General features: G+C 58.7%; 45 protein-coding genes and 2 pseudogenes. 25 read left to right on the forward strand and 22 right to left on the reverse strand.

Annotated elements, in window-relative coordinates; all coding sequences use genetic code 11:
• The first annotated feature begins 538 nt into the window (after window positions 1-538).
• Together HU811_RS06015 and HU811_RS06020 are read left to right on the forward strand one after the other, a co-directional pair.
• The gene (locus HU811_RS06015; protein ID WP_186654646.1) at window positions 539-1621 is read left to right on the forward strand and encodes a hypothetical protein; all 1083 of its coding nucleotides are present in this window, start codon (window positions 539-541) and stop codon (window positions 1619-1621) included.
• Between the two features lie 345 nt (window positions 1622-1966).
• Window positions 1967-2183, forward strand: a pseudogene (locus HU811_RS06020) (hypothetical protein).
• A gap of 401 nt (window positions 2184-2584) precedes the next feature.
• Here HU811_RS06020 and HU811_RS06025 read toward each other — a convergent pair.
• Window positions 2585-3547, reverse strand: coding sequence for a hypothetical protein (locus tag HU811_RS06025; RefSeq protein WP_186654648.1), 963 nt, complete (start codon window positions 3545-3547; stop codon window positions 2585-2587).
• A gap of 1597 nt (window positions 3548-5144) precedes the next feature.
• Here HU811_RS06025 and HU811_RS06030 point away from each other — a divergent pair.
• Entirely contained in the window at window positions 5145-5594 is a 450-nt protein-coding gene (locus HU811_RS06030) for a hypothetical protein (RefSeq protein ID WP_186654650.1), read from the forward strand.
• Between the two features lie 241 nt (window positions 5595-5835).
• Here the strand turns inward: HU811_RS06030 and HU811_RS06035 are convergent, their stop codons facing one another.
• Window positions 5836-6459 (reverse strand): hypothetical protein, encoded by a 624-nt coding sequence (locus HU811_RS06035; RefSeq protein ID WP_186654651.1) that lies wholly within the window; start codon window positions 6457-6459, stop codon window positions 5836-5838.
• 152 nt (window positions 6460-6611) lie between these two features.
• On the opposite strand from HU811_RS06035, the gene HU811_RS06040 reads away from it, so the two are divergent.
• Complete coding sequence (locus HU811_RS06040) at window positions 6612-7334, forward strand: phytanoyl-CoA dioxygenase family protein (RefSeq protein ID WP_186654652.1); 723 nt, start codon at window positions 6612-6614, stop codon at window positions 7332-7334.
• Here the strand turns inward: HU811_RS06040 and HU811_RS06045 are convergent.
• Entirely contained in the window at window positions 7321-7896 is a 576-nt protein-coding gene (locus tag HU811_RS06045; protein ID WP_186654653.1) for a TetR/AcrR family transcriptional regulator, read from the reverse strand. The genes HU811_RS06040 and HU811_RS06045 overlap by 14 nt on opposite strands.
• Before the next feature lie 148 nt (window positions 7897-8044).
• On the opposite strand from HU811_RS06045, the gene HU811_RS06050 reads away from it, so the two are divergent.
• From HU811_RS06050 to HU811_RS06065, 4 genes are read left to right on the forward strand one after another with little or no spacing between them, the layout of a single operon-like run.
• Window positions 8045-9166 carry an alkene reductase gene (locus HU811_RS06050; RefSeq protein WP_186654655.1) on the forward strand — a complete coding sequence of 374 codons (1122 nt, stop codon included), beginning with the start codon at window positions 8045-8047 and terminating at the stop codon, window positions 9164-9166.
• 51 nt (window positions 9167-9217) lie between these two features.
• Window positions 9218-10006, forward strand: a complete 789-nt coding sequence (locus HU811_RS06055; protein WP_186654656.1) for an SDR family NAD(P)-dependent oxidoreductase — start codon at window positions 9218-9220, stop codon at window positions 10004-10006.
• Window positions 10007-10065: 59 nt separating this feature from the next.
• Window positions 10066-11064 carry an NADP-dependent oxidoreductase gene (locus HU811_RS06060; RefSeq protein WP_186654657.1) on the forward strand — a complete coding sequence of 333 codons (999 nt, stop codon included), beginning with the start codon at window positions 10066-10068 and terminating at the stop codon, window positions 11062-11064.
• A 14-nt stretch (window positions 11065-11078) separates the two neighbouring features.
• Window positions 11079-11240, forward strand: coding sequence for a hypothetical protein (locus HU811_RS06065; protein WP_186654659.1), 162 nt, complete (start codon window positions 11079-11081; stop codon window positions 11238-11240).
• Window positions 11241-11341: 101 nt separating this feature from the next.
• On the opposite strand, the gene HU811_RS06070 is transcribed toward HU811_RS06065, so the two are convergent.
• Window positions 11342-13195 carry an ABC transporter ATP-binding protein gene (locus HU811_RS06070; protein WP_186654660.1) on the reverse strand — a complete coding sequence of 618 codons (1854 nt, stop codon included), beginning with the start codon at window positions 13193-13195 and terminating at the stop codon, window positions 11342-11344.
• Between the two features lie 78 nt (window positions 13196-13273).
• On the opposite strand from HU811_RS06070, the gene HU811_RS06075 reads away from it, so the two are divergent.
• Window positions 13274-13789 carry a phytanoyl-CoA dioxygenase family protein gene (locus HU811_RS06075; RefSeq protein WP_186654662.1) on the forward strand — a complete coding sequence of 172 codons (516 nt, stop codon included), beginning with the start codon at window positions 13274-13276 and terminating at the stop codon, window positions 13787-13789.
• A 21-nt stretch (window positions 13790-13810) separates the two neighbouring features.
• On the opposite strand, the gene argC is transcribed toward HU811_RS06075, so the two are convergent.
• Window positions 13811-14734, reverse strand: a complete 924-nt coding sequence (gene argC, locus HU811_RS06080; protein ID WP_186654663.1) for an N-acetyl-gamma-glutamyl-phosphate reductase — start codon at window positions 14732-14734, stop codon at window positions 13811-13813.
• Between the two features lie 114 nt (window positions 14735-14848).
• Between argC and HU811_RS06085 the strand changes: the two genes are divergently transcribed.
• Entirely contained in the window at window positions 14849-15733 is an 885-nt protein-coding gene (locus HU811_RS06085; protein ID WP_186654664.1) for a LysR family transcriptional regulator, read from the forward strand.
• A 55-nt stretch (window positions 15734-15788) separates the two neighbouring features.
• Here HU811_RS06085 and HU811_RS06090 read toward each other — a convergent pair whose 3' ends face one another.
• Window positions 15789-16535, reverse strand: coding sequence for a substrate-binding periplasmic protein (locus HU811_RS06090; protein WP_186654666.1), 747 nt, complete (start codon window positions 16533-16535; stop codon window positions 15789-15791).
• 343 nt (window positions 16536-16878) lie between these two features.
• Between HU811_RS06090 and HU811_RS06095 the strand changes: the two genes are divergently transcribed.
• Window positions 16879-17832: an alpha/beta fold hydrolase gene (locus HU811_RS06095; RefSeq protein ID WP_186654667.1), complete on the forward strand. Its 954-nt coding sequence runs from the start codon at window positions 16879-16881 to the stop codon at window positions 17830-17832.
• 188 nt (window positions 17833-18020) lie between these two features.
• The gene (locus HU811_RS06100; RefSeq protein WP_186654668.1) at window positions 18021-20198 is read left to right on the forward strand and encodes an ATP-binding protein; all 2178 of its coding nucleotides are present in this window, start codon (window positions 18021-18023) and stop codon (window positions 20196-20198) included.
• A gap of 14 nt (window positions 20199-20212) precedes the next feature.
• Here the strand turns inward: HU811_RS06100 and HU811_RS06105 are convergent, their stop codons facing one another.
• From HU811_RS06105 to gabT, 3 genes are all read right to left on the reverse strand, one after another.
• The gene (locus HU811_RS06105; RefSeq protein WP_076385388.1) at window positions 20213-20701 is read right to left on the reverse strand and encodes an Lrp/AsnC family transcriptional regulator; all 489 of its coding nucleotides are present in this window, start codon (window positions 20699-20701) and stop codon (window positions 20213-20215) included.
• 44 nt (window positions 20702-20745) lie between these two features.
• A complete protein-coding gene (locus HU811_RS06110) occupies window positions 20746-21402 on the reverse strand; it encodes an HAD family hydrolase (RefSeq protein WP_092399065.1) in 657 nt (218 codons plus the stop codon).
• An 89-nt stretch (window positions 21403-21491) separates the two neighbouring features.
• On the reverse strand, window positions 21492-22784 hold the full coding sequence (gene gabT, locus HU811_RS06115) for a 4-aminobutyrate--2-oxoglutarate transaminase (protein WP_186654671.1): 1293 nt from the start codon (window positions 22782-22784) through the stop codon (window positions 21492-21494).
• Between the two features lie 287 nt (window positions 22785-23071).
• On the opposite strand from gabT, the gene HU811_RS06120 reads away from it, so the two are divergent.
• The 3 genes from HU811_RS06120 (at window position 23072) to HU811_RS06130 (ending at window position 25813) form a co-directional block, all read left to right on the forward strand.
• Window positions 23072-23998: a 2-hydroxyacid dehydrogenase gene (locus tag HU811_RS06120; protein WP_186654673.1), complete on the forward strand. Its 927-nt coding sequence runs from the start codon at window positions 23072-23074 to the stop codon at window positions 23996-23998.
• 215 nt (window positions 23999-24213) lie between these two features.
• The gene (locus HU811_RS06125) at window positions 24214-25071 is read left to right on the forward strand and encodes a GNAT family N-acetyltransferase (RefSeq protein ID WP_186654675.1); all 858 of its coding nucleotides are present in this window, start codon (window positions 24214-24216) and stop codon (window positions 25069-25071) included.
• A gap of 34 nt (window positions 25072-25105) precedes the next feature.
• Window positions 25106-25813, forward strand: a complete 708-nt coding sequence (locus tag HU811_RS06130; protein ID WP_186654677.1) for a cupin domain-containing protein — start codon at window positions 25106-25108, stop codon at window positions 25811-25813.
• 49 nt (window positions 25814-25862) lie between these two features.
• On the opposite strand, the gene HU811_RS06135 is transcribed toward HU811_RS06130, so the two are convergent.
• From HU811_RS06135 to dadA, 6 genes are all read right to left on the reverse strand, one after another.
• Window positions 25863-27788: an acetyl-CoA hydrolase/transferase C-terminal domain-containing protein gene (locus tag HU811_RS06135; protein ID WP_186654679.1), complete on the reverse strand. Its 1926-nt coding sequence runs from the start codon at window positions 27786-27788 to the stop codon at window positions 25863-25865.
• A 135-nt stretch (window positions 27789-27923) separates the two neighbouring features.
• Window positions 27924-28334 (reverse strand): c-type cytochrome, encoded by a 411-nt coding sequence (locus HU811_RS06140; protein WP_343469071.1) that lies wholly within the window; start codon window positions 28332-28334, stop codon window positions 27924-27926.
• A gap of 183 nt (window positions 28335-28517) precedes the next feature.
• Complete coding sequence (locus HU811_RS06145; RefSeq protein ID WP_047226150.1) at window positions 28518-29066, reverse strand: cupin domain-containing protein; 549 nt, start codon at window positions 29064-29066, stop codon at window positions 28518-28520.
• 128 nt (window positions 29067-29194) lie between these two features.
• Complete coding sequence (alr, locus tag HU811_RS06150) at window positions 29195-30268, reverse strand: alanine racemase (protein WP_186654681.1); 1074 nt, start codon at window positions 30266-30268, stop codon at window positions 29195-29197.
• 94 nt (window positions 30269-30362) lie between these two features.
• Window positions 30363-30716, reverse strand: coding sequence for a RidA family protein (locus tag HU811_RS06155; RefSeq protein ID WP_092395033.1), 354 nt, complete (start codon window positions 30714-30716; stop codon window positions 30363-30365).
• A complete protein-coding gene (gene dadA / locus HU811_RS06160) occupies window positions 30688-31992 on the reverse strand; it encodes a D-amino acid dehydrogenase (RefSeq protein ID WP_092452915.1) in 1305 nt (434 codons plus the stop codon). The genes HU811_RS06155 and dadA overlap by 29 nt, the downstream gene beginning before the upstream one ends.
• 155 nt (window positions 31993-32147) lie before the next feature.
• Here dadA and HU811_RS06165 point away from each other — a divergent pair, with 155 nt between their 5' ends.
• Window positions 32148-32636: an Lrp/AsnC ligand binding domain-containing protein gene (locus HU811_RS06165; protein WP_003206849.1), complete on the forward strand. Its 489-nt coding sequence runs from the start codon at window positions 32148-32150 to the stop codon at window positions 32634-32636.
• Window positions 32637-32649: 13 nt separating this feature from the next.
• On the opposite strand, the gene HU811_RS06170 is transcribed toward HU811_RS06165, so the two are convergent.
• Window positions 32650-33003, reverse strand: coding sequence for a YkgJ family cysteine cluster protein (locus HU811_RS06170; RefSeq protein WP_186654684.1), 354 nt, complete (start codon window positions 33001-33003; stop codon window positions 32650-32652).
• Between the two features lie 146 nt (window positions 33004-33149).
• Between HU811_RS06170 and HU811_RS06175 the strand changes: the two genes are divergently transcribed.
• Window positions 33150-34463, forward strand: a complete 1314-nt coding sequence (locus tag HU811_RS06175) for an NAD(P)/FAD-dependent oxidoreductase (RefSeq protein ID WP_186654686.1) — start codon at window positions 33150-33152, stop codon at window positions 34461-34463.
• Window positions 34464-34579: 116 nt separating this feature from the next.
• Here the strand turns inward: HU811_RS06175 and HU811_RS06180 are convergent, their stop codons facing one another.
• Window positions 34580-34825, reverse strand: a complete 246-nt coding sequence (locus HU811_RS06180) for a DUF1127 domain-containing protein (protein WP_092395024.1) — start codon at window positions 34823-34825, stop codon at window positions 34580-34582.
• A gap of 179 nt (window positions 34826-35004) precedes the next feature.
• Between HU811_RS06180 and HU811_RS06185 the strand changes: the two genes are divergently transcribed.
• Window positions 35005-36438 carry an aminotransferase-like domain-containing protein gene (locus tag HU811_RS06185; protein ID WP_186654688.1) on the forward strand — a complete coding sequence of 478 codons (1434 nt, stop codon included), beginning with the start codon at window positions 35005-35007 and terminating at the stop codon, window positions 36436-36438.
• 61 nt (window positions 36439-36499) lie between these two features.
• Window positions 36500-38068 (forward strand): phospholipase D family protein, encoded by a 1569-nt coding sequence (locus HU811_RS06190; RefSeq protein ID WP_092395018.1) that lies wholly within the window; start codon window positions 36500-36502, stop codon window positions 38066-38068.
• Between the two features lie 30 nt (window positions 38069-38098).
• On the opposite strand, the gene HU811_RS06195 is transcribed toward HU811_RS06190, so the two are convergent.
• Complete coding sequence (locus HU811_RS06195; RefSeq protein WP_186654690.1) at window positions 38099-39241, reverse strand: MFS transporter; 1143 nt, start codon at window positions 39239-39241, stop codon at window positions 38099-38101.
• Window positions 39242-39391: 150 nt separating this feature from the next.
• On the reverse strand, window positions 39392-40885 hold the full coding sequence (locus tag HU811_RS06200; protein WP_186654691.1) for an aldehyde dehydrogenase: 1494 nt from the start codon (window positions 40883-40885) through the stop codon (window positions 39392-39394).
• Window positions 40886-41128: 243 nt separating this feature from the next.
• Between HU811_RS06200 and HU811_RS06205 the strand changes: the two genes are divergently transcribed.
• Complete coding sequence (locus HU811_RS06205; RefSeq protein ID WP_186654693.1) at window positions 41129-41491, forward strand: cupin domain-containing protein; 363 nt, start codon at window positions 41129-41131, stop codon at window positions 41489-41491.
• A gap of 204 nt (window positions 41492-41695) precedes the next feature.
• Here the strand turns inward: HU811_RS06205 and rpmG are convergent, their stop codons facing one another.
• Together rpmG and rpmB are read right to left on the reverse strand one after the other, a co-directional pair.
• Entirely contained in the window at window positions 41696-41851 is a 156-nt protein-coding gene (rpmG, locus tag HU811_RS06210) for a 50S ribosomal protein L33 (protein WP_003177274.1), read from the reverse strand.
• 11 nt (window positions 41852-41862) lie between these two features.
• On the reverse strand, window positions 41863-42096 hold the full coding sequence (rpmB, locus tag HU811_RS06215) for a 50S ribosomal protein L28 (RefSeq protein ID WP_003177273.1): 234 nt from the start codon (window positions 42094-42096) through the stop codon (window positions 41863-41865).
• Between the two features lie 436 nt (window positions 42097-42532).
• Between rpmB and HU811_RS06220 the strand changes: the two genes are divergently transcribed.
• Window positions 42533-44119, forward strand: a complete 1587-nt coding sequence (locus HU811_RS06220) for an ABC transporter substrate-binding protein (protein ID WP_186654694.1) — start codon at window positions 42533-42535, stop codon at window positions 44117-44119.
• 139 nt (window positions 44120-44258) lie between these two features.
• On the opposite strand, the gene radC is transcribed toward HU811_RS06220, so the two are convergent.
• A complete protein-coding gene (gene radC, locus HU811_RS06225) occupies window positions 44259-44933 on the reverse strand; it encodes a RadC family protein (protein ID WP_092395002.1) in 675 nt (224 codons plus the stop codon).
• A 145-nt stretch (window positions 44934-45078) separates the two neighbouring features.
• Between radC and coaBC the strand changes: the two genes are divergently transcribed.
• The 4 genes and pseudogenes from coaBC to argB all read left to right on the forward strand — a co-directional run bounded on the left by coaBC (window position 45079) and on the right by argB (window position 49335).
• A complete protein-coding gene (gene coaBC / locus HU811_RS06230) occupies window positions 45079-46287 on the forward strand; it encodes a bifunctional phosphopantothenoylcysteine decarboxylase/phosphopantothenate--cysteine ligase CoaBC (protein WP_092452936.1) in 1209 nt (402 codons plus the stop codon).
• 5 nt (window positions 46288-46292) lie between these two features.
• Entirely contained in the window at window positions 46293-46748 is a 456-nt protein-coding gene (gene dut, locus HU811_RS06235) for a dUTP diphosphatase (protein WP_092394996.1), read from the forward strand.
• Between the two features lie 251 nt (window positions 46749-46999).
• A pseudogene (locus tag HU811_RS06240) lies at window positions 47000-48403 on the forward strand (phosphomannomutase/phosphoglucomutase); the annotation flags it as partial.
• 26 nt (window positions 48404-48429) lie between these two features.
• Window positions 48430-49335: an acetylglutamate kinase gene (gene argB, locus HU811_RS06245; protein WP_092394989.1), complete on the forward strand. Its 906-nt coding sequence runs from the start codon at window positions 48430-48432 to the stop codon at window positions 49333-49335.
• The last annotated feature ends 98 nt before the right edge of the window (window positions 49336-49433 follow it).

Below are 49433 nucleotides of genomic sequence, written 5' to 3' on the forward strand. Positions count from 1 at the left end.
TTCGGGCGCTTAAAGCGCCCGTTTCTGCTTAGCTGGCCGATGAGTTCTGCACGGACTTCCCCCGCGGCATGCATTCGACCTTACCTGCCATTTACATCGGATTTGACCACCTATGACTGGCAGAGAATGGCTATGTGCAGACGTTGGTCAAGGTCTGCATTCGGTCAGGAACGGACATTCGCAACAGGTCCACATCCGACTAAGAGCAGGCAGTTAGAGTAGAAATAATATTCTGTCTACAACTCCATTTCCATGCCCCCCTTCACGCTATAAATAGAACCGCCCATTCCGCATTTCATTCCTTTTTCGAGTCAGAGCTAGAGGCGCAATACCAGCTTGTTATTTAAAATCAGCTGTTTGCATGCCTTTTGATGCGAGCTACTTTTTTAACACGATCATTTGCATTTTGGCAAAGCGCCACTACTCTTTCCTTGCTGGAACGACTGTGCTGCGATCCTTACATCTCAGTACTCGCACAATATCCAGCGTGACGCTGGTTCGTAGAGAATAGCGATAAGCTTAAATACAAGGAGATGAGATGAACAAAATCATTTGCAGTATTATAGTTTGCAGCTCAATTAGCGGCTGCTCAATTAAGTCGGCAGGCCCTTACTCTGAAAGCGGATGGAGTACATTAAGTCCACCACAGGCGGACGCTCTAGGTGCATCCATATTAGAGTTTAAAGGAAACAACCATCTTGGCGACTACGTAAAGCGTGTAAAACCTAACCAAATCGAATATAGGGACTCCTTATCTTCATACAGTCAGACCGACGTAAGTAATTTTAAAGGTGGCTTGGATCTTACGATTAAGGGAATTTCAGCAGACCTAAATTATGAAACAGACGGATCAAGTAGTAAAATCGCTAACAACTTGAAGGTGTCAAAGGTCAAAGAAGCAACAATGGTAAACGAGGAAAATAGATGGTTTGTTTACCAGTGTCTTATTGCCGGTAGCTACGAGTTCTCCGCAAGAAAAAAATCCTCTACCAATATCGGAATAGATGCGGCTCAAAGCGAATGGGCAAAGGCTCTAGGAATGGAGAAGGCATCCATTGGTATCAGTTCAAACCCTACGTCACCGGACGAACTGAAAATAAAAGTTGATAAGCCCAATGTCTGCTTGAGCTATATTGCCGCTAAATTTGAGCCAAACGAACCTTTCTTTTCTTTTATGCGCCCTAAGACGAGTTACATAACTGGAGGACAAGAAACTGAGGAGTACCCTTCTTCATTTACACTCAGGCCAGGGCAAGAAAGTCGCGAACGCACCGCCGATATAAAAAATCGCAAAAGCTCTTCAAAGACACTTTATAGACTTAAAGTAACCAAGTCTGAAAGCGACACCCTTCAATTACGAGTTTGTAAAACGCCCCGGGGTCTTTCCTCTATTGTTGAGGAGGAACAAAATTCATCAGTGTCAGATCCTTGCTCCCAGATTCTCCTTGAGGCTGGCACAGGCTCCTGGCGTGGCCCTTACATATTAGGACTTGAGAAGCCAACCGAAGATGACCTCGTGCTCATCACCTTAAATCTAGATGCGCGCACAGTAACGAGCGATTCTATCAGCATTAAAGAGCCACGAATCAATGTTTCTCAGTTCAAAATCAAGTACAAATAAATATTTATCACAGATTTGGCTTTTACTTAACATAAAACTTAACAACCTAAATAAATCTGCCCTTTTGGATTTTTGGAAATAGGGCAGATTTATTTGCCCTGCTCTAAACGTTGGCCTTTGGCCAAATACGGTCGCTCGGATTTCCGGTAATAACGGAGGTATGGATAGGGATTCGAACCCCTCCTTGCGTCTCTGCATACCGCTTTAGGCCAGAAAATACGGTACTTACGACCTTTGTTTATGGCGCCTTGCGGTCTGGCGGCCCTGAATCTGCCCTAATTTTGCCCTAAACCTCTCCGCCACTGCCGCTGCTATGCTTGGGTTTTCTCGAAAGGAGTCGACCACATGTCAGGTGATTACTCACTACCCGATGTACTGGAAAGGATCTACGACAATCAGCTCGCCTTGGAGGCAGCGGTAATGGAGCTGACGTTGTGGGTGGAGCAGCGTGCTTCGCCAGAGGTAGGCGACAATATTCGTGGAGCACTGGAGTGCTATTGGGGAAAACGCTGGCCACATCAAACAGGGCTTGGCCAAGCCCAGGGGCACGAATATCGGCTAGGCATCAGCTTCAAGAGACGACTTCAGAATCGTCCCAGGTAACCCTAATGATGGGCAATCTAATACCGCTGATAGACTGCAATCGGCCAAAAACCGATGCTCGAAGATGTCAACGAATCCAGGCCGGTTCACCTGTTGATTGTCATCAAGCCATAGATCTGTCGATGCAGCCGCCGCGGCAGTGAAGCAGGGCACATCGGGTGCTTCGTACAGAATACGTAGATTACTTAACGCGAAGCCCATGCCAGCAGCCGGACCATGGTCGCGAAGAAAAGCAAGAAGCATGGTTCAGAAAGCTGGGTCTTTTTCTGGAGTTATGCTTGTCAACTAAAAAGCTTCCTATGCAGGAAGACATACATGAAAACCCCGCACTAGACGGGCTTCATTTGGAAAGAGCTTTATTTATGCTTCATCATCTTCGTACAAGAGACCTAAAGTTGGCGAGCCTACAACGGCAGCGGAAATCAGCTTTTTACCTTTAAAGGCGCCGAGCATATAAAGATGCACGGCCGTCTCTGAGCGAAACGCATGTTGAATTTCATCTAACACCCGTTCGGCCTCTTGACTCTTATAAAGAACAACATTTATTAGGCCGTAATTAGGATGCTGAAAAACCAACTTCCACCGATTAGCCGCAGTCTCTAGCTTTTTCACTAGAAAGAGGTCGTCGATTCTAATTTTCTCAGTGGAAGATCTGGTTCGCTGCGTTATGCTTCTGATTTCTTCTTCATCCAAATCTATGCTTCCCAAACTCAAATGGTCTGCATCGTAAGCGCCCTTGACTACCGTAACCAAGGCTTTGCTGAGATCTGAGTTCACCTTGCTGAGAGTTACATTTTTTTCTACAATGTTTTCGGCGTAATCGAGCCGCTGCTTTTCAGCCTTGAGCTCACCATTAATTTTAAATTTTGCCAAAGCCACTTTCGATAAACCGAAAATCAATCCCAGCCCAAGAATTGTTATGACAAGTTCATCGCCTGACATGGTTAGCATTGCTTGCTCCGCTAATGTACCGAATTGCTCGGCGATAGCACCTACAATTTCTGAACTTCCTTGAGATACCTGAAATACCACTTCGAGGTCTTTCCTCTTGGAGTCAGAAATCGACTTTGCAGATTCATTTTCAGATACGAGTGCGTATGCTCGATTGAGCACTCCTTGATATTCAACCAGTCCTTTCATCACGCCAACAGGCAAAGTGCTGTGGTATCGCTCGCCTTTGATATTAATATCCAGGCTCGGCCAACCCTGAAAATCAAAAGAAACATCCTTATCTTTAAATTCGCCATTGAGAGCAAGTTCAATCAGATTTATCGCATCTTGCTCTGACTCAATCACCAACTGGATCGATTCTTTTTCTTCCATGGGGCCTTCATTGCTTGGCTAAAAGCTGACGGGTTTTCAGGCGCTCGCCATTGACAAAAGCCCGGTAAGCGCCGGGCATTTTCTGTGGTGTCGCGCTGAAAAAGCTTAACACCGTACCATGAAAACAGAGCTATCCCATATGGACAACTCCTTTTTACGCAGCCTCTCTCATCAACTCTAGAACACAATCGATCCAGGGAGCCCCTGTCTTGATTAGCTCGCTTACCTTTCCTTCGCTAACACTCCGCTACTTTCCAATGCGAACCGCTGGATGCTTGGCTCCGTAATAGAGCCAGATCCTGTCGCACATATGCTGTCTCGTCTGCATAGCCGTGCGACAGCTCCGTCTACCAAGCATGCGAGTTCGTCAGTGATCACGTAGGACGTTGCTGCACTTGGGCATCGAATCGCGTATGAGCGCCTACATCGTAGATGCGAAACCCGAAATACTTGAATCATCCAATGTAAGACAGGCTGAATGACCACTCTTGGCCGTTTTCTGCCCTTGGCGACAGGCAGAAATCGGCCAAAAGTGGACGTTTTTGGACTACCTCCGCTCCGGTAGAGACACTCTGCTTATGCAGATGGTGCCTAGTGCTGGGTAATGGTAAATACGCAGCCATACACTGCGAAATCTGCATGAGATGCTTCGACCTCAGCAGACCTATTCCTGCCGTGCGGCGTAACCCACTTGCAATAGACACGCTCCTTACGGATCGAGTAGTGTCGCGAGAGAATTTGCCCCCGCACCTGGTCGAGCAAACGAGGCTGTCCATCCATGGTGTATAACTTCCTTCTACGGTCATCGGAACGCTGGAAGCCTCAGCATAAACACGGATAGCGAGAGGAACAAGGAATGTTATACACCACACCCGTCCGGGGAGTTATGCACCAGTTGGTGTCTATTTATAGTTAGGCTTGGCGAATGATAAGGAATGAAATGAAAATACCCTCAACACGAAACCCGGCTTCGCGATCCCATATCAATCCGAACATGAGATCCCACATTGACCCTAGGAGGCGCTCTCATATTGACCCCAATAGGAGAAGTCATATCGACCCTCATCGGCGATCTCATATAAATCCCAATCAAAGATCCCATATTGATCCTCGTAGGAGATCACACATTGATCCATTCCAAAGATCACATATCAACCCAAAACTGAGGTCGGCTATAGACCCCAAAAGGACGTCAAGCATAGACCCGAATAGAGCCTCAAATATTACAGGGCTATATATTTTCTCAGAAAGTTGCCAGCCCATAGGCTTCACCGTAAAGGCAGACGAAGAAGTAATTCTGATCTTTGACACTGCATCAGAATGGGTTGGTTTTCTGGTTGCAACCGGGGACGGAGCATTTAATCAGTTTGATCTATCTAAAAATTGGATTGGATTCTGGTGTGATACAGGAGAAGAAAGTTTCAATATATTCAATATGAATCGGGAATGGATTGGATTCACCACTTAAGGCTTATAAAAAATAAAATACATCCGACGCAAAAAGCAGCCCTACCAGTCGCTGCTGTCGGACAATTTCTCCACCGCTTCGCGGCTACAAAATTGCTGTAAAGCTCTACGTTAGGTAAAGGAGGGTCTTGTGCAAGAAGAAATCATTGAGCTATATCGTCAGCTTCGAACTTCCCAAGATAAATATGCTTATTTTTTGCTGGCTGCGGTAGGTGCATCTATTGCTTTTGCCCTAAACCAGACTCAGGGGCTTTCTTTGAAGTCATCTCAAATACCTTTAGCCATTAGTATATTGCTCTGGGGCTTCAGCTTCTTTTTCGGTTGTCGGCACTTGCAATATGTAAGTTCTACTCTTTATACCAATATAGAAATGTTAAAAATCGAAAGCGGCAGACACCCACAAGTTGGAAATCATCCGCAGGCTCTGGCTGCGGCTAGCGAAGGTGTTCGATCAGCAATTGAAAGCAACAGCGAAACGTCTAATAACCTTGCAAAGTTACAGTTCAGCCTGCTCATTGCCGGAGTAGTATTTTATATTTCTTGGCATACGCTGGAAATGTGGCTGAGATCCAATGCCTAACTAGTGCTTCAAATCGCTCGCTCCGCTCACTGGGACGGGCTAAAGCCCGCCCTTTAACCTAACGTTAGGGATCAAACCGTGCACTCTTGTCTATCGGCCTCACTGCTGGCGCTAAGCAAACTGATCTCAACTACTTTCTGCCAGATCCAATCGATGAGCAAAGTACCAGAGCACGGAGCACGAGCCACCTTCACCGAGAGGCCGCTTTTGGCCGAAAACAGACGAAGGCCCACCCACCGATCTACTCCACAACCCCATTAAAAACAACAGTCCCACCCCCCTCCTTCTGAACCGTCAACCTATTCCCCTCCACCACAACCTCAACCAACTCAGAACACCCATCAACCTCCCGTTTCCCATCAACACGCTCGGCCTTGGCATCAAAACTAAAAACATAAGTAGACGCCGGGCAAGCATTCCCACCCTCCCCCGTGGAAACCACCACCACATACCGGCTCGGCCCAAACGTATAAGCCTTTTCAATCGCCACATACCCGGTGTACTCAGCCTCCTCGACAATTGCCTCCATGACATTCACCACCCCAGCGCGCGTTTGATAATTCAGCGCGGTCCCCGTCCCCAGGGTCTGGGTTGTAAACGGCCCCGCACGCTCGGCGGTGACGGGCAAGGTTTCATAGGCAACGCCGGGGGGCGCTGGGGGGGCGATTTGAGTCGTGACGGTGGGTTTTGCAACGAGGCTTTGTTGGGGTTCAGGAAGATCGCATAGGCCGTTCTTGCAGATGAAATCCCCTTGGCAGTCGATATCTTCCGAGCACTGGTTGGTTTCTTCGAAGGTGCTCTGGTTGGCTTTGGCGTAGCCGACGACGGCCAGTGCAAGGAGGGTGCAGGCGAACAGACGCTTCATCGGTGAAGTCCTTTTCTTGGATGGTGGCCGGATGATAACTGCAAACCTTCCGGGCTTGTCTCTGGTCGCTTTCGACTTTGCAGTGTCGGGTGGTCCAACTTTGCTTTGAATACTAGCCTTGCAAACGTGCGCACAAGGAAGTCGAGAAAACCATGACTGACCGCGATCAACTCCATCGAAATGGTTACGCCCTGCTCCGTCAAGCGATCCCAACCGAATGGCTGGAAGACCTGCGTGCGGTGTTCGATGCAGGTGTGAGGCCGTCGGACCAGTGGCCGGTGCCGCGAGGCATGGACTGGCGTCATTCGATGTTGGACGACGATGCGAAGGTTCAGGCTGTGTGTCGTCTGCCCCGGGTGCTGGCGGTCGCGGGGGAGTTGATCGGGGAGCGGTTCTTTCTGGCGCAGGTGGAGGGGCGCGAACCTCTTGTCGGTGGCGGCCATCAACCGCTGCACCGCGACTTGTCGGCCCAACGGCCAGGCGACATCGCCATGGCCCTGGCTTTTTTCGACAATTATGGCGCCGAGAACGGCGCGACGCGTATCGTGCCTGGCAGCCATCGACCCGCGCTGGGGGAACCGCCATTCGACTTCAACGATGAATCACGCTCCGTACAGCTTTCAGGTTGCGCCGGTGACATCCTGGTGTTCGATGTGGACTTGGTGCATGCGGGCAGTCTGAACTCGGTGGGCTCGCACCGTCGTTCGATTTTGATCAGTTATTTTTCGGAGCCGTTGTACGCTTCACACCTGGAAACCGTGGGCCTGCGTAATATTCGTATGGACACGAGTGAACGGTTCGAGCCTTTGGATTTTGACTTCGGGAAAGCGGGCATTCGCGCCTGTCGTCCAACGACAAAATCTACGATCGAATAGATAAAGATGCAGTCATTTGCGCGTGGCACACCGCCAGAATTTCATCGGCCAGTGTCGAGTCGTCAGGACAGGCACGCGATAGCATGATCGCGCCGACAGCGCGCGCCAGCAGGTCGATCATTTTAACCCTCGCCTCACCCGGCGCCGCATCCGGCCCGGTCGGGTATTTTTCGCCGAGTGTTTGCAACATGCGCTCGATGCCTTCAGCGAATGCCGCCTTCAAATCGTCCGACTGACGTGCCGCGTCCCCGCACAACGCTGCCATGGTGCAACCCGTGGCGCGTCCGTCGCGATGGTCCCGTGACACATACACATCAATGAAGTCCTTCACGCTCAATGCTTCGGCGCCGATCAGTGACTGCTCAAGACTTTTCGCCGAGGCTTCGGCCATCAGGTCAGCCTTCGAACCGAAATGTTTGTAGAAACCGCCATGGGTGAAACCGGCGGCGGCCATCAGGTCGGCCACGCCGACCCCGTCAAAACCGCGCTCGCGAAATACAACCGAGGCTGTTTCGACGATGTGTTCCCGATTTGCCTGGGCCTGGGCCTTGGTCACTCGCATGTTTCGATACCTCGTTACCGCTGGAAATTCATCGACTGATCATACATTGATGTTGATCATAATCAAAACCGTTGACACTTTAGATTTCGATCATCATCATAATCTCCAGCGACCTGACCAGTTACCAACGGACACGGAACAACCTCCCATGAGCGACCTGAATCTGTTTACCGCCTATACCCTTGGCCCACTGTCCCTTGCCAACCGTATCGTGCTGGCGCCACTGACGCGTAACCGCGCAGGCACTGGACTGGTGCCCAGCGAGTTCGCCGCCACTTACTACAGCCAGCGCGCTTCGGCCGGACTGTTGATCACCGAGGCCACCCAGATCTCGGCGCAGGCTCAGGGTTACCAAGACACCCCCGGTATTTACACTCAGGCGCAGATCAACGGTTGGCGCCTGGTGACCGACGCCGTGCATGCCAAGGGCGGCAAGATTTTTGTGCAGCTGTGGCACGTTGGCCGGGTCTCCCATGTGGACCTGCAACCGGGCGGTGCCGCGCCAGTAGCGCCATCGGCCATCCGTGCCCAGACCAAGACCTTCGTCAATAACGGTTTTGCCGACGTGTCCGAGCCACGCGCGCTCGAACTCGACGAACTGCCAGGCATCGTCAACGATTTCCGCCAGGCGGCGGCAAACGCCATTGCGGCCGGCTTCGACGGTGTGGAAATCCACAGTGCAAACGGCTATTTGCTGGATCAATTCATCAAGGACAGCGCCAACCTGCGTACCGATGCCTACGGCGGCTCGATCGCAAACCGTGCGCGCCTGCTGCTGGAAGTGACGGCTGCGGTGGCCGCCGAAATTGGTGCTGATCGCACGGGCATTCGCCTTTCACCGGTCTCGCCGGCCAATGGTGTATCGAGCAGTGAGCCGCAGGCGCAGTTCGATTACATCGTCGACCAACTCAATGCTCTGGACATCGTTTATCTGCACGTCGTCGAAGGTGCAACCGGTGGGCCACGCGACGTGGCGCCCTTTGATTTCGATGCCTTGCGCCAACGCTTCAAGAACACTTACATCGCCAACAACGGCTATGACCTGGACCTGGCCACGGCACGCCTTGACCATGACAAGGCCGACCTGATCGCCTTTGGCCGCCCTTTTATCGGCAACCCTGATCTGGTGGAGCGGCTCAAGAGCGGTGCGCCCCTGTCCGCCTTCGATCCTTCCACGCTCTACGGCGGCGGTGCAGCGGGATACATCGACTACCCGACGCTTGCCGAATCAAGCGCTAGCGCGAACCAGGCACTGGCTGATCGAGCCTGATTTTTCTCGTGCATCAATCCCAATCCATGTTTTTGATAAAGAGCTGACATCATGACTACTCGCCCTACCGTTCTCATCACTGGCGCCTCCACCGGCATTGGCGCGGTTTACGCCAAGCGTTTCGCCCAACGCGGACACGATCTGGTGTTGGTCGCCCGCGATCACTCGCGCTTGGCAACGCTCGCCGCGAAGTTGCGTGGCGAGCACAACGTCGCCGTTGAAGTGCTTCAGGCCGACCTGACTCAACTCAGTGACCTGCACACCGTCGAAGCCCGCCTGCGGGATGATGCGCGCATCGGCATCCTCGTCAACAATGCCGGCGCGGCACAGTCCGGCGCCTTCATCGAGCAAAGCACCGACAGCGTTGCACAACTGGTGGCCCTCAACACCACCGCGCTGGTGCGGCTCGCCAGCGCCATCGCGCCACGCCTGGTCAAGGCAGGTGAAGGCGCGATCATCAACATCGGTTCGGTGGTGGGTCTGGCGCCTGAGTTCGGCATGACGGTCTACGGTGCGACCAAGGCGTTCGTGCTGTTTCTGTCCCAAGGCCTGAGCCTGGAACTGTCGCCTCAGGGTGTCTATGTACAAGCCGTACTGCCCGCGGCCACCCGCACGGAGATTTGGGATCGCGCCGGCGTCGACATCAACACCTTGAGCGAAATCATGGAAGTGGATGATCTGGTCGATGCCGCCCTGGTGGGCTTCGACCGTCGCGAACCGGTGACCATTCCACCGCTGCATGAAGGCGAGCGCTGGGATGCCCTGCAAACCGCGCGTCAGGGTCTTTTGTCGCAGATCAGGCAGTCCGCCGTGGCGCAGCGCTATCTGACTCAAGGCTGATCCCTGTCGACAGCTCGGCCTCGCCCCTCTCTCATTCCTCCGACAAGAGCAGCTGCAACATGAAGGCATTTTTTATCGACCGCTACGGCAAGCAGAACGGAATGATTGGCGAAGTGCCCGACCCTGCAGTCGGTGTGCATGACGTTCTGGTCCAGGTGCATGCAACGAGCGTGAACCCGCTGGACTCGAAGATCAGAACGGGGGAATTCAAACTGATCCTGCCCTATACGTTTCCATTGGTGTTGGGCAATGACCTGGCTGGAGTGGTCGTGCGCACGGGGTCGGCGGTGAAGCGGTTCCAGCCAGGAGACGAAGTCTATGCACGTCCTCCAGAAGCACGGATCGGGACGTTTGCCGAACTGATCGCCGTGAACGAAAACGCGCTCGCGCTCAAACCCTCGAATCTCGACATGGCCGAAGCGGCCGCCATCCCCTTGGCGGGTTTGACGGCCTGGCAGGCGCTGGTTGAGACCGCCCAGCTGAAAAAAGGCCAGAAGGTGTTGATTCATGCCGGATCCGGTGGCGTCGGTACGCTTGCTATCCAACTCGCCAAACACCTCGGCGCCTTCGTTGCGACCACCACCAGCACGGCGAATGTCGAGTGGGTGAAAGCACTCGGGGCGGATGTGGTCATCGATTACAAACAGCAGGATTTTGCAAAGGAGTTGCGCGATTTTGACGTGGTGTTGAACAGCCTCGGCGCCGATGTACTGGAGAAATCGATCAAGGTGCTCAAGCCTGGCGGACAGCTCATTTCCCTTTCAGGGCCGCCGACCGCGCAATTTGCCCAAGAGCAAGGCCTGTCCTGGGTGCTGCGGCAAATCATGCGTCTGCTGAGCAGCGGTATTCGCAGAAAAGCCCGCAAACATGGGGTGAGTTATGCATTTTTGTTCATGCGTGCCAACGGGATACAACTGCAGAAGATCACCTCGCTTATCGAGGCCGGCATCATCAAACCGGTCATCGATCGCTCCTTCCCTTTTGCATCAACCGCAGAGGCGTTGCGGTACGTCGAGCAGGGCAGATCAAAAGGCAAAGTCACCATAACAATCCAATAGGCGCACGACAAAAGATGTCAGTAGATGATGTGCATGCCGCCAAGCACCCGATTGCGGCGCCTGAACCAGAGGAGCCGCCACCGCACGACAAGCCCCCACAGGAGCAGTTGCAACCGGAAGCCGCACGGGTAGAAAAGCCGATCATCATTTGGCGTGGTTTGATGCTTGAGCAGTAACGGGGAAACGGCTCAAGCCACGCTTCAATTGAAAGCAGGTGTTCGGCCTGGTTGGCAGTTGCACTGGGGCACCAGACCTGGCTGCATTTACACCTTCATGCCTACTCCACCGCCTCAGCCACGCCCTGATCCTCCCCCAGAAATCCGCCACTCTGGTGATGCCATAGCCGCGCATAGGTCCCGTTTTTCCCGAGCAGTTCGGCGTGGGTGCCTTGTTCGATAATGCGTCCATCATCCATGACGATGAGCCTGTCCATCGCGGCAATCGTAGACAGCCGATGGGCAATGGCGATCACGGTCTTGCCCTTCATCATTTTATCGAGGCTTTCCTGGATGGCGACTTCGACCTCTGAATCCAGCGCGCTGGTGGCTTCGTCCAGTAGCAGGATCGGGGCATTTTTGAGCATCACTCGGGCAATGGCGATGCGTTGACGCTGGCCGCCCGAAAGCTTGATACCCCGCTCGCCCACCAGGGTGTCGTAGCCGCTATGGCCTTGCTTGTCGCTCAGTTGACTGATGAACCCATCGGCTTGGGCACTGGCCGCCGCGCTGCGGATTTGCGCGTCGGTGGCATCGGGGCGTCCGTAGGCGATGTTGTCGCGAATGGAGCGGTGCAGCAGCGAAGTGTCCTGAGTGACCATGCCGATGGCGCTGCGCAGACTGTCCTGGGTGACGTGCGCGATGTTCTGCCCGTCGATGCGAATCTCACCCTCGTCCACGTCGTAAAAACGCAGCAGCAGGTTGATCAGCGTGGATTTCCCGGCGCCGGAGCGGCCCACCAGCCCGATCTTTTCGCCCGGGCGAATGCTCAGGCTCAGGCCATCGAGCACCTGGCGTTCGCCGTTGTAGTTGAAACTCACCTTGTCGAAGGTCACCGCACCGCCGGTGGTAACCAGCGCGCCGGCATGCGGCGCATCCTGCACTTTGGGGCCACGGGTCAAGGTCGCCATGCCATCCTGTACGGTGCCGATGCTCTCGAACAGCGAGGTCATTTGCCACATGATCCAGTGCGACATGCCATTGATGCGCAACGCCATGGCGATAATCGCCGCCACCGCACCTGGGCCGACTTCGCCTTGGTGCCATAGCCAAAGGGCATAACCGCCTGCCCCCATGATCAACCCGACCACCAATGCCTGATTGACGATCTCGAACTGGCTGACCAGGCGCATCTGGCGAAAGCCGGTTTGCTTGAAATCCTCCATGGCCGCGCGCGCGAAGTGAGCTTCGCGTTTGGTGTGGGAGAACAGCTTCACCGTGGTGATGTTGGTATAGGCGTCTGAGATGCGCCCGGTCATGGATGAGCGCGCATTGGCCTGTTCCTGCCCGACTTTCTCAAGGCGGGGCACGAAGTAGCGCATGGCAAGCCCGAACAACACTACCCAGGCAACGAAAGGCAGCATCAGCTTGAGGTCAAAGCCGCCGGCCAGTGCGATGATCGCGATGAAGTACACCCCGATTCCGGGAGCAACCTCGATGAGGGTGAATAACACTTCGCGCACGGACAGCGCGGTCTGCATCACCTTGGTGGTGACCCGGCCGGAAAACTCATCGGAGAAGAACGAAAGGCTTTGTCGCAGCATCAGCCGATGAAAATCCCAGCGCAACCGCAACGGCAGGTTGATCGCCAATATTTGGTGCTGCACCATCGTGCGCAACGCTACCAGCCCGATGCTGGTCACCAGCACCACGCCGATGCCCCACAGCACCCGGCTCTCCTCCCTGGCTGCATCGCCGCCGGCCTGCCAAACCGATAGCAAGTCCACGACCTGCCCGAGAAAAGAAAACAGCCAGGCTTCGTAAATCGATACGGCGGCACTGAGCAGCGCGAGGGCGAGGATGTAACCGCGTGCGCCCCGCGTGCAGGCCCACAGAAAACGCGCCAGACCGTCAGGTGGTGGGGGGACCTCGTCGGGCGGAAAAGGGTCGAGCCGTTGTTCAAAAGCGCGAAGCATGGTGACCTCCAAAACGATCCAGTAAAGAGATTCTGGCATTTAAAGGTGGCTTTGAGGGGTTTGGAAGTTGAGCAATCCATGATTGACCGCCAGCAACTCCATCGAGACGGCTATGCCCTGCTCCGCCGCGCGATCCCTGCCGAGTGGCTGGAGGACCTGCGTGCCGTGTTCGTGGAGGGCCGCGAGCCCCTTATCGGCGGCGGCCACCAACCGTTGCACCGCGACTTGTCGGCCCAACGGCCAGGCGACATCGCCATCGCCCTGGCTTTTTTCGACGATTATGGTCCGCAGAACGGCGCAACCCGTATCGTTCCCGGCAGCCATCGTCCCGAGGCGGACGAAGCGCCATTGGATTTCCACCAAGAGTCACGCTCCGTACAGCTGTCCGGCAGTGCTGGTGACATCCTGGTGCTCGATGTCGATTTGCTGCATGCGGGCAGTCTGAACGTGATCGGCGCACGCCGTCGCTCGATTCTGATCAGTTATTTTTCGGAGCCGCTGTACACGTCACACCTGGAAACCATGAAGCTGCGCAATGTTCGGATGGACACGAGCGAGCGGTTCGAGCCTTTGGATTTTGCCTTTGGGGACTAGCCTTTTTTGGTTGACTGAAGTTCACGTCATCAGTAAATCCAGATTCTGCACCGCCGCTCCAGCGGCGCCCTTCCCAAGATTGTCAAATACCGCCGCTAACAAAACCTGTCCCGTCTTGTCATCTTCACACACCACCAATCGCAAATTGTCGGTCCCGTTAAGCGCCTGAGGATCGAGGGACGTCAACTCTTTAGCTTCCTGCATCGACATTACCTGTACATCGGACGCGTCGGCGTAGTGCTGCGTCAGACAGGCATGCAACCTCATCGCATCCACACCCGGCGCCAATAACCGAAGCTGCAAGGGGATGGTCAACACGATCCCCTGCCGAAAAGCGCCATAAGCCGGCACGAACATCGGCGGCTCCATCAAACCGCTGTGCTGCTGGATCTCTGGAATATGTTTGTGTGCCAACCCCAGGCCATAAACCTGGAACGCGGGGGCTTGCGATGCATTCTCGCCCTCATGCTCTTGCACGCCGGCGCGCCCTTTTCCGGAATAGCCCGACACCGCATGGATGTTCGTCGGGTAGTCGGCAGGCAGTAGCCCGGCCTCCAGCAAAGGCCGCAGCAGCCCTATCGCCCCCGTGGGATAGCAACCGGGGTTGCTCACGCGCCGCGCCGTGGCGATTTGTCTGGCCTGCTGCGAGCTCATCTGCGCGAAACCATAGACCCAGTCTGGATGGGTACGGTGCGCGGAACTTGCATCAATCACACGGACAGCGGGGTTTTTGATACTCGCTACGGCCTCGCGTGCAGCTTGGTCGGGCAAGCAGAGAATCGCGATGTCGCAGTCGTTGATGATTTCAGCGCGGCGTTGCGGGTCCTTACGATGTTCGGGGCTGAGTGTGAGGAGTCGAAGATCGGTCCGGTTGCATAGACGCTGATGGATTTGTAACCCGGTGGTGCCTTGGTCGCCGTCGATGAATATCAGAGGAGTTGCCATGGAATGCTCTCGGAAACAGGAAATCAGGAGATTCCATCCTCAGCGAAAGGCTAAGATAGGAAAAGTTGAATTTCCCAATTTTTAAATTCAGATTTACTGAACAAGGAGGGCCGCATGCGCGAAATCAGCCTGGACCGTCTGCGTACGTTGGTGGCCATTGTCGACTTGGGTTCGTTTGCCGAGGCCGCTCGGGCATTGCACCTTGCGCCCCCCACAGTCAGCTTGCATATCGCCGACCTGGAGTCACGGGTTGGCGGCAAGCTGTTGTCACGCACGCGCGGGCGCATTCAGCCTTCGACGATTGGAGAAACACTGGTGGAGCGCGCGCGACGCCTGTTGGCGGACGCGGAGCAGGCGCTTGAAGACGTGGAGCGTCAGGTGCAGGGCTTGGCCGGACGCGTGCGGCTGGGTGCCTCGACAGGGGCCATTGCTCAGTTGCTGCCGCAAGCTTTGGAAACGTTGGGCCAACGCCACCCCGCTATCGATCTGCAGGTGGCTGTGCTCACCTCACAGGAAACGTTGAAGAAGCTTGTCGAGGGTTCGCTCGAGATCGGCCTGGTCGCGCTGCCTCAACCACAGGTGAAGGGGTTGCGGATCGAGCCATGGCGACGGGACCCGGTCATGGCCTTCTTGCCGGCTCGCTGGGAATGCCCGGCTATTGTGACATCCGGCTGGCTGGCCACTCAGCCCTTGATTCTGAATGACAACACCACCCGGCTTTCGCGCTTGACGTCGGAGTGGTTCGCCAGTGACGGACACCAGCCTAGGCCTCGTATTCAACTGAATTACAACGATGCGATCAAAAGCCTGGTGGCTGCCGGTTATGGCGCGACGTTGTTGCCACATGAAGCTTCCACGCCATTACCCGATACCCGGATCGTCATGAGGCCCTTGCAGCCCTTATTGTGGCGTGAACTGGGCGTTGCCCACCGAGCTGGCGAAGTCGAGCGGTCTACGCAACATGTGCTGGATGTGCTGTGGGGGTTGAGTGCGGGGTAGGATGATGGTTTATCGGACGGGCCATGGATGCTATTACCTGACCACCCACCCGCTTTCACTGCCCAACAACCCCCTCATACCGCCGCTGAATCCGTTCCACCTCGCCCGAACGGCGCAACTGCTCCAAAGCCTTGGCCCACGCAGTCACCACCTCGTCCTCAGAATCGAGGCTGAACGCGATGTACAGCGACGAGCGATAGAGCTCGATGGGAATTTTGCGCAGCGTGCCCGGTGCGATGTTCAACTGGCGGCTGTAGTAAGCCACTCCGGCATCGGTGTCGCCGACGATGATGCCGGTGCGCCCGGCGAGCAGCATGCGGTAGAGCAACTTGCTCTCGGTTGCACTTTTGTCCACGTTATTGAAACCCAGCGACTGCAGCATCTGGGGCACCAGGCCGGCATGACGGGTGGTGATCTGCGGGGCGTGCAGCAGTTGTTCCAGGGAGTTCACCGGCGGCGCATTGGCCAGTTGATAGGCGTAAATGGACTCCTCCACGATCGGCCCGACCCACTTGTATAACGGCTCGCGCTCCGCCGTGCGGAACAACGAGAACATGATGGTCTTGCTGCGGGTCCTCAGTACCTGGGTGGCGCGCATGCTGGGCTGCAGATGCACCTCAAAGTCATCCCCGGTCAACGCCATGATGGCCCGCACGATCTCCGTGGTCATACCTGTGAGCTGGTTGTTCTCCTGATAGTTGTACGGGGCCCATTCTTCGGTAACGACCTGGTACTCTCCGGCCTTGACCCCTGTGCCGAGCAATAGACAAAGCAGCGCCGCAGCCGGTGTCGAAATTCTCACGTGTTCTCCTGATAAGCCGTTCGGTGTTCGCGCAAGGCCGAGGTGGAAACTCACAGAACAAGCATAGACGCAAACCCGTGGCTGACGGCTGATGCAATCCACACTCCTGCCTTTGGCAATCTCTTGGTTCCAGAATTTCCGAGACCACCCGCTTCTTCGGCTGATCGCCACAATGATTGAGCTGCACGAGTCAAACTGGCGGGTTTCAGGTATCTGTTATTCCCATAGTTGCTATCGATACCATCGCCGTTCTCGTCATCGGCCTCTCTCTCTAATCTGCCCACCAACGCGATCGATGACGATCGCAGCAGATCACAGTCCGCCCCTTATGGAGAGAGAAACGATGAACACACTCAATCGCACCCTGGCCATCGCGACACTGGCACTGGCTACCCTCAGCGCCGAGGCTGCATCGCCCACCCAGGCCGGCGCTAGCGCGTCCGCCGTCGGCAGCGTGATCCAGTCCGCCAGTTACATCACCACCCGGGACGGCGTGCAGCTGTACTACAAGGACTGGGGCCCCCGCGATGGTCAGGTGGTCACCTTCAGCCACGGCTGGCCGCTGAACGCAGACAGCTGGGAAGCGCAGATGATGTTCCTCGCCGCCAAAGGCTACCGCGTTGTTGCCCACGACCGTCGCGGCCACGGACGCTCCAGCCAGCCATGGGAGGGCAACGACATGGATCACTACGCCGACGATCTGGCGGCGGTGATTGAAGCGCTGGATCTGAAAGAGGTGACTTTGGTGGGGTTCTCCACCGGTGGCGGCGAAGTGGCTCGCTATATCGGTCGCCATGGTACCGGCCGGGTGAAGAAGGCCGTGCTGGTCTCCTCCGTCCCACCGCTGATGCTCAAGACCCCGACCAACCCCGGCGGCCTGCCCATCGAGGTGTTCGACGGGCTGCGCAAGGCATCCCTGGAGAACCGCTCGCAGCTTTACCTGGACATCGCTTCCGGCCCCTTCTTCGGCTTCAACCGCGAGGGTGCCAAGCCGTCCCAAGGGCTGATCCAGTCGTTCTGGGTCCAGGGCATGCAGGCGGGCAGCAAGAACACCTATGAGTCGATCGCGGCCTTCTCGGCGACCGACTTCCGTGGCGACTTGAAGAAGTTCGATGTGCCGACGCTGGTGATCCATGGCGATGACGATCAGATCGTGCCTATCGATGCTTCAGGCAGGGCGTCGGCGGCGCTGATCAAGGGTGCACGCCTGATCGTCTACCCCGGCGCGCCGCATGGCCTGACCGATACGCACAAGGACCGGCTGAACCAGGATCTGCTGACGTTCCTTCAGGAATAGAACCGGAACATGCACTGCCCGCTCCGTTGTTCAGGGAGCCTCACAGATACTGCATCCACCTTGCAAAGCCCTTCTCAGGAAGGGCTTTTGCGTTCGTCAACGCTCTGTGGCGGGCACGCTCATCAATTCATGTGAACCTAGCCGTCCTCCCACCCTCGGATATTCAAGACGTACTCAGGGTGACCCATATGGCAATCGAAGACACTTTATTACGTCAACGCAAGGTACTTGCCGAGTTCGGCGAGCTGGCCCTGGTTTCAGACGACCTGGAGCACATTCTGGATGAGGCGTGTCGCCTGGTGGGTGAGGCGCTGGAAACCCATCTGGCGAAGTTCATGTTGCTGGAAGACGACGGTGTCACTTTCCTCGTGCGTAACGGTGTGGGGTGGGCACCCGGCGTGGTGGGAAAAGTACGGGTGCAGGCCCTGGCAGGAACCCCGGAACGCTATTCCCTGGACACCGGCAACGCCGTCATTTCCACGGATGCCTCAACAGAAACACGCTTTCACTATCACGACTTTCAGAAGCGCAACGGCGTTCAGGCGTTCGTCAATGTACTGGTATACGGAGCCAGCGAAACACGGCCATTCGGCATATTCGAAGTCGACAGTCGCAGCCCCAGGCAGTTTAGCCAGAGCGATATCGATTTTCTGCGCGGTTACAGCAACCTCCTCGGTGCCGCATTGAGGCGCTCGCAAACCATGCAAGCCATGCGCCTGACCGAAGAAAAATTGCGTGAAAGCGAAAGGCACTACCGAATCGCGGCGCAGCTCACTCCGCTCTGGCCCTGGACGGCCGACAGCCATGGCGCGGTGACGTCACTGGATCAACGCTGGTATGAATACACCGCAAGGTCGCCGGCGCAGACATTGGGACGCCAGTGGTTAAACGCAGTGCATCCCGATGACCGGCTATCATTTGCCAAGCTATGGAAACAGTCGCTGGCCAGTTTGCAACCCTTCGACGCGCATATCCAGTTGCGCAAGTCCACGGGAGAATATCGATGGTTCAGAATCCGTGCATTTTGCAGCCTGGACCCTGAAGGCCGTTGCGAACAGTGGTATGGCACCGTCGAAGACATTCACGAGCGGGTGCAACTGGAGGCGGCGCTGAGGGACTGGAACGAGCTGCTCGAAGAACGCATCGCTGTCCGAACAAGGCAGCTTGAAGCCGAACAACAAGAGCGCGCGCTGGCCGAGTCCAAACTACGCCAAAGCCAGAAAATGGAAGCTGTCGGCCAACTGACCGGGGGCATCGCCCACGACTTCAACAACCTTCTGGCCGGCATCACCGGCAGCCTGGAGTTGATGCAACGGCACATCGACAATCAACGTTATGACGAGCTGTCCCGGTACAACTCTGTCGCCCTGACTTCGGCAACCCGTGCAGCCGCCTTGACCCAGCGCCTGCTGGCATTTTCCCGGCAGCAATCGTTGCAACCGGAAGTGCTCGAACCTCGGGAGGTGGTGGCCGGCCTCGAAGAAATCATCCGGCGTTCCGTGGGGCCGAGCATTCATGTCGAATGTTCTTTCAGGGGGCACGACCCGATCAAATGCGACCCGAATGGGCTGGAGAACGCGCTGCTCAACCTGGCGATCAACGCTCGGGATGCGATGCCCGGTGGCGGGACCTTGAAGCTGGACGTACAACGTTGCGCTATCGACGCGCAATCTTGCAGCGAAAAGATGCTGCCCGCCGGCCTGTATGTGGCGATATCGGTCGCGGACTCAGGCACCGGGATCAGCGCCGACATCCTGCCGCGCGTGTTCGATCCGTTTTTCACCACCAAGCGCATTGGCGAAGGTTCCGGTCTGGGCCTGTCGATGATTTACGGGTTTGCCCAGCAATCCGGCGGGCAGGTGAAGATTCAGAGCAGCGTCGGGGTGGGAACGACCGTGACGATGTATTTCCCGGTGGTCAGCCAGTCCCCCGCTCGGCCGGAGGACGCTGAGCCGGAGGCTGCGCGACTGCAACCAGGTGCCAACGAAACGATTCTGCTGGTCGACGACGAAGCGGCTATTCGCCAGATGGTTTCGGAGTTCCTGACCGAAGCCGGCTATCGTGTCATCGAGGCCCTGGACAGTGCCTCTGCCCTGAAACAGGCCGAGAAAACGGCGCATCTCGATCTGCTGCTCACGGACATCGGCCTGCCCGGAACCATGAACGGTGTCGCTCTGGCGGCTGCAATGAAGACCCGATATCCCTCGCTCAAAGTGATGTTCATCACCGGGTTCGCCGAAGGCAAAAGCCTGGTTTCGGTGGATGCAACGACCCGCATCCTGACCAAGCCTTTCAGCTTGACCGACCTGGGGCAGCAGGTGGCTTCGCTGATTCACGCCAGTGATGACGGCGCTGAATCAGCGTAAAACGTTTCAATCAATCAATGCCGCAGCAGCTTGCGCAACGGAATCTCGTCCTTGCGCACGGGCGATTTGATGACGATGTAGCTGAAGTATTTGGAGATGCCGATGTTCTTGTCCAGCAGGCTTTCCATCACATCCTGGTAATCCTGGATGCTGCGGGTCATGAAGCGCACGAGATAGTCGTAGCCGCCGCTGATCAGGTGACATTCGAGCACTTCATCCACCAGGCGGATGTTGGATTCGAATTTGGCGAAGTCCTCGCGCTTATGGTCGCTCAAGGTGATTTCGGTGAAGACCGTCACCGAATCGGTAATCTTGGCCAGGTTCAAGTGGGCCTTGTAGCTGGAGATGTACCCCAACGATTCCAGCCGTTTGACCCGTTGCAGGCATGGGCTGGCGGAAAGCCCCACGGCATCGGCCAGGCTGACGTTGGTCATGCGGCCGTCTTTTTGAAGCTCTACCAGAATGCTGATGTCGATCCGGTCCAGTTTCGCTACACCTTCCATCGCCTACCTCTGCCTGCCATTTGTAAGACAATCTTCTAACAAAATCAGCACCGTAAAGACAGCTGATGCTGAGCCACCAGGTCGGCCATGCTGTTGATGCAATGCTGGCCTGCGCATGGCTTGGGTGGGTTGTCGGGGTTGCGACAAATCAGGCAAACCGCCCCGACCTTGGCTGGGCGGGCGCCCGGACGGGTTACTTGAAGAATAGCCTGCGCATCGAGGTCGTTGGCCTTGAGCCAAGCGGGATCGTGCAAGGGGTCACTGGCCAGTGAAATAAAATCCTCCGGCTCGATGCCCAGGCGCTCGCATAACGCGCCCCGGTCTTCTGCATCGCGGTCGCCCAGCACCAGCAGGCGATAGAACTTGCGTAGATAGAGCATCGCCCCCGGCGCATCCTCGAACAACGTCCAGGCGGCGGCCGAGCGGGCGAAGCTCATGCCCTCCTCCCAACTGACCTTGAGTTTCCAGCGCTCGGCCAACTGACGGTGGGCGAAACACAGCAAACCGCTGAAACCCAACTCGCCGAAGCGCGGATACAGCGCTTGCAGCACCTCGTCGAACTCGGCCAGCACCTGGGTTTTTTCTGGCGACTCACCGTGGTGTTCCAGCAGCGGCTGCAGCGCCGTCCAGATGGCGGAGTCCCGATCCACCAGGACCTCATCGCAGTCGATCAACAATGCCCGATACTCAGTCAACCTCATGGGTAAAGCCTCCGCTGATGTCCCATCGATCCACGCTCCTTTGATTTGCATGGGCGCTTGCCCTGGCAAACGCCATGAACACCAGGCCTTCAGCCCATGACCCGTGCCAGCGCAGCGTCGAGAATCTGCAAGGCTTCATCGACCTGCGCCTCGCTGGTCACCAGCGGGGCAAGGAAGCGCAATACGTTGCGGTACACCCCGCACTTGATAACCAGCAATCCACCGGCCCGGGCTTCGTCGATCAAGCGTTGGTTGAGGTCGGCATCCGGGGAGCGTGCAACGTCATCCTTGATCAGTTCGATCGCCAGCATGAAGCCGCTACCACGCACGTCGCCAATGCGCGGGTAACGGGCTTGGAGGCGCAACAACCCCTGACGCAGCCGCTCGCCCAGGGCTTCGCCACGGGCCAACAGGTGTTCCTGCTCGTAGGCGTCGATCACCGCCAGCGCCGCCGCGCACGACAGCGCGTTACCGCCATAGGTGCCGCCCAGTCCACCAGGCAGTGGCGCATCCATGATTTCGGCCTTGCCGACCACACCCGACAGCGGCAAGCCGCCGGCCAGGCTTTTGGCGACCGTGACCAGGTCTGGCTGGATGCCGGCATGCTGGAAGCCGAACCATTTACCGGTGCGACCAAACCCGGTCTGGATTTCATCGAGAATCAGCACAATGCCATGTTTTTCCGTCAGCGCGCGCAGGCCCTGGAGGAACTCGGCGGGCGCCGAGAGGAAACCGCCGTCGCCTTGCACCGGCTCAAGGATGATCGCTGCGACCCGCTCAGGCGCCACTTGAGTGGCCAACAGTTCGTCCAGCGCCTGGAGCGCCATTTCGCTGGTGACACCCCGGTAGGCATTCGGATAGGGCGTGTGAAACACCTCCGGTGCGAACGGTCCGAAATTCTGTTTATAAGGCTGGCTCATGCCGGTGAGCGTGGTACCCAACAACGTCCGGCCATGGAAGCCGCCGCGAAAGGCGATCACCGCCGAGCGCTGGGTGTAGGCTCGGGCGATCTTCACCGCGTTTTCTACCGCTTCGGCGCCTGAGGTAAAGAACGCCGCCTTATAGGCTTGCTCACCCCCGATCATTTCGCACAGGCGCTTGGCCAGGTCCAGATAAGGTTGGTAGGCCACGACCTGGAAACAGGCATGAGTCACTTTCTGCAGTTGGGCTTGCACCGCCGCGACTACCTTGGGGTGATTGTGGCCGATGTTCAGGACCCCGATGCCGCCGACGAAGTCCAGGTAGCGCTTGCCGTCCACGTCCCACAACTCCGTGCCCTGGGCCCGGTCGATCACCAGCGGATGGGCAGTGACCAGGCCACGTGGCACGAATTGATCACGCTGACGGAGCAGACTTGGGGTTTCTTCGACTTTACTGTTCATGGCATTTCCCATCGTGAGCCTCGCAACCAGGAAGCGGCTGCGGTGTGTTCACAGGTTAAGCGTTCGACACGATTGTCTAAGCCGAACTTGGTCGTTGAGAAATTCGGATCGACTGTTTACACCCCGGCAAACAGCAGAATCCTCCAAGGGCCTCGTACCCCATGGAATCTGCTGACTTGCGCGCCATACAACGCAGCCTGATGTTCCCAGGGGGGGCCTTTCGACAGATCCTGCTTTGCCATTAAGGCATGCTTGTTACTTCCTTATTTCATGCGAGAAATGACCTCATGGCCCTGCTCTACAAAGCCGACCCGGTGCGCGGTGAACAATGGAAGCGCCTGTTCGCCGAACACGCACCGGATATCCAATGGCGTGCCTGGCCGGACATCGGCGATCCGCGGGATATTCGTTACCTGGCAGCCTGGCAGGCACCGGACGATATCGAAACGTTGTTGCCCAACCTGCAAGTGCTGTTCGCCTTGTCGGCAGGGGGCGATCAACTGGATCTGGGCCGCTTGCCGCCAACGCTACCGGTGGTGCGCTTGCTCGACCCGGGTATCAGCCAGGGTATGTGTGAATACGCCAGTTTCGCCGTGCTCAGCTTGCACCGGGACATGTTGCGCTATCGCCAGCAACAGGCCGAGCGGTGCTGGCACGCACACCGGCTGGTGCCCGCGCAGCAGCGCCGGGTCGGGGTCATGGGCCTGGGGTTGCAGGCCCGTCACATACTCAACACCTTGAAGCCCTTTGGTTTCGCCTTATCAGGCTGGGCGCGCAGTGAACATCACATTGATGGAGTACAGTGCTTTGCCGGAACCGGGCAACTGCCGGCCTTCCTCAGCCAATGCGACATTGTGCTGTGTGTCCTGCCACTGACCGAGCAGACCAAGGGAATTCTCAACCGCCAGCTGTTCCAGCATCTGCCCCACGGCGCGGCCCTGGTCAACATGGGTCGGGGTGGGCATCTGGTAGAAGCGCATTTACTTGAAGCCCTTGCCAGCGGCCAGCTGAGCGCGGCGGTGCTCGACGTGCTGGAACAGGAACCGGCCGCGCCGGATCATCCGTTCTGGAACCATCGGCAAATAATGCTGACCCCCCATATCGCAGCGATGACTCAACCCGAGAGTGCGTTCGGCGTGTTGTTGGACAATATTCGCCGGCATCAACGGGGCGAATCGATGCGGGGTCTGGTGGACCGTCAGCGCAGCTACTGACCCGTGCATGACAAGGTGCATCGGGCAAAAAACCATCCGGTATTTACTGCCGGCCCGGCCGCTGATTTGAGCAAGAAATGTGGCCGCAAGCGTCGTTGTAGAAGGAACCTGCCGAATCGTTTTGCGCCCCTTGTCAGGCTTGCTTGCAGGTGAGATACAAACATTATCCGCGGATAAATCCGACTGATTACCCCCTCTCTCAATGGTGATCTGCCATGTCCAATTCGAAACGCCCTGACTACGTCTATCGTGCCATGACCGCTACCGATGTCCCCTCGGCACACGCCTTATCCGTGCAACTGAAATGGCCCCATCGCCTGGAGGACTGGGCGATGCTGCAGCGCGTGGCCCAAGGTTTTGTCGTTGAGGATCAGGGCCGCCTGATCGGCACTGCATTCACCTGTGCCCAGGGACGCTACGCCACCATCGGCCTGGTGATCGTCGATAACGAGTATCAGGGCCAGGGGATCGGTCGCAAACTGATGGAGCTGGCCATCGAAGCGTGCGGCTCGCGTACTGCCATCCTCAATGCGACGCTGGCCGGCGCCCCGCTGTATGCCAGTCAGGGATTCGTGGACTTTGGGCATATCCAGCAACATCAGGGCCTGGCTTTACCGCCTGCACCGCAGACATTGGCCGCCAACGAACGCTGCCGCCCGCTGACCGACGCCGATCACGCCGAAGTGATCACACTGGCCAATGCCGGAAGTGGCCTGGACCGTGGGGTCGTGCTCACCGATCTGTTCGATGTCGTTGAGCATGCAGTGGGTATTGAGCGGGACGGCCAGTTGTGCGCTTTCGCCCTGCTGCGCCCCTTCGGACGTGGCCGTTGCATCGGTCCGGTCATCGCGCAGAACCCTGAACAGGCCCGGCACCTGATCGCTGTGTTGCTGGCACGGGTGCCGGATGCATTCGTTCGGATCGACATTCCCTCCAACACGGGGCTGGGCCCCTGGCTCGAAGACGCGGGCCTCAAGCAAGTCGACACCGTCGCCCAAATGGCTCGCGGCACGCCACCGCAAGCGAGCGGCGCGGTGCGGCAGTTTGTGCTGGTGACCCAGGCCGTTGGCTGACAAATCCCATCGCTTATTTTGGAGAATCCTGTTCATGCTCGAACCCACTGCAGTGCTGTTGGCCCATGCCGACGGCAGCCCCGCCTCAACCTCGTTCACCCCAGGCTCATTGGGGGCCAATGATCCATTCGACAGGCTCATCGCTTATGCCGGGGCGGATGGCATCGCCGCTGGTATCGTCCGGGCCAGCGGTCGGGTCAGCAGCGACCAGTATCCCTTCAGCGAAATGATCGTGGTGCATGCCGGAGGCGTTGAACTGCGCAGCCAGGCACAAACGCTGCGCCTCAGCGCCGGTGAAAGCGCGGTGATCGCCCGTGGTACGGCGCTTGAGATCGACGCGCAAGCTGAGTCTTTATGGACCTTCTGTGCCGATACCCAGCGCGTGAATGCCAGCGAGCCCGGGCTGACAGCACTCCCGGCCCACACGTTGCTCTCGCCTTCGGCGGCTCCCGATGAAGCCATACTGCTCAGCCCGCCACCGCAATGTCGCTCGCACAGTCTGTTTGTCGAAGAAGCCACCAACCTGCGCATCGGCGTTTGGGACTCAACGCCTTACACTCGCCAAGCCAGGCCCCACAAACTGCATGAGTTGATGCACCTGATTGAAGGCAGCGTCACCCTGCAGACAGCCGACGGCACCGACCTGACGGTCAATACCGGCGACACGGTGTTCGTACCGCAGAATGCGCCGTGCGCCTGGACGAGTCACGTCTACGTACGCAAGATCTACGTCGTCAAATAGCACCACCGCTTTCGCGAGCAAGCCCGCTCCCACAAGGGATCTGCGGCGGTCATTGGATAGCGGTGATCTTGAGACCAGCGAGCAACAAACGCTGGCCCAGCTCTTCTTTCAGCCCTTCGGGGCTCGCCAACTGCATCCGCTCCAAATGCTCGGGAAACTCCGACGGCGGCGGCGCGTCCAGCGCGGCCTTGCCCAACTCCAGCATCTCGGTGAGTTTGAACTTGCTCTTGAGCCAGTTCAGCGCACGCAGCAGGTCGCGTTCCACTGCGTCAAAATCGCAACCTAACGGATACTCCGGAAACAAATTCGGATGCCGCGCCTGGATGGCCTGCAAGCGTTCCGAGGTGTTGTCGGTGAACCGCGGATCAAGGCGGAAATCCTTCGGCAACTTACCGGCATTTTGCGCCTGCTCGATCAGCTCCGACTGGAAACGTGAGTCGCTGATGTTCAGCAGCGCCTCGATCACCGCAGCATCAGTCTTGCCCCGCAGGTCAGCGATACCGTATTCAGTCACCACGATGTCTCGCAGGTGCCGGGGAATGGTGCAATGGCCGTATTCCCAGACGATGTTCGAACTGATCTCGCCCCCCGCCTCGCGCCAACTGCGCAGAAGCAGAATGGAACGCCCGCCCTCCAGCGCATGGCCCTGGGCAACGAAGTTGTACTGCCCGCCCACGCCGCTGAGTACCCGACCGTCTTCCAGTTGGTCCGCCACCCCGGCGCCCAGCAAGGTCATGGTGAAAACCGTGTTGATGAAGCGTGCGTCGAGTCGCTGCAGGCGCTTGAGTCGTTCCTGGCCAAACAGCTCGTTGATGTAACTGATGCGGGTCATGTTGAATTCGAGGCGCCGACTCTGGGGCAACTCGCGCAAGCGTTCGTAAAAACTGCGAGGACCGAGGAAGAATCCGCCATGGATGCAAACGCCGTCGGGTTGCGCCGCCTCGTCGAGGGTGCCGGCGTTGGCCCGTTCCTGGGTCGGCTCGTCGGGATAGACCCTGCGCCGGATAATTCCGGCCTCCGCCAGCACCAGCAAGCCGTTGACGAACATTTCGCTGCAACCGTACAACCCTGTGGCAAAGGGTTCGACCCCGCCCTCACGCTCGATCAACTGCGCCCACTGGCTGAGATTCAGTTCCGCCAGCAACGCCTGGTAAGCGGCATTGTCGGCTTGACGCGCCAGCAGCGCCGCCGTCAACGCATCGCCCATGGAGCCGATGCCTATCTGCAACGTACCGCCGTCACGCACCAGGGCACTGGCGTGCAAGCCGATCATATGGTCCTGAAAGCCCACCGGCATGTTCGGCGTGGAAAACAGCGTGTGGCTGTCCTTTTCATCGATCAACAGATCGAACGTGTCGATGCCGACTTCCGCATCACCGGGCATGTAAGGCAGATCACTGTGAACCTGGCCCACCATGAGGATGGTCTCCCCCGCCGCACGCCGCTTGGCGATCATCGGCAACAGGTCGAGGGTAATGTCCGGGTTGCAACTCAGGCTCAGGCGGTCAGGATGCTGCGGATCACTGGCCACCAATTGCGCAACCAGGTTCAAGCCGGCGGCATTGATGTCCCGCGCGGCGTGGCTGTAGTTGCTGCTGACGTAATCCTGCTGGGCCGACGCACTATGCAGCAGGCTGCCCGGTTGCAGGAAGAATTGCTGGACATGGATGTTGGCCGGCAGGCTGTCGCGGTGCAGATCGGCCAGGTAATCCAGTTCCGGATAATCACCAAAAACCCGCTCGATAAAAGGTTCGAGAAAGCGCTTCTGCAACCCATCGCCCAGATTGGGTCGGCCCAGGCTCAGGGCCGTGTAGATGGTCAGTTGGCGCTCTGGCAGTTGCGCGATACGCCGGTACAGCGCATTGGCGAACAGATTGGGTTTGCCCAACCCCAGGGGCATCCCCAGATGAATGTGCGCTGGCAGGCGCGCGAGTACGTCATCCACCGCCTGTTCGATTGAACACAACTGCACCATCCGACCCTCCGGGACATTCCATGAATGTGGGTTGGACCGAGCTTGCCGGGTCTTGGTTGCGATGAACAGCTTTGTAAAACCACCGGGCACAAAAAAACCGCTCGCAAGCGGCTTTTTTGTTGAAGATGCTGGTGTTTACAGACCCGACATCTCTTTGATGGCACCTTTGAGCTCATCATCCGAACAATCGGCGCACGTGCCTTTAGGGGGCATGGCATTGATACCGGAAATCGCTTTGGCGAGCAGCCCATCAAGGCCACCTTCTTTCTTGGCTCGTTCACCCCAAGCTGCCGCGTCGCCGATCTTCGGAGCATTCAGCAGGCCGGTACCGTGGCAAGCATTACAGTGTTTTGCAATAACGTCTTTCGGCGTCTTGGCACCGCCGCCGCCAGCCGAAGCCACGACTTCCATGCCTTTGCATTCCTGCCCCTGAACGCAGACCTGGCCGACCGGTTCCAGGCGCTTGGCGATTTCGTCGTTGGTCGCCGCTTGGGCGCTGACCGCCCATAGGGCCAATACGGTTGCTGGTGCAGCCAGCATTTTCATAATTAGGTTCACGCGTACACCCTCAATGGTGGCTAGTCACGCCTGCGGCCACGGTTTGCAGGCGGGCGCAAGTATAGCGGGAAGGCCGTCACACTGAAACAACCCCAAAGTCGCAAGGGTCTTGTTTGTCATGACAGCTCATCCTTCGGGCGCCTTTGCCGTGCAGGCACGGCGCCTCTTTTCCTAGAAGTTGGCCGGTGTGGCTGCGCTGATCAGTCGCGCCGGCGCATCGAACGGATTACGAAAGCGGTGTGGCTTGGTGCTCTCGAAATAGTAGCTATCGCCCGCTTCGAGTACGAATGTTTCGGCGCCGACTACCAACTCCAGCCGCCCTTCCACCAGAATCCCGGTCTCTTCGCCCTCATGGGTAAGCATCTCGTCACCGGTATCGGCGCCAGGCGGGTAGATCTCGTTCAGAAAGGCAATCGCCCGGCTGGGGTGTGCCCTGCCCACCAGTTTCATGGTGACGGCACCGTCGGAAATGTCGATCAGTTCATTGGCTTTGTAGACGATCTGGGTCGGTTTCTCCTGAAGGATTTCTTCGGAGAAAAACTCGACCATGGACATGGGAATCCCGCCAAGGACCTTACGCAGCGAGCTGATCGAGGGGCTGACGCTGTTTTTCTCGATCATCGAAATAGTGCTGTTGGTGACGCCCGCGCGCTTGGCGAGTTCACGCTGGGAAAGGCCTTTGAGTTTACGAATGGATTGCAGTCGTTCACCGACGTCCAATGCTGGAGCCTCCAGGGAATCAGGTTGTGTGGAAAGTGAGCGTTATCATGGCGACAGCGTTCAGTATTTACAACACTTTGACCTCAATCCCGTGCGGTGAAGCGACTTTCGGTAGGTTGCGCTTTGCGTCAGCCCCCGCAATAGAGCCGTGGCACCCGGCGCAGGTTGCAGAAAATCTGATAAGGAATCGTGCCGGCCGCCTTCGCGACATCGCTGGCCAGGATAGTCTTGCCCCACAGTTCCACGGTCGAACCGAGCCCGGCCTGGGGGATATCAGTCAAATCCACGCACAGCATGTCCATCGACACCCGCCCGACCAATTGGCTTGGCTGTCCATCCACCAGCACCGGCGTACCGTTCGGCGCCTGGCGCGGGTAACCGTCGGCGTACCCCATGGCAACCACGCCGACCCGCGTCGGTTGCGCGGTGACAAAACGGGCGCCATACCCCACCGGCTCACCGGCGGGCAATTCACGCACGCTGATGATCTTGGACTCCAGTGTCATGACTGGCTGCAGCCGCGCGGCAACGGCGTTGGCCTCCTCGAAGGGTGTCGCGCCGTACAGCATGATGCCTGGCCGCACCCAGTCGCTGGGCATTTGCGGCCAGCCCAGCACGGCTGGGGAGTTGCGCAAACTGATCTGCGCCGCCAGCCCCTGGCGGGCTGCCTCAAACACAGCCAGTTGCTCGGTGCTGCTGGGATCGTGCAGCTCATCGGCACGGGCGAAATGGCTCATCAACACAATCTTCGCCACCTTGCCGCTGGCCAGCAGTCGACGATAGGCCGCCTGATAATCCGCCGGATGCAGCCCCACCCGATGCATCCCCGAGTCGAGCTTGAGCCAGACCGTAATCGGCTTGTTCAGGGTCGCGTTTTCAATCGCTTCGAGCTGCCACAACGAATGCACCACACACCAGAAATCGTGTTCGACGATCAGCGACAGTTCATCGGCCTCGAAGAAGCCTTCCAGCAGCAAGACCGGACCACGAATCCCGCCGGCCCGCAGTTCCAACGCTTCTTCGATGCAAGCCACGGCAAACCCATCGGCCGTGTCCTGTAAAGCCTCGGCGCAGCGCACTGCGCCGTGCCCATAGGCATCGGCCTTGATCACCGCAAGGGCTTTGGCTCCCGTCACTTCGCGGGCCAATTGGTAGTTGTGACGTAAGGCTTGAAGATCGATCAGGGCACGGGCAGGACGCATGGCGGCAGGCTTCTAGGCGGACTCGGTAAAAAAAACGGCGCTGGCTGACGGCACGAACCACCAACAGCACCGCAAGAGGGATCGTTTTCCGGGTTTAGGGCAGCGCGGCCACGACGGACAGCTCCACCAGGATTTCCGGTTCGCACAGCTTGGCCTGCACAGTAGCCCGGGCTGGCGCGACGCCGTTGGGCAGCCATTTGTCCCAGATCGCGTTCATGCCTTCGAAATGGGCGTCGATGTCTTTCAAGTAAATCGTCACCGACAGCAGGTGGTTTTTGTCGGTCCCGGCCAGGTCCAGCAAACGTTCGATATTGGCCAGGGTTTCCCGGGTCTGCTGCTCGATACCGGCACTCATGTCGTCGCCAACCTGCCCGGCAAGGTAAACGGTGCCGTTGTGCAGGACGACCTGACTCATGCGGTCATTGGTGAGCTGGCGCTGGATTGACATGTTTTGCAGACTCCTGGTGTTTACTGCCATAACGGGAAATATCGAGGCCTTCGGCGCTGATCTGTGGTTTTTTCTTCGCCATCAGGTCCGCCAGCAAGCGCCCGGAACCACAGGCCATGGTCCAACCAAGGGTGCCGTGGCCGGTGTTCAGGAACAGGTTCTTGAACGGGGTGGCGCCCACGATCGGCGTGCCATCCGGGGTGGTCGGACGCAGGCCGGTCCAGAAACTGGCCTGGGCCAGATCGCCGCCCTGAGGATAAAGGTCGTTGACGATCATCTCCAGGGTTTCACGCCGACGCGGGTTGAGAGACAGGTCAAAACCGGCGATTTCCGCCATGCCGCCCACGCGGATGCGGTTATCGAACCGGGTAATCGCGACCTTGTAGGTTTCGTCGAGAATGGTCGAGGTGGGGGCCATCGCCGGGTTGGTGATCGGCACGGTCAGGGAATAACCCTTGAGCGGATAAACCGGCGCACGAATGCCCAGCGGCTTGAGCAATTGCGGCGAATAACTGCCCAGGGCCAGGACGTAGCGGTCGGCGGTTTCCAGCTTGCCGTCGATCCAGACGCCGTTGATGCGATCACCGGCGTAGTCCAGGCGCTGGATATCCTGGCCAAAGCGGAACTGTACCCCGAGCTTCACGGCCATTTCCGCCAGACGCGTAGTAAACATCTGACAGTCGCCAGTCTGGTCATTGGGCAGACGCAAGGCTCCGGCCAGGATGTCAGTGACATTGGCCAACGCCGGCTCGACGCGGGCAATACCTTCACGGTCCAGCACTTCGAAGGGCACACCGGACTCTTTCAGCACGGCAATGTCTTTGGCCGCACCATCAACCTGAGCCTGGGTACGGAACAATTGAGTGGTCCCCAGACTGCGGCCTTCGTAGGCAATCCCGGTTTCGGCGCGCAGTTCGTCGAGGCAGTCGCGGCTGTACTCGGACAGACGCACCATGCGCTCCTTGTTGACGGCATAACGATTGGCGGTGCAGTTGCGCAGCATCTGCGCCATCCACAAGTACTGGTCGATGTCGGCGGTGGCTTTGATCGCCAGCGGTGCATGGCGCTGCAGGAGCCACTTGATGGCCTTGAGTGGCACACCTGGCGCGGCCCACGGCGAGGCATAACCCGGCGACACCTGGCCGGCATTGGCAAAACTGGTTTCCATGGCTGGCGCCGGCTGACGATCAACCACCACGACTTCAAACCCGGCACGGGCCAGGTAGTAAGCACTGACGGTACCGATGACGCCGCTACCTAAAACCAGAACGCGCATGTTGAAGCCCTCATCGCGGATAACCGCTGACGTTTTGTTGTACAGACCGTAATGTGCGCAGTTTAGAAAAGATCAGCCAGTGCTTTTCACTATATAAATGCCTATATTTGGCGAGAATTCTCGGCAAAAACCCTTTTCATGGAGGAGCATCACCTGTGCGGACCAACACTCAGACCAAACGTGAGCTGGACAAGATCGACCGCAACATCCTGCGCATCCTCCAGGCGGATGGACGGATTTCCTTTACAGAGCTTGGGGAAAAGGTCGGCCTCTCCACCACGCCTTGCACCGAGCGGGTTCGTCGCCTGGAGCGCGAGGGAATCATCATGGGCTACAACGCCCGGCTCAATCCGCAGCATTTGAAGGGAAGTCTGCTGGTATTTGTCGAAATCAGCCTCGACTACAAATCCGGCGACACCTTTGAAGAATTCCGGCGCGCAGTGCTGAAATTGCCTCACGTGCTCGAATGCCATCTGGTGTCAGGCGACTTTGACTATCTGGTGAAGGCGCGGATTTCCGAGATGGCTTCGTACCGCAAGCTGTTGGGCGACATCCTGCTCAAGCTGCCCCACGTGCGCGAATCCAAGAGCTACATCGTGATGGAAGAAGTGAAGGAGAGCTTGAACCTGCCGATTCCGGATTGAAGGGCGTTCTAGGCTACACCAACACCTGCCGGGTGCTGGCGATGTATTCGTGAATCTGCTTCTCGACCCGGGGATGGATCAACTCCACTGGCCGTCGCCCGTTTGGGCACGGCAGGGTGGCGGTGGTGCCGAACAACCGGCAGATCAGCGGCCGCTCGTCATAGACAGTGCAGCCATTGGGTCCCAAGTGCACGCAGTCGAGCGCTTCCATGGCCGCGTCCTGTTCGGCCCGGGTCTTGCGCGGCAAGCGGGCCATTTCCTCCGGCGAGGTGGTCACTGGCCCGCAGCAGTCATGGCAGCCCGGTACGCACTCGAACGAGGGAATCTGTTGGCGCAACGTGCGGATTTTTTGACTGTTGCAGCTCATCGAAGCGGCTACCGAGACGGGACAAGGCAGGATTCTGCACGAAAAGGCTTATCCCAGACAGCGCCAACCGACCGATGTTGCCCATGGACGAATCCCCGGCTTATGCTCCGTAAAATTTCTCAAACACAATAATCAGGATTACGCACATGAACGCCCGTGTTCAGCAACCTGTCCCGAGCCATTCGCACGCCGCCTCTTACTACGCCGCCAGCAGCCTGCCGCAACCGGATCATCCGCTGCTGCAGGGCGAGCTGGTGGCGGATGTCTGCGTGGTCGGCGGCGGGTTCTCGGGATTGAACACAGCGATCGAACTGGCCGAGCGCGGCATGAGCGTAGTGCTGCTGGAAGCGCACAAGATCGGCTGGGGAGCCAGCGGGCGCAACGGCGGCCAACTGATTCGCGGCGTCGGTCACGGCCTTGATCAATTCGCCCCGGTCATCGGTGCCGACGGCGTACGCCAGATGAAGCTGATGGGTCTTGAGGCGGTGGAAATCGTCCGTCAACGGGTCGAGCGCTTTCAGATCCACTGCGACCTCACCTGGGGTTATTGCGACCTCGCCAACAAGCCAGGTGACCTGGAAGGTTTCGCTGAGGACGCCGAAGAGCTGCGCCGCCTGGGATATCGCCATCAGACCCGGCTGCTGCAAGCACACGAAATGCACAGTGTGGTGGGTTCGGATCGCTACGTCGGCGGCCTGATCGACATGGGCTCGGGCCATTTACATCCGCTGAATCTGGCCCTGGGCGAATCCTGCGCCGCGCAGCAATTGGGGGTCAGGCTGTTCGAGCAATCGGCGGTCACGCGCATTGATTACGGCCCGGAAGTGAAGGTGCACACCCAACAGGGCGCGGTCCGGGCCAAGACCCTGGTGCTGGGCTGCAACGCCTACCTCAATGGGCTCAACCCGGAACTCAGCGGCAAAGTGCTGCCCGCCGGCAGCTACATCATCGCCACTGAACCTTTGGGCGAGGCTCAGGCCCAGGCGTTGTTGCCGCAGAACATGGCGGTCTGCGATCAACGGGTGGCGCTGGATTACTACCGGCTTTCCGCGGATCGACGCTTGCTGTTCGGCGGAGCCTGCCACTATTCCGGTCGCGACCCGCAAGACATCGGCGCGTACATGCGTCCAAAAATGCTCAAGGTGTTCCCGCAACTGGCGCAGGTGAAAATCGACTATCAATGGGGCGGGATGATCGGCATCGGCGCCAATCGCTTGCCGCAGATCGGCCGACTCAAGGATCAGCCCAACGTTTACTACGCCCAGGCCTATTCCGGTCATGGGGTGAATGCCACGCACCTGGCCGGCAAGCTGTTGGCCGAAGCCATCAGTGGGCAACAGAGTGGTGGTTTCGATCTGTTCGCCCAGGTGCCGCACATGACCTTCCCGGGCGGGAAGCATCTGCGCTCGCCACTGTTGGCGTTGGGGATGCTGTGGCATCGGTTGAAAGAGTTGGTTTAGTCCCGGATCCGTGGCGAGGGAGCTTGCTCCCGCTCGGTTGCGCAGCAACCGCAAAATCTAGGTCTGCTACGCAGCCCAGCGGGAGCAAGCTCCCTCGCCACCGGGTTCCTATGGCTTCAAAGCCGCCAGAACGGCTTGAGCGCCTCCGCCCGCGCCTGCTCCCGGCTCAGCCCGATATCACGCAACTGTTCGGGTGTAAGCTCCAACAAGGCCTTGCGTGTATGCAGGCGACGCCAGAACAGGGCCCAGCGGCTCAGACCGGACGGAGCACTGGGCAACATCGCATTGCGCAGCTCCTTTTCCTGCCCCGCCGCCAGTTCCTGGCTGTGTAACGTCAGCCGCACATCGCTCAAGCCGTTCATTTTGATCGCTCCTGTTTACTTGGGTAGCCAGAGCTTTCATGATGCGCGGACGGCCTAATTCAATACAGATTCAAACAATGTGTTTTATACGCATACAGATTGCGGCTTTTCGACACTGAATTGTCTTTTTCCGCCGCAACTGTATTGGTTACCGTTGTCCACTTCATCGAGAGCGCGCCATGACCCTTTACGTGAACCTCGCCGAATTGCTCGGCACCCGCATCGAACAGGGCTTCTACCGCCCCGGCGACCGGCTGCCATCTGTTCGCGCCTTGAGCACAGAACACGGGGTCAGCCTCAGTACGGTGCAGCAGGCCTATCGCGTGCTGGAGGACAGCGGGCTGGCGATGCCAAAACCCAAATCCGGCTATTTCGTACCGGCCAGCCGCGAATTGCCGGACCTGCCGGTAGTGGGTCGCCCAGCCCAGCGACCGGTGGATATTTCCCAATGGGACCAGGTGCTGGAACTGATTCGCGCCGTGCCACGGGCGGATGTGGTGCAACTGGGCCGCGGCATGCCGGACATTCATTCGCCGACCATGAAACCGCTGCTGCGCAGCCTGGCGCAGATCAGCCGCCGGCAGGACATGCCGGGTCTGTATTACGACAACATCTACGGCAACCTCGCGTTGCGCGAACAGATCGCTCGCCTGTCGCTGGACTCTGGTTGCAAACTGGGAGCCGGCGACCTGATCGTCACCACCGGCTGTCACGAAGCGCTGTCGGTCAGCATCCGCGCTACCTGTGAACAGGGCGATATCGTCGCGGTGGATTCACCCAGCTTTCACGGCGCCATGCAAACCCTCAAGGGCCTGGGCATGAAGGCCCTGGAAATCCCCACCGACCCGCTCACCGGCATCAGTCTGGAGGCACTGGAGCTGGCGCTGGAACAGTGGCCCATCAAGGCCATACAGTTGACGCCCAGTTGTAACAACCCGTTGGGCTACATCATGCCCGAGGCCAACAAACGCGCGTTGCTGACCTTGGCGCAGCGCTTCGACGTGGCGATTATCGAGGACGATGTGTATGGGGAACTGGCCTACACCTATCCGCGGCCCCGTACGATCAAATCCTTCGACGACGATGGCCGCGTCCTGCTCTGCAGTTCTTTTTCCAAGACACTGGCACCGGGCTTACGGATTGGCTGGGTCGCACCAGGCCGGTATCTGGAACGGGTGCTGCACATGAAATACATCAGCACCGGCTCCACCGCACCGCAACCGCAGATTGCCATTGCGGAGTTCCTCAAAGGCGGACATTTCGAACCGCATTTGCGCCGGATGCGCACCCAATACCAACGCAATCGCGACGTCATGATCGACTGGGTCAGCCGCTATTTTCCAGCGGGTACCCGCGCCAGCCGCCCGCGAGGCAGCTTCATGCTCTGGGTCGAGCTACCCGAAGGCTTCGACACACTCAAGCTCAATCGGGTCCTGCATGATCAAGGCGTGCAGGTCGCGGTCGGCAGCATATTTTCTGCCTCGGGCAAGTACCGCAATTGCCTGCGCATGAACTACGCTGCCAAACCAACGGCACAGATCGAGGACGCCGTACGCAAGGTTGGTGCCGCGGCCATTGCGTTGTTGAACGAAACCCGACTCGACGCCGTCTGAACTTTACTCAGGGAAGCAGCACCCACAAGCCGATCAACGCAAACAAGCGGAACGAGCCTACGTGAGATCCAGACCCATCCTGCCTGCGCTCTTGCTAATCGCCTCGCTGCTGGGCGGCTGCGCCAGTTTTGATATCACCCGCGAGCCCTCCCAGGCGCTCCCGGCAACCGACTCTTCGTTCGGCCGCTCGGTACAGGCCCAGGCAGCTCCCCACGAGGGGCGCTCGGGCTTCCGCCTGCTCTCTGACAGTACCGACGCCTTCTCCGCCCGGGCCGAATTGATCCGCAACGCCCAAAGCAGCCTGGATTTGCAGTACTACATCGTTCACGACGGCATCAGCACGCGCATGCTGGTGGATGAATTGCTCAAGGCCGCCGATCGGGGCGTGCGTGTGCGCATTCTGCTGGATGACACCACCAGCGATGGCCAGGACCAGATCATCGCGACCCTCGCCGCTCATCCGCGGATCCAGATACGCCTGTTCAACCCACTCCATCTGGGGCGGGCCACCGGGGTAACCCGCAGCCTGGGACGACTGCTCAATCTTTCACTGCAACACCGGCGCATGCACAACAAACTCTGGCTGGCGGACAACAGCATGGCCATCGTCGGCGGTCGCAATCTAGGGGATGAATATTTCGACGCCGAACCCAACCTGAACTTCACCGACATCGACCTGCTGGGCGTTGGGCCGGTGGCCGAACAATTGGGGCACAGCTTCGACCAATACTGGAACAGCGCCCTGAGCAAACCCATCGAACAATTCCTGTCCCATCGGCCAACCTCCAAGGATCTGGCCAACAGTCGGCTGCGCCTGCAAGAGTCACTGGAGCAGACGCACAAAGAAAATCACGCGCTTTACCAGCAGTTGACCTCCTACCGGACCCAACCGCGCCTGGACATCTGGCGCAGACAGCTGATCTGGGCATGGAATCAGGCGCTGTGGGATGCACCCAGCAAAGTACTGGCCAAGGATGAGCCTGATCCGCAGTTGCTGCTGACCACGCAATTGGGCCCGGAGCTGACGGGGGTCAGGGAAGAACTGATCATGATTTCGGCCTACTTCGTGCCCGGCCAGCCAGGGCTGGTCTACCTGACCAGCCGGGCCGATGCCGGGGTGGCGGTGAGTCTTTTGACCAACTCCCTGGAAGCCACCGACGTACCGGCGGTGCATGGCGGTTACGCGCCGTATCGCAGGGCTTTGCTGCAACATGGGGTGCGGCTGTACGAATTGCGTCGCCAGCCCGGGGACACGGGTGGCAGCAGCCCCCATTTGTTCTACAGCAAGTCCTACGGCGAATCGGATTCCAGCCTGCATAGCAAAGCAATAATCTTTGACCGACAGAAATCCTTCATCGGCTCGTTCAATTTCGATCCACGTTCAGTGCTGTGGAACACCGAAGTGGGGGTGTTGGTCGACAGCCCCGAACTCGCCGGCCAAGTGCGCGAACTGGCCTTGCAGGGCATGGCGCCGGCCCTGAGTTACCAGGCCCGCCTGAAGGACGGGAAGCTGATATGGACCACCGAAGACAACGGCAAGCTGCACGACCTGGACCGCGAGCCCGGCAGCTGGTGGCGCCGGTTCAACGCCTGGTTCGCCATGACCATTGGCCTGGAACAGATGCTTTAGAGGCAGCCCGTTTTTGTGGTGAGGGTGTGCTCAGGCCGTTTGGGTGGCCCCGAACGCCCCTTGGCGCAATAACAGAATCACCAGCCCGAACGCGCCCGCTGCCATGAACAAGGGCAGTGCATGCCCGCTGATCCATTGACTGCCCGCCCCCGCCGCCAACGGACCGATCAGGCAACCGATCCCCCACAACTGTGCAATATGGGCGTTGGCCCGCACCAATGCATCGTCACGATAACGCTCGCCGATCAGGATCAGTGACAACGTGAACAACCCGCCCGCGCTGGCGCCAAACAGCACCCACAGTGGCCAGATCAACAACGTATCGATCAGCAGTGGAACCGCCAGGCTCGACACCATCAGCGCCACCGCGCACCCCGTGAACAACGACCGGCGTGACAGGCGGTCCGCCAGAGCACCAATCGGTAACTGCAACAAGGCATCACCGACCACCACCGTACTGACCATCGCCAGCGCAATGTCGGCGCTGAAGCCCTGACGCAAACAGTAAACCGGCAGCAAGGTCAGGATCATTGCCTCGAACGCCGCGAACAACGACACCGCCCAGGCGATGGCCGGCAACCCCCGACAAAACGCCCATAGATCCTTGAAAGTGACGCTGCAGGCTTCACTGCTGGGCGCGCCGCTGCGTCCCAGCAACAGCAATGGCGAGACCAGCAACAGACCGACCCCCACCCAGAAGCCGTAATCGTGATCCGTCCCCAGCGCGCCCAGCAGCAACGGGCCAGACAACTGACTCAGGGCGTAGCTGCTGCCGTACAGCGCCACCAACCGTCCGCGCCATTGTTCGATCACCAGTTGGTTGATCCAGCTTTCACCCAGAATGAACACCAGGGTCAGGACGACGCCGATCATCAACCGCAGCAGCAACCAGATCGGATAACTGGGCAACAGCGCCAGCAACCCGATGGACACCGCCCCACCCCACAGGCACAAGCGCATCAACGCCGCCGTGCCGAACCGCGCCGCAAGCCGACTCGACACCTTGGCCCCGACCAGCACCCCAACGGCCGGCATGGCGGCCATCACCCCGATGGCAAACGAACCATAACCCCAGCCTTCCAGACGCAGCGACACCAGCGGCATGCTCACGCCCAGCGCCAAGCCGACACTCAGGACAGATGCCAACACGGCGAAATAGGTCGCCCAACGCATTTCCACACTCCTGTGGATGGTTACATTTCAAGCCCTGCGCAAAGCAAATGTGGGAGCGGGCTTGCTCGCGAAGACGGTTTCGCATTCAACAACTAAGTTGACTGAAACTCCGCTTTCGCGAGCAAGCCCGCTCCCACAGGTTTGACGCGGTTACAGCTTGATCCAGGTCGCCTTCAGCTCGGTGTACTTGTCGAACGCGTGCAGCGACTTGTCGCGGCCGTTACCCGACTGCTTGAAGCCGCCGAACGGTGCGGTCATGTCGCCGCCGTCATACTGGTTGACCCATACGCTGCCAGCACGCAGGGCCTTGGCGGTCAGGTGAGCCTTGGAAATGTCCTTGGTCCATACCGCCGCGGCCAGGCCGTACGGCGTGTCGTTGGCGATCTGGATGGCCTCCTCGGCGGTATCGAAAGCGATGACCGACAGCACCGGACCGAAAATCTCTTCCTGGGCGATTTTCATGGCGTTGCTCACGCCGTCGAAAATCGTCGGTTCGACATAGGTACCGCCGGTTTCTTCGAGGATCCGCCTGCCGCCAGCCACCAGCTTGGCGCCGTCGCTGTGACCGGCCTCGATGTAGGACAGCACGGTGTTCATCTGCTGGGTATCCACCAGGGCCCCGACATTGGTGGCCGGATCCAGGGGGTTGCCAGGTTTCCAGCCCTTGAGGGCTTCAATCACCAACGGCAGGAAGGTGTCCTTGATGGAACGCTCCACCAACAGTCGCGAGCCGGCGGTGCAGACTTCGCCCTGGTTGAAGGCGATGGCGCTGGCGGCGGACTCGGCGGCGGCTTGCAGGTCCGGGGCATCGGCGAACACGATGTTCGGGCTCTTACCGCCGGCTTCCAGCCAGACACGCTTCATGTTGGACTCGCCGGAATAAACCATCAATTGCTTGGCGATTTTGGTAGAACCGGTGAACACCAAGGTATCGACGTCCATGTGCAGAGCCAGGGCCTTGCCGACGGTATGACCGTAGCCAGGCAGCACGTTGAGCACGCCTTTCGGAATGCCAGCTTCAATGGCCAATGCCGCGATACGGATGGCCGTCAGCGGGGATTTTTCCGACGGTTTGAGCACCACCGAGTTACCGGTGGACAGCGCCGGGCCGAGCTTCCAGCAGGCCATCATCAGTGGGAAGTTCCACGGCACGATCGCGCCGACGACGCCCACCGGCTCACGGGTCACCAGGCCCAACTGATCGTGGGGGGTAGCGGCCACTTCATCGTAGATCTTGTCGATGGCTTCACCGCTCCAGCTCAACGCTTGAGCCGCACCGGGAACGTCGATGTTCAGGGAATCGCTGATCGGCTTGCCCATGTCCAGGGTTTCGAGCAGGGCCAGTTCTTCGGCGTTCTGCTTGAGCAGGCCGGCGAAACGGATCATCGTAGCTTTGCGCTTGCTCGGCGCCAGGCGCGACCAGACGCCGGAATTGAAGGTGGCACGGGCGTTTTCGACGGCGCGCTGGGCGTCGGCGACATCGCAACTGGCAATCTTGCCCAGCACACGGCCATCCACCGGGCTGAGGCAATCAAAGGTTTCGCCGGACACCGCTTCGGTGTATTCGCCATTGATGAAGGCACGGCCTTCAATGGTCAAGTCGCGGGCGCGTTGTTCCCAGTCGGCACGAGTCAGGGTGGTCATGCGTGTGTCCTCCTCTTATTGAGTACGAACGCCACGCGATGCGCAGCGCTCCAAGAATTCTGCCCGGCCAACCTGTTCCGGCACTGTTTTTGGCCTAGGGCACCCGCCACCCTAAACCAGCGGCCAGTAATGTTTCAATATATTTGACACAACGCTGGCAAACGGCCTTGCGATGTTCGTTTTAATAAACATAGACTTTGGCTCTTCCAGCCATTCGCGCCGTCATTAACGGGGAACTACCGCATGAGCATCCAGGACATCGTCGATTTCAGTCAGGCCAGTACCGCCGCCGAACGCTATCGCCCGGACGCAGCCAAGGTGCTCAAGGGTGATCCCGAACAAACGGTGTTCAACCACTACAGCAGCCCCTGCGGGCAAATGAACGCGGGCGTATGGGAAGGCGCGGTCGGCCAGTGGACGGTCAACTACACCGAGCATGAATACTGCGAAATCGTCCAGGGTGTTTCCGTGCTGCGGGACAATGATGGCAATGCCAAGACCCTGCGGGCCGGCGACCGCTTCGTGATCCCGGCGGGGTTCAAGGGCACCTGGGAAGTGCTGGAGCCTTGCCGCAAGATTTATGTGGTGTTTGAACAGAAGGCTTGAGGATTTGCATCGTTAGATCTGACCTCATCGCGAGCAGGCTCGCTCCCACAGGGAATTGCGCTTGCCTGAAACTCAGGCATTACACAGCTCCAATGTGGGAGCGAGCCTGCTCGCGATGAGGCCCCGACAGGCAACAAAAACCCGGCAACAAAAAAGGCCCGTATCTCGCGATACAGGCCTTTTTCGTAAGTCGGGAAAAATCAATTACTTGATTTTGCCTTCCTTGTAGATCACGTGCTTGCGAACAACCGGATCATATTTCTTGATCTCGATTTTGTCCGGGGTAGTACGCTTGTTCTTGTCGGTAGTGTAGAAGTGACCAGTACCGGCGCTCGAGATCAAACGAATCAATTCACGCATGATTAGCTCCCTTAAACCTTGCCATCGCGACGAAGTTCGGCCAGCACGACACTGATGCCACGCTTGTCGATGATACGCATGCCCTTGGCAGATACGCGCAGACGCACAAAACGTTTCTCTTCTTCAACCCAGAAGCGGTGATGCTGCAGGTTCGGCAGGAAACGACGACGGGTTTTGTTGTTTGCGTGGGAAATGTTATTCCCAGTCACCGGACCCTTACCGGTAACTTGACAGACTCTCGACATGCCTCAGCCCTCTAAAACCACATGCCCAACCCGGCATGGGTTGGCCGCTTAATCTCTCAGTCATTTGGCGCCAGGCGCCGCGTTTCTTTAAGGGTCTTACCGGCTACACCTACAGTGAAGGAACCGGGCCCCTAGAAAAGAGCGCTGCTTTATACCAGAAAGACCACAGCGCAACAACAGCCGGTGTGATTTGTCTTCGTTGGAAAGCAACGAGCAACACCCCCGAACGGCTTGGGCACAGGCTGGCGCCGCCTTTGACCGCTCGTCGCTGCAGGCCGGTTTTTTTTACCGATGCCGAGCTGGAGCCGTTAATACAGCGCCGCAGGGTGCCGGAAAATGCAAAAAGGGGATAGTCATTTTCCAGCGAGGCCACTAGGGTAGGCCTTTTCCAGACTGCACATGCAGATGGGCCTTCGACTTGCACAGGAAACCGACCATGCGCCTCGCTGCCCTCCCACTGTTGCTCGCCCCTCTGCTGATCAGCCCGCTGGCCCAGGCCGCCGCCCTGAGCGTTTGTACCGAGGCCAGCCCGGAAGGATTCGATGTCGTTCAATACAATTCGCTGACCACCACCAACGCATCCGCCGACGTGCTGATGAACCGCCTGGTGGATTTCGACACCGCCAGCGGCAAGGTCATCCCCAGCCTCGCCGAGAGCTGGGAAGTCTCGTCCGATGGACTGACCTACGTGTTCAAGCTGCGTCCGCAGGTCAAATTCCACCGGACCGAATACTTCACGCCGCGCCGCGATCTGACCGCCGAGGACGTCAAGTTCAGCTTCGAACGCATGCTTGACCCGGCGAACCCCTGGCACAAGATCGCCCAGAGCGGCTACCCCCACGCCCAGTCCATGCAGCTACCGAGCCTGATCAAGAAAATCGACGCGCTGGACCCGCTGACCGTGCGCTTCATCCTCGATCATGCGGATTCGACCTTCCTGGCCACTTTGAGCATGGGCTTTGCCTCCATCTATTCGGCTGAATACGCCGATCAGTTGATGAAAGCCGGCACGCCAGAAGCACTCAACAACCAACCCATCGGCACCGGCCCGTTCATTTTCAACCGGTTCCAGAAAGACGCTTCGATTCGCTACAAGGCCAACCACGACTATTTCGCCGGCAAGCCCCAAGTGGATCCGCTGATCTTCGCCATCACGCCGGACGCGAATGTGCGCCTGCAAAAACTGCGGCGCAACGAATGCCAGATCGCCCTGTCACCCAAGCCGCAGGACGTCCAGGCCGCCAGGCAGGAGCCGACGTTGAAAGTGGCGCAGACCGACGCCTTCATGACCGCGTTCGTGGCGATCAACAGCCAGCACCCACCCTTCGACAAGCCCGAGGTTCGACAAGCCATCAACCTGGCCTTCGACAAGGCCAGCTACCTCAAGGCCGTTTTCGAGGGCACCGCCGAAGCGGCCAAGGGCCCCTACCCACCGAACACCTGGAGCTACGCCAAAAACTTGCCCGGCTACGCCCATGACCCGGCCAAGGCCCGTGACCTTCTGGCCAGGGCCGGTTTGAAGGACGGCTTTCAGACCACCATCTGGACCCGCCCTTCCGGCAGTCTGCTGAACCCCAACCCCAGCCTGGGCGCGCAGCTGCTGCAGGCCGACCTGGCGCAGATCGGCATTCAGGCCGAGATTCGCGTGATCGAATGGGGCGAACTGATCCGTCGCGCCAAGGCCGGGGAACATGACTTGCTGTTCATGGGCTGGGCCGGCGACAACGGCGACCCGGACAACTTCCTCACGCCGCAGTTTTCCTGCGCAGCGCTCAAGTCCGGCACCAACTTCGCCCGCTACTGCAACCCGGACCTGGATAAAGTGATCAGCGCCGGCAAGACCACGAGCGAGCAGGGCGTGCGCACCAAACTCTATGAGCAGGCCCAGGCGCAGATCCAGCAACAGGCCCTGTGGCTGCCCTTGGCGCACCCGACCGCGTTCGCCCTGACCCGCAAGGATGTGCAGGGCTACTCGGTCAGCCCGTTTGGGCGGCAGGATTATTCGAAGGTCAGCCTCAAGTGACCACTGCCCCACAGAGCCCCCCTGTGGGAGCAAAGCTTGCTCGCGATCACGTCGTTACATACAACACTTCTGTTGGCTGTAAAACCGCTATCGCGAGCAAGCTTTGCTCCCACAAGGGATTATTCAAGCCTGACCGCGCCTACATCCACCCATACTCCGCCATCGACAGCGGCTCACCATCGCCAACAATGAAGTGGTCAAGCACCCGCACGTCGATCAGCTCCAGCGCCTCCTGAAGCCGCTCAGTGAGCAACCGGTCGGCCTGGCTGGGCTCGGTGTGCCCGGAGGGGTGGTTGTGGCACAGGATCAACGCTGCGGCGTTATGGGCCAGGGCGCGCTTGACCACCTGCCGCGGATAGACGCTCGCGCTATCGATGGAACCTCGAAACAAGGCCTCGTACGCCAGCACCCGATGCCGGGAATCGAGGAACAGGCAACCAAACACTTCATGAGGCTCGTGACGCAACATCGCCTTGAGGTAGTCCCGCACGGCCAGCGGACTCTCCAGCACCGAATCGCGCCGCAAATTTTCGGCCAGATGCCGACGCCCCATCTCCAGCACGGCCTGCAACTGCGCGAATTTCGCCGGGCCCAGCCCCAGTTGTGCGTTGAAGGTATGCAGATCAGCCTCGAGCAAAACCCGCAGGCCTCCAAATTGATGCAGCAGATGTCGCGCCAGGTCCACCGCGCTTTTACCCGACACACCTGTGCGCAAGAAAATCGCCAAAAGCTCGGCGTCCGAAAGACTCGCCGATCCCAACTCCAGTAACCGCTCCCGTGGCCGCTCGGCCACCGGCCAATCGCGAATACTCATAGCATCTCCCTGATTGTGGGCGCCGCTGTTCCGTAGCGGTCGCTGTGATATCGTAGCCCATCTTTTTTGCAGGCGATTTGCACCCAGGCAGGCTGCTGTCGAGGGGTTCGCCCTGCACTGACCATTGAAATCGAAAGGCAGGCCTATGCAGCGGCTGTATCGGAAACGCATCGTTCTGGGCGTCGGCGGTGGCATTGCCGCCTACAAGAGCGCCGAGCTGGTCCGCAGGCTTATCGACCAGGGCGCGGAAGTACGGGTCGTCATGACCCGCGGCGGCAGTGAATTCATCACTCCGCTGACCATGCAGGCCCTGTCCGGGCACCCGGTTCACCTGGACCTGCTCGACCCGGCGGCCGAAGCCGCCATGGGCCATATCGAACTGGCCAAGTGGGCCGATCTGGTGCTGATCGCCCCGGCCACGGCTGACCTGATCGCCCGCCTGGCCCAAGGTATCGCGGATGATTTGCTGACCACCCTGGTGCTCGCCACCGACGCCGTGGTCGCCGTCGCGCCGGCCATGAACCAGGCCATGTGGCGCGATCCGGCCACCCAGGCCAATCTGCAATTGCTCCAAAGCCGCGATCTGAAAGTCTTTGGCCCGGCTTCCGGCAGCCAGGCCTGCGGCGATGTCGGCATGGGACGCATGCTCGAAGCCAACGATCTGGCCCAGTGCGCCGCCGACTGCTTCCAGCGCCAGGCGCTGACCGGCAAGCATGTGCTGATCACCGCCGGACCGACCCAGGAAAACATCGACCCGGTGCGCTACATCACCAACCACAGCTCCGGGAAAATGGGCTTCGCCCTGGCCGAAGCCGCCGTGGAAGCCGGCGCCCGGGTCACCCTGATCACCGGCCCTGTGCATTTGCCCACCCCTGATCGGGTCACCCGCATCGACGTGGTCAGCGCCCGGGACATGTTGGCGGCCTGCGAAGCGGCCATCCCGTGCGATCTGTTCATCGCCTCGGCGGCGGTGGCGGACTACCGCCCCGAAGTCGTCGCCCCGCAAAAATTGAAGAAAGACCCTACGAGCGGCGACGGCCTGCTACTACAAATGGTGCGCAATCCGGATATCCTCGCGACCATCGCCACCCGCCCGGACCGTCCGTTCAGTGTCGGCTTTGCCGCCGAAACCGAGCACCTGCTCGATTACGCCGCGCGCAAGCTCAAGGACAAGAACCTGGACTTGATCGTCGCCAACGACGTCGCCAACCCGAGCATTGGCTTCAACAGCGAAGAAAACGCCTGCAGCGTGATCGATCGCCAGTTGCACGCCACCCTTTTCGCCCAGACCAGCAAGAGCAAGATTGCCCGCCAGCTGATCACTTTTATCGCCGAACGGCTGAACCAGGTTTAATTGACATGCACGCTCTACAAGCCAAAATCCTCGACCCTCGCATCGGCACCGAATTCCCGCTGCCGCAATACGCCACACCGGGTTCCGCCGGCCTCGACCTGCGGGCCATGCTCAAGCAGGACACCGTCCTGGAGCCAGGCCAGACCCTGCTGATCCCAACCGGCCTGTCGGTGTACATCGGCGACCCGGGCCTGGCTGCGCTGATCCTGCCGCGCTCGGGCCTGGGCCATAAGCATGGCATCGTGCTGGGCAATCTGGTGGGCCTGATCGACTCCGATTACCAGGGCGAACTGATGGTGTCGTGCTGGAACCGTGGTCAAACGGCGTTCAACATCGCCGTGGGCGAGCGCATCGCCCAACTGGTGCTGGTCCCGGTAGTCCAGGCGCACTTCGAACTGGTGGAAGAATTCGACGAGAGCCAGCGTGGCGCTGGCGGCTTCGGGCATTCCGGCAGCCACTGATCCAGCTGTTTCAGGCCGGGCGTCTCGCCCGGCCCATTTATTAAGCTTCTGTTTCAGGACGAAAAATGCGCACAGGCCGGCTGCAAGGTTTCCCATCCGGAATCAATGTATTAGGCGATAGAGGCCAGGTAACGCTGTCTCATGGCACTTTCCCACCGCGAACTCTCTGTCAAAAACGCCGTCATACCCTTCAGTTTGAGCCTGCCGACGCGAACCGCCGGCCTGTCCAGTCATTTTCCTGATAGAGCGCCCCGCCCATGAACACCCCAGCCGCAATCGCCCCGATCTTCCCTGACAGCATTTTCCGCGCCTACGACATCCGTGGCGTGGTGCCGGAGACCCTCACCGCCGAAACCGCCTATTGGATCGGCCGCGCCATCGGCTCCCAGAGCCTGGCGCAGGGTGAACCGAACGTGTGCGTCGGTCGCGATGGTCGCTTGTCCGGCCCCGAGCTGGTTGAACAATTGATCAAAGGGGTTGCCGACAGCGGTTGCCATGTCAGCGACGTGGGCCTGGTGCCGACGCCAGCGCTGTACTACGCCGCCAACGTGCTGGCCGGTAAATCCGGCGTGATGCTCACCGGCAGCCACAACCCGTCGAACTACAACGGCTTCAAGATCGTCATCGCCGGCGACACCCTCGCCAACGAGCAGATCCAGGCGCTGCACACCCGCCTCAAAACCAACGACCTGACCAGCGGCCAAGGCAGTATCACCAAGGTCGATATCCTCGAGCGCTACAACGACGAGATCGTCAAAGACGTCAAACTCGCCCGTCGCCTGAAAGTGGTGGTCGATTGCGGCAACGGCGCGGCCGGCGTGATCGCCCCACAACTGATTGAAGCCCTGAACTGCGAAGTCATTCCGCTGTTCTGCGAAGTGGACGGCAACTTCCCCAACCATCACCCGGACCCGGGCAAGCTGGAAAACCTGCAAGACCTGATCGCCAAGGTCGAGGAAACCAACGCCGACCTGGGCTTGGCCTTCGACGGCGACGGCGACCGCGTGGGCGTGGTCACCAACACTGGCAGCGTCGTGTTCCCGGACCGCTTGCTGATGCTGTTCGCCCGTGACGTGGTGGCGCGCAATCCGAACGCCGAAATCATCTTCGACGTTAAATGCACCCGCCGCCTGGTGCCGCTGATCAAGGAATACGGCGGTCGCCCACTCATGTGGAAAACCGGCCACTCGTTGATCAAGAAGAAAATGAAAGAGAGTGGCGCCCTGCTGGCCGGCGAAATGAGCGGCCACATCTTCTTCAAGGAGCGCTGGTTCGGTTTTGACGACGGCATTTACAGCGCCGCGCGCCTGCTGGAAATACTCAGCAAAGAGAAATCCTCGGCCGAAGAGCTCTTCGCGACCTTCCCGAACGATATTTCTACGCCGGAAATCAATATCCATGTGACCGAAGAGAGCAAATTCAGCATCATTGATGCACTGCACGACGCTCAATGGGGCGAAGGGGCCGAACTGACCACCATCGACGGTGTACGGGTCGACTATCCCCAAGGCTGGGGCCTGGTTCGCGCGTCCAACACCACGCCGGTGCTGGTCCTGCGTTTCGAAGCCGACAACGAAGCCGAACTGCAGCGCATCAAGGATGTGTTCCACACCCAACTCAAACGTGTTGCACCTGATCTTCAACTACCGTTCTGATTTTTGAAGCACCACCGGAGCCCTGAATGACCCTCGAACGCGAAGCCGCCGCCAATACCGCCAAGGTCCTGTCCGAAGCGTTGCCTTATATCCGACGCTATGTCGGCAAGACCCTGGTGATCAAATACGGCGGCAACGCGATGGAAAGCGAGGAGCTGAAAACCGGCTTCGCCCGCGACATCGTGCTGATGAAGGCCGTGGGCATCAACCCGGTGGTGGTGCACGGTGGCGGCCCGCAGATCGGTGACCTGCTCAAGCGCCTGTCGATCGAGAGCCACTTCATCGACGGCATGCGCGTCACCGACTCGCAAACCATGGATGTGGTGGAGATGGTCCTCGGCGGCCAGGTCAACAAAGACATCGTCAACCTGATCAACCGTCATGGCGGCAGCGCCATCGGCCTGACAGGCAAGGATGCCGAGCTGATCCGGGCGAAGAAACTCACCGTCACCCGCCAGACGCCGGAGATGACCCAGCCGGAAATCATCGACATTGGCCATGTGGGCGAAGTCGTCGGCATCAATACCGACTTGCTGAACTTGCTGGTCAAGGGTGACTTCATCCCGGTCATCGCGCCCATCGGCGTCGGCGCCAACGGTGAGTCGTACAACATCAACGCCGACCTGGTGGCGGGTAAGGTTGCCGAAGCACTGAAAGCCGAAAAGCTGATGCTGCTGACCAACATCGCCGGCCTGATGGACAAGACCGGCAAGGTCCTGACCGGCTTGTCGACGCAACAGGTCGATGAACTGATCGCCGACGGCACCATCTACGGCGGCATGCTGCCGAAGATCCGCTGCGCACTGGAAGCGGTACAGGGCGGCGTCGGCAGCTCCTTGATCATCGACGGCCGCGTACCGAATGCAATTTTGCTGGAAATCTTCACCGATACCGGCGTGGGTACGTTGATCAGCAATCGCAAGCGTCCGTAAGCGACACCCATAAAAAAGACCCCGTTCAACCTGGTTGAGCGGGGTCTTTTTTTACACCACTTTTTCAGATGATGCTTTTGTGGCGAGGGAGCTTGCTC

The sequence above is a fragment of the Pseudomonas tehranensis genome (genome assembly GCF_014268615.1).
Classification (GTDB): Bacteria; Pseudomonadota; Gammaproteobacteria; order Pseudomonadales; family Pseudomonadaceae; genus Aquipseudomonas; species Aquipseudomonas tehranensis.

Excerpts from the sequence above, each read along its gene's own strand:
- HU811_RS06075 (WP_186654662.1), top strand. The coding sequence starts at position 13,274 with ATGATTGACCGCCAGCAACTCCATCGAGACGGCTATGCCCTGCTCCGC.
- gabT (WP_186654671.1), bottom strand. The coding sequence starts at position 22,784 with ATGAACAGTAAAGTCGAAGAAACCCCAAGTCTGCTCCGTCAGCGTGAT.
- HU811_RS06140 (WP_343469071.1), bottom strand. The coding sequence starts at position 28,334 with ATGAAAATGCTGGCTGCACCAGCAACCGTATTGGCCCTATGGGCGGTC.
- rpmB (WP_003177273.1), bottom strand. The coding sequence starts at position 42,096 with ATGTCGAGAGTCTGTCAAGTTACCGGTAAGGGTCCGGTGACTGGGAAT.
- HU811_RS06135 (WP_186654679.1), bottom strand. The coding sequence starts at position 27,788 with ATGGTGCAGTTGTGTTCAATCGAACAGGCGGTGGATGACGTACTCGCG.
- HU811_RS06200 (WP_186654691.1), bottom strand. The coding sequence starts at position 40,885 with ATGACCACCCTGACTCGTGCCGACTGGGAACAACGCGCCCGCGACTTG.
- HU811_RS06070 (WP_186654660.1), bottom strand. The coding sequence starts at position 13,195 with ATGCTTCGCGCTTTTGAACAACGGCTCGACCCTTTTCCGCCCGACGAG.
- coaBC (WP_092452936.1), top strand. The coding sequence starts at position 45,079 with ATGCAGCGGCTGTATCGGAAACGCATCGTTCTGGGCGTCGGCGGTGGC.
- radC (WP_092395002.1), bottom strand. The coding sequence starts at position 44,933 with ATGAGTATTCGCGATTGGCCGGTGGCCGAGCGGCCACGGGAGCGGTTA.
- dadA (WP_092452915.1), bottom strand. The coding sequence starts at position 31,992 with ATGCGCGTTCTGGTTTTAGGTAGCGGCGTCATCGGTACCGTCAGTGCT.
- HU811_RS06185 (WP_186654688.1), top strand. The coding sequence starts at position 35,005 with ATGACCCTTTACGTGAACCTCGCCGAATTGCTCGGCACCCGCATCGAA.
- HU811_RS06085 (WP_186654664.1), top strand. The coding sequence starts at position 14,849 with ATGCGCGAAATCAGCCTGGACCGTCTGCGTACGTTGGTGGCCATTGTC.
- HU811_RS06195 (WP_186654690.1), bottom strand. The coding sequence starts at position 39,241 with ATGCGTTGGGCGACCTATTTCGCCGTGTTGGCATCTGTCCTGAGTGTC.
- HU811_RS06100 (WP_186654668.1), top strand. The coding sequence starts at position 18,021 with ATGGCAATCGAAGACACTTTATTACGTCAACGCAAGGTACTTGCCGAG.
- HU811_RS06130 (WP_186654677.1), top strand. The coding sequence starts at position 25,106 with ATGCTCGAACCCACTGCAGTGCTGTTGGCCCATGCCGACGGCAGCCCC.
- HU811_RS06220 (WP_186654694.1), top strand. The coding sequence starts at position 42,533 with ATGCGCCTCGCTGCCCTCCCACTGTTGCTCGCCCCTCTGCTGATCAGC.
- HU811_RS06045 (WP_186654653.1), bottom strand. The coding sequence starts at position 7,896 with ATGCGAGTGACCAAGGCCCAGGCCCAGGCAAATCGGGAACACATCGTC.
- HU811_RS06175 (WP_186654686.1), top strand. The coding sequence starts at position 33,150 with ATGAACGCCCGTGTTCAGCAACCTGTCCCGAGCCATTCGCACGCCGCC.
- argB (WP_092394989.1), top strand. The coding sequence starts at position 48,430 with ATGACCCTCGAACGCGAAGCCGCCGCCAATACCGCCAAGGTCCTGTCC.
- HU811_RS06155 (WP_092395033.1), bottom strand. The coding sequence starts at position 30,716 with ATGTCAATCCAGCGCCAGCTCACCAATGACCGCATGAGTCAGGTCGTC.
- HU811_RS06055 (WP_186654656.1), top strand. The coding sequence starts at position 9,218 with ATGACTACTCGCCCTACCGTTCTCATCACTGGCGCCTCCACCGGCATT.
- HU811_RS06015 (WP_186654646.1), top strand. The coding sequence starts at position 539 with ATGAACAAAATCATTTGCAGTATTATAGTTTGCAGCTCAATTAGCGGC.
- HU811_RS06125 (WP_186654675.1), top strand. The coding sequence starts at position 24,214 with ATGTCCAATTCGAAACGCCCTGACTACGTCTATCGTGCCATGACCGCT.
- HU811_RS06170 (WP_186654684.1), bottom strand. The coding sequence starts at position 33,003 with ATGAGCTGCAACAGTCAAAAAATCCGCACGTTGCGCCAACAGATTCCC.
- HU811_RS06105 (WP_076385388.1), bottom strand. The coding sequence starts at position 20,701 with ATGGAAGGTGTAGCGAAACTGGACCGGATCGACATCAGCATTCTGGTA.
- HU811_RS06095 (WP_186654667.1), top strand. The coding sequence starts at position 16,879 with ATGAACACACTCAATCGCACCCTGGCCATCGCGACACTGGCACTGGCT.
- HU811_RS06025 (WP_186654648.1), bottom strand. The coding sequence starts at position 3,547 with ATGGAAGAAAAAGAATCGATCCAGTTGGTGATTGAGTCAGAGCAAGAT.
- HU811_RS06120 (WP_186654673.1), top strand. The coding sequence starts at position 23,072 with ATGGCCCTGCTCTACAAAGCCGACCCGGTGCGCGGTGAACAATGGAAG.
- dut (WP_092394996.1), top strand. The coding sequence starts at position 46,293 with ATGCACGCTCTACAAGCCAAAATCCTCGACCCTCGCATCGGCACCGAA.
- rpmG (WP_003177274.1), bottom strand. The coding sequence starts at position 41,851 with ATGCGTGAATTGATTCGTTTGATCTCGAGCGCCGGTACTGGTCACTTC.
- HU811_RS06110 (WP_092399065.1), bottom strand. The coding sequence starts at position 21,402 with ATGAGGTTGACTGAGTATCGGGCATTGTTGATCGACTGCGATGAGGTC.
- HU811_RS06050 (WP_186654655.1), top strand. The coding sequence starts at position 8,045 with ATGAGCGACCTGAATCTGTTTACCGCCTATACCCTTGGCCCACTGTCC.
- HU811_RS06060 (WP_186654657.1), top strand. The coding sequence starts at position 10,066 with ATGAAGGCATTTTTTATCGACCGCTACGGCAAGCAGAACGGAATGATT.
- HU811_RS06040 (WP_186654652.1), top strand. The coding sequence starts at position 6,612 with ATGACTGACCGCGATCAACTCCATCGAAATGGTTACGCCCTGCTCCGT.
- HU811_RS06065 (WP_186654659.1), top strand. The coding sequence starts at position 11,079 with ATGTCAGTAGATGATGTGCATGCCGCCAAGCACCCGATTGCGGCGCCT.
- HU811_RS06035 (WP_186654651.1), bottom strand. The coding sequence starts at position 6,459 with ATGAAGCGTCTGTTCGCCTGCACCCTCCTTGCACTGGCCGTCGTCGGC.
- argC (WP_186654663.1), bottom strand. The coding sequence starts at position 14,734 with ATGGCAACTCCTCTGATATTCATCGACGGCGACCAAGGCACCACCGGG.
- HU811_RS06180 (WP_092395024.1), bottom strand. The coding sequence starts at position 34,825 with ATGAACGGCTTGAGCGATGTGCGGCTGACGTTACACAGCCAGGAACTG.
- HU811_RS06205 (WP_186654693.1), top strand. The coding sequence starts at position 41,129 with ATGAGCATCCAGGACATCGTCGATTTCAGTCAGGCCAGTACCGCCGCC.
- alr (WP_186654681.1), bottom strand. The coding sequence starts at position 30,268 with ATGCGTCCTGCCCGTGCCCTGATCGATCTTCAAGCCTTACGTCACAAC.